Genomic DNA, 57,671 nt, shown 5'->3' with positions numbered 1-57,671 from the left:
GCCGCAAGGCGCACGCCCCGTGCGACTGCACCGCCGCGTCCACCACATACTGCGCCGCCTCCGTGGCGACCAGCTTCGCCATGGCGGCGCGCCGGGCGGTCCCCGCGGCCTGCGGCCCTTCCGCGTCGTACGCGGCGGCGGCCGCGTAGACCATCAGGCGAGCGGACTCGACCCGCGTGGCCATCTCGGCGACCTGGTGGGCGACGGCCTGGAGGTCCTTCAACTTCCCCCCGAACGCGTCCCGTTCGGCCGTATGGGCCACCGTCGCGTCCAGCGCCGCCTGCGCCATGCCGACCGCGAACGCGCCGACGCTCGGCCGGAACCGGTCGAGGGTGGTCATGGCGACCCGGAAGCCGCGGTCCACCTCGCCGAGCACGTCGGCGCCGTCGACCCGCACGCCGTCGAAGGCGAGGGCGCCGATCGGGTGCGGGGAGAGCATGTCGAGGGGGGTGCCGGTGAGGCCCGCGCGGTCGGCGGGGACCAGGAAGGCGGTGACGCCGCGGGCGCCCGCGCCCTGGGACGTACGGGCAAAGACGGTGTAGAAGTCGGCTTCGGGGGCGTTCGAGATCCAGCACTTCTCGCCGGTGAGGCGCCAGGCGTCGGAGCCGTCCGGGGCCGCCGCGAGGGCGAGGGCCGCCGCGTCGGAGCCCGCGCCCGGTTCGGAGAGCGCGAAGGCCGCGACGGCGTTGCCCGCGCGGACGGGCGGCAGCCAGTGCTCGCGCTGCTCCAGGGAGCCGTACGCGTGCACCGGATGGGCGCCGAGGCCCTGCAGCGCGAGGGCGGTCTCGGCCTCCGTGCAGGCGTAGGCGAGGGACTCGCGCATCAGGCACAGGTCCAGGGCACCGGAGGTGAACAGGCCGTCCAGGAGGCCGAGTTCACCCAGTGCCGCCACCAGTGGCCGGTTGACATGGCCGGGCTCGCCCTTCTCCGCCAGGGGGCGCAGGCGCTCGGCGGCGAGCGCGCGCAGCTCCTCACAACGGGCGGTTTGTTCAGGATTGAGCGAGAATGCCGTCATCCCGGACCCCTCCTCTATCGCGCACCGTTGACTGTCGTCACCATCACGATACGCTCATGGAGCGAGCCCACCACAGCGCCCGACCGGCAGGCAAGGGGGCAGAGCCGCCATGGAACCCATCGGCAATCCGGCCAACCCAGGGCTGACACCATCCGGCCACGTCGACACCTTCGCCCGGGACCACCTCCCGCCCCGCGACCGGTGGCCCGTGCTGGTCCACGACCGTCCCGAGCTGCACTACCCCGCCCGCCTGAACTGCGGCGCGGAGCTCCTGGACCGCACCGTGGAACGGCTCGGCGCCGCGCGCCCCGCCTTCCACGCGCCGTCCGGCGAGACCTGGACGTACGGGCGGCTGCAGAACCACGTCGACCGGATCGCGCACGTGCTGACGAGCGAGCTCGACGTGCTGCCCGGCCAGCGCGTCCTGCTGCGCGGGCCCACCACCCCCTGGCTCGCGGCCTGCTGGCTGGCGGTGATGAAGGCGGGCGCGGTCGCCGTGACCGTGCTGGCCCAGCAGCGCGCGCAGGAGCTGGCCACGATGTGCGAGATCGCCGAGGTGCGGCACGCGCTGTGCGACATCCGCTCGGTCGACGACCTGATCAAGGCCGGTGTGCCGGGCCTGAGCGTCACCACGTACGGCGGCGACGGACCCGAGGACCTCCTGGCGCGCGCCGCGGGACAGCCCGAGTACTACGAGGCGTGCGACACCGCGGCCGACGACGTCGCACTGATCGCGTTCACCTCCGGCACGACGGGCCGCCCCAAGGGCTGCATGCACTTCCACCGCGACGTGCTCGCCATCGCCGACACGTTCGCGCGCCACGTCCTCAAGCCGGTGCCCGACGACGTCTTCGCGGGCAGCCCCCCGCTCGGCTTCACCTTCGGGCTCGGCGGCCTCGTCATCTTCCCGCTGCGCTTCGGCGCCTCGTCCGTGCTGCTCGAACAGGCGGGCCCCAAGCAGATGTTGCCGGCGATCGGGCGGCACGGGATCAGTGTGCTCTTCACCGCGCCGACCGCGTACCGCACGATGCTGGACCAGCTCGACGTGTACGACGTCTCCTCGCTGCGCCGCTGCGTCTCGGCCGGCGAGAACCTGCCCGCGGCCACCTGGCAGGCCTGGCACGAGCGCACCGGGCACCGCATCATCAACGGCATCGGCGCCACCGAACTCCTGCACATCTTCATCTCCGCCGCCGACGAGGCGATCAGGCCCGGCACGACGGGCCGCCCGGTGCCGGGGTGGCACGCGCGTGTGGTGGACGATTCGGGTGCCCCGGTGCCCGACGGGGAGCCCGGACTGCTCGCCGTGCGCGGCCCGGTCGGCTGCCGCTATCTCGCCGACGAACGCCAGCTGCAGTACGTACGGCACGGCTGGAACGTCACCGGTGACACCTACGTCCGCGACGCCGACGGCTACTTCCGCTATGTGGCGCGCGCGGACGACATGATCATTTCGGCCGGGTACAACATCGCGGGCCCCGAGGTCGAGGAGGCGCTCCTTCGCAGCCCCGACGTCGTCGAGGCGGCGGTCGTGGGGCGCCCGGACGAGCTGCGCGGACAGGTGGTGGTGGCGTACGTGGTCCCGCGCGCGGGCACGGCGCCGGACGCCGAACGGCTGCGGGAGTTCGTCAAGGCTGAGCTCGTGCCGTACAAGTGCCCGCGCGAGATCGTCTTCGTGGACGCGCTGCCGAGGACGGCGACGGGGAAGCTGCAGCGGTTCCGGCTGCGGGCGAAGGGGGCGACGGACCCTTCGGCGGATCCGGGGCCCGTAGAGTGATCACGTGTCCGAGCAGCACACTCCACGGTCCCTGATCGTCACCTTCTACGGCGCCTACGGGCGGGCGGCCCCCGGCCCCGTCCCGGTCGCCGAACTGGTGCGTCTCCTCGCGCCGGTCGGCGTCGACGCGCCGTCGGTGCGTTCTTCGGTGTCCCGGCTCAAGCGGCGGGGCCTTCTGGTGCCCGCGCGCACGGAGGCGGGCGCGGCGGGCTACGACCTCTCGCCGGACGCCCGTCAGCTCCTGGAGGACGGCGACCGCCGCATCTACGGCCTGCCGCCCGCGCGGACGGCGGGCGGCTGGGTCCTCGCCGTCTTCTCCGTCCCCGAGGCGGAGCGCCACAAGCGGCACGTGCTGCGCTCGCGCCTCGCGGGCCTGGGCTTCGGCACGGCGGCACCGGGCGTCTGGATCGCCCCCGCGCACCTCTACGAGGAGACCAGGCACACCCTGGAGCGCCTCCAACTCGCCCCGTACGTCGACCTGTTCCGCGGCGAGCACCTGGGGTTCGCGCCGACGGCCGAGGCGGTGGCGCGCTGGTGGGACCTCTCCTCGCTGGCCAAGCAGCACGAGGCGTTCCTGGACCGCCACGAGCCGGTGCTGCGCTCGTGGGAGAACCGCGAGGACGCTCCCCCGCCGCCCGAAGAGGCGTACCGCGACTACCTCCTCGCGCTCGACTCCTGGCGCCAACTCCCCTACGCCGACCCGGGCCTGCCCGCCGAGCTGCTCCCGGAGGGCTGGCCGGGGGCCCGCTCGGCCGCGGTGTTCGCGGCGCTCGACGAGCGGCTGCGGGAGCCGGGCGGCCTCTTCGTGTCGCAGGGCGGCTGATCGCAGGGCGGCGGCTGATCCCGGGTCGGCGGCGGCCGGCCTCAACCGCGCAGCGTCAGGCGGGGCTTGGGCGCGTCCGTGCGGCCCGTCTGCGGTCGTCTGCTGCCCGCGCGGTACTGCACGGGCCAGGTCGCGCCCGGTCCCGCGTAGCCCTGCTCGGCGGCGGCGTGCAGGGTCCAGTGGGGGTCGTAGAGGTGGGGGCGGGCCAGCGCGCAGAGGTCCGTACGGCCCGCGAGGAGCAGGGAGTTGACGTCGTCCCAGGAGGAGATGGCGCCGACTGTGATCACGGGGATGCCCGTCTCGTTCCTGATCCGGTCGGCGTAGGGCACCTGGTAGGAGCGGCCGTACGCGGGGCGTTCGTGCGCGACGACCTGGCCCGTCGAGACGTCGATGGCGTCGGCTCCGTGCGCCGCGAACGCGCGGGCGATCTCCACGGCGTCCTGCGCGGTCGTGCCTCCCTCGGCCCAGTCGGTGGCGGAGACGCGCACCGTCATGGGCTTGTGCGCGGGCCACACCTCCCGTACCGCGTCGAGGACTTCGAGGGGGTAGCGCAGCCGGGCGGACAGCGAGCCGCCGTACGCGTCCGTGCGGTGGTTGGTGAGCGGGGAGAGGAAGCCGGAGAGCAGATAGCCGTGGGCGCAGTGCAGTTCGAGGAGGTCGAACCCGGACTCGTCGGCCCGGCGGGCCGCCGCGACGAACTGCCCGCGGATCTCGGCGAGTCCGGCGTGGGAGAGCTCGTGCGGGATCTGGCTGTCCGGACGGTACGGCAGCGGTGAGGCGGCTTCGATCGGCCAGTTGCCGTCGGGCAGCGGTTCGTCGATACCGTCCCACATCAGCTTCGTCGAGCCCTTGCGGCCCGAATGGCCGAGCTGGACGCCGATCGCGGTGCCGGGTGCCTGCGCGTGCGCGAAGTCGGTGACGCGGCGCCAGGCCTTCGCCTGTTCGTCGGTGTAGAGCCCGGCGCAGCCCGGTGTGATGCGGCCGCGCTCGCTGACGCAGACCATCTCGGTCATCACCAGGCCCGCGCCGCCGAGCGCCCGCGCCCCCAGGTGCACCAGGTGGAAGTCGCCGGGGACGCCGTCCACGGCGGAGTACATGTCCATCGGAGAGACGACGACGCGGTTGCGCAGGGTCAGTTCGCCGAGGCGGAAGGGCGTGAACATCGGCGGCGTGCCGTCCGGGCAGCCGAATTCGCGCTCCACGGAGCGGGTGAACTCCGCGTCGCGCAGCCGGAGGTTGTCGTGGGTGACGCGGCGGCTGCGGGTGAGGAGGTTGAACGCGAACTGGCGTGGCGACTGGTCCAGATAGTCGGGCAGGCGCTCGAACCACTCCAGGCTGGCGCGCGCCGCGCGCTGCGTGGACTCGACGACGGGGCGGCGCTCCGTCTCGTACGCCTGGAGGGCGGACGGGATGTCGGGCTGTTCCTGGAGGCAGGCGGCGAGCGCGAGGGCGTCCTCGACGGCGAGCTTGGTGCCCGAGCCGATGGAGAAGTGGGCGGTGTGCGCGGCGTCGCCGAGCAGCACCGTGTTCCCGTGCGACCAGCGGGAGTTGACGACCGTGCGGAAGTTGATCCAGGCGGACTTGTTGCCGCGCAGCGGGCGGCCGCCGAGCGCGTCCGCGAAGATCTTGGCGCAGCGCTCGGTGGACTCGCGCTCGTCGAGCTCCGCGAAGCCCGCGGCCTCCCAGACCTCCTCGCGCATCTCGACGATGACGGTGGACTCGTGCGGCGAGAAGGGATAGCCGTGCAGCTGCATCACGCCGTGCTCGGTCTCGGCGATCTCGAAGCGGAACGCGTCGAAGGCGAAGTCGGCGGCCAGCCAGATGTAGCGGCAGCGGTGCGTGGTCAGGCGCGGCCCGAACACGTCGGCGTGCGCCTCGCGGGTGAGGCTGTGCACGCCGTCCGCCGCGACGACCAGGTCGTACGCCGCGCCGAGCTCGGCGGCGGGCGGCGCCTCTGCGCGGAAGCGGAGCTCGACACCGAGGTCGCGGCAGCGCGCGTGCAGGATCTGGAGGAGCCTGCGCCGCCCGAGCGCCGCGAAGCCGTGGCCGCCCGATGTGTGCCGCCGGTCGCGGTGCACGATGTCGATGTCGTCCCAGCGCACGAACTCGGCCCGGAGCGCGGCGTAGACGGCGGGGTCGGCGTGTTCGATGCCGCCGAGGGTCTCGTCCGAGAGGACGACGCCGAAGCCGAAGGTGTCGTCCGGGGCGTTGCGCTCCCAGACGGTCACCTCGCGGGTGGGGTCGAGGCGCTTGAGCAGGGCGGCGGCGTAGAGCCCGCCGGGGCCGCCGCCGATGACGGCGACGCGGTGGGCGCTCGCCCCGGGGGGCGCACTCATCGGCCCTGCCACTTCGGCGGGCGCTTCTCGGTGAAGGCCGCGTGAAACTCGGCGTAGTCCTCGCCGTTCATGAGCAGGGCCTGGGTCGCCGCGTCCATCTCCACGGCCGCGGCGAGCGGCATGTCGAGCTCGGCGGTGAGCAGCGCCTTGGTCTGGGCGTACGCGAGGGCGGGGCCTTCGGCGAGGCGGCGCGCCAGGGCCTGGGCGGCCTCGGGGGCCCTGCCCTCCTCGGTCAGCTCGCTGAGCAGGCCGATCCGCTCGGCCTCCGGGGCGCGCACCGGCTCGCCCAGCATCAGCAGCCGGGTGGCGTGGCCGAGGCCGACGACGCGCGGCAGGAGGTAGGCGGCGCCCATGTCGCCGCCGGAGAGGCCGACCCGCGTGAAGAGGAAGGAGAACCGCGCCGAGGGGTCGGCGACGCGGAAGTCCGCGGCGAGGGCGAGCACGGCGCCGGCGCCCGCGGCCACGCCGTGCACGGCGGCGATCACCGGGAAGGGGCACTCGCGGACGGCCCGCACGACCTGGCCCGTCATGCGGTTGAAGTCGAGGAGCTGGGCGGTGTCCATGGCGAGCGTCGCGCCGATGATCTCGTCGACGTCGCCGCCGGAGCAGAAGCCGCGCCCCTCGCCGCCGAGCACGAGGGCGCGCACGGACTTGTCGCGGGAGAGCTCGGCGAGCAGGTCGCGCAGGTCGGCGTAGGCGCCGAAGGTGAGCGCGTTGAGTTTGTCGGGGCGGGCGAGGGTGACCGTGGCGACCCCGTCGTCGACGGCCAGACGCAGGTGCCGCCAGTCGGGGGTGCGGGTCGCGGAGCCGGTGAAGGGACTCATGAGGTGCGGCCTCCTCGGCCTGGGGGCTGGAGTGCGCTGCCCTTCGAAGGTATCACCGTTCCGTGACCGTCGTCACGAGTACGCGATACAGCGCACCCGCTTGCCCTTCCTGCCGCCCCAGGAGGGAACGAAAATCCCGATATACGCGTCTTTTCTCCTGCGACACCACAGGGTCGGACGTCCCGGAAATGGCCGACCGTCGCCCCTGTCGACATAGCGCTTAAGATTCGTACGGTTGAAAGCAGGACCGCCTGCTGCCCTGAACGGACCCGCCTTGCACGAGCCCCCGCCCGACCCGACCGCCTCCTGGCGCATCGCGCTGCCGCACACCACGGCGGCCGTGCCCGTCGCGCGCGCCCTGGTCCGTACGGCGCTCACCGACATCGAGTCGTCGGCCGACACCGACACCGCCGAGCTGCTCACCGCGGAGCTGGTGGCCAACGCCGTCGAGCACACCGGGGGATGCGACCCCATAGAGCTGGTCATCGAGCTCCTTCCGACCGGCTGCCAGGTCGAGGTGCACGACTCCAACCCGCTGCCGCCCGGCGACCTCACCGCCCCGGACCCGGCCGGTGAGCCGGATCCCTGGCAGGAGCACGGGCGCGGCCTCCTCTTGATCCGCACCCTCAGCTCGTCCTGCGGCCACCGCCCCACCGAGTCCGGCAAGGCGGTCTGGTTCACGCTTCCCGCGAAGCCCCCGCACCGGCACTGACGACACCCTCGCCCCGGCCGAGCCGCGAGTGGCCGCGGCCGTAGAGCGCGTACACCACGGCGCCCACCACCAGGAACACGGCGAACTGCAGCCACGTCGACCAGCCCGTGCCCCAGATCAGATAGAGGCAGAAGCCCACGCCGAGGACCGGGCTCACCGGGTGGAACGGCACCCGGAAGGTGCGCCGCAGATCCGGGTGCGAGCGGCGCAGGGCGATCACCGCGACATTCACCACGACCATGATCGCGAGCGTGCCGATGGTGGTCAGGTTGACGACGACGTCCAGCGAGGAGAAAGCGGCGGGGACCGCGACCACCGCCGCGACGATCCAGGTGTTGGCCACGGGGGTCGCGGTCCTCGGCGAGACGCGTTCGAAGACGCGCGGCATCAGGCCGTCGCGGGACATCGACATCAGGATGCGGGTCTGGCCGTACATCACGGCGAGCACCACGGACGCGATGGCGACGACCGCGCCGAAGGCGATGACGCCGCCGCCGACGGTCGAGCCGGTGACCTGGTTGACGATCAGCGAGAGCGCCGCGGGCTTGTCGGCGACGGCGTCCGAACCGAGCGCGCCGATGGCCGCGAGCGCCACGGCGACGTACAGCAGGGTGACCACACCGATGCAGATCATGATCGCGAGCGGGATGTTGCGCCGCGGGTTCCTGACCTCCTCACCGGCCGTGGTGACCGCGTCGAAGCCGATGAAGGAGAAGAAGGCGAGCGAGGCGCCCGCGGTGATGCCGGAGACGCCGGCGCCCGCGAAGGGCGTGAGGTTGCCGTCCTGGAACGCGGTGAACGCGATGGCGAGGAACAGCAGCAGAATGCCGATCTTCAGCACCGCCATGGCCGCCGTGGCGCGGGCGCTCTCGCGGATGCCGCGCACCAGGAGCACGGCGGCGAGGAGGATGACGACGACGGCCGGCAGGTTCACCACGCCGCCCTCGCCGGGGCCCGCGGACAGGGCGGTGGGCAGCTCCCAGCCGGTGAGGCTGTTCAGGAGCTCGTTCAGGTACTGGCTCCAGCCGACCGCGACCGCGGAGACCGAGACGCCGTACTCCAGGAGCAGGCACCAGCCCACGAGGAACGCGGTGCGCTCGCCGAGCGAGGCGTACGCGAAGGAGTACGAGCTGCCGGAGACCGGGATCGCGCCTCCCAGCTCGGCGAACGAGAACGCGGTGAAGATGCAGGTCACGGCCGCGAGTACATAGGAGACCGCGACGGCGGGCCCGGCCTCGGCGACCGAGTCGGACAGGCCGACGAAGATGCCGGTGCCGACGATCGCGCCGACGCCGAAGCACACGAGCTGGAAGAGCCCCATGGTGCGCCTGAGGCCGTGGCCTTCGAGGTCCGCGCCCGATTCGGCGACGAGCTGGTCGGGGGACTTGATGCGCAGCCCGTTGGCAGGCGTGGGGCTCATGGGGTGGTTCTCGTTTCTGGCGGTGCTGGGTGCGGCGACGGGTGGGCCGCTGACCGGTGGGACCGGGCATGGTGTTCCGGTCCCACCAGTTTGTGCTGGTCCTGCGGTTCGGGCAGGTTCGTACGGCTGGTCAGGCGAGCGTGGCGACAAGCACCGCCTTGATGGTGTGCAGGCGGTTCTCGGCCTCGTCGAAGACGACGGAGTGCTCGGACTCGAAGACCTCGTCGGTGACCTCCAGGGAGGTCAGGCCGTGCCGCTCGTGGATCTCCCGGGCGATCTTGGTGCCCAGGTCGTGGTAAGCGGGCAGGCAGTGCAGGAACTTGACGTCGGCGTTGCCGGTGGCGCGCAGGACGTCCATCGTCACGGCGTACGGGGCCAGCGCGCCGATGCGCTCGTCCCAGACCTCCTTGGGCTCGCCCATCGAGACCCAGACGTCGGTGGCGACGAAGTCGGCGCCCCGGACGCCCTCCTCGACCGACTCGGTGAGCGTGATGCGGGCGCCGCTGGACTCGGCGACCTCGCGGGCCCTGGCGACGACCTCGTCGGCGGGCCAGTAGGACCTCGGGGCGACGATGCGGACGTCCATGCCGAGCAGGGCGCCGGTGATCAGGTAGGAGTTGCCCATGTTGAAGCGGGCGTCACCGAGGTAGGCGTAGGCGACCTCGTCCAGGGGCTTGGCGGTGTGCTCGGTCATCGTGAGGACGTCGGCGAGCATCTGGGTGGGGTGCCAGTCGTCGGTCAGGCCGTTGAAGACGGGCACGCCCGCGTGGGCGGCGAGCTCCTCGACGCCCGGCTGGCTGTCCCCGCGGTACTCGATGCCGTCGAACATCCGGCCGAGCACCCGTGCCGTGTCCTTCACGGACTCCTTGTGGCCCATCTGAGAGCCGGAGGGGTCCAGATAGGTGGTGGTGGCGCCCTGGTCGGCGGCGGCGACCTCGAACGCGCAGCGCGTGCGCGTCGAGGTCTTCTCGAAGATCAGCGCGATGTTCTTGCCGCGCAGCCGCTGTGTCTCGGCCCCCGCCTTCTTCGCCGCCTTCAGGTCGGCGGCCAGCTCGATCAGACCGCGGAACTCCTCGGCGGTGAAGTCCAGCTCCTTGAGGAAGTGGCGGCCGGTGAGGTCTGTGGCCATGGTCGCTCCTGGGATGCGGATACGGGGACCTTGAAACTATATACGATCCTCCACATTTATATACAGGCACAGGTGGGCGGCGCCGGGGCCCGAGGCGTCAGGCCTCCACGGCCGCGCGCTCGACCGGACAGCTCATGCACCGGGGCCCGCCCCGGCCGCGCCCCAGCTCGCTCCCGGGGATCTCGATCACTTCGATGCCCTGTTTGCGCAGATACGTATTGGTCGTCGCGTTCCTTTCGTACGCGACGACGACGCCGGGCTCCACCGCGAGGACGTTGCAGCCGTCGTCCCACTGCTCCCGCTCGGCCGCGTGCACGTCCTGGGTAGCCGTGAGCACCCGGATCCCGTCGATCCCGAGCGCCGCGGCGATGGCCCGGTGCATGTGCTCGGGCGGATGGTCGGTGACCTTCAACTCCCGCTCGCCGACGCCCGGTTCGATCGTGTAGGAGCGGAGCATGCCGAGGCCCGCGTACTGCGTGAAGGTGTCGCCGTCGACCATCGTCATGACCGTGTCGAGATGCATGAACGCGCGCCGCTTCGGCATGTCGAGCGCCACGATGGTCTGCGCCGAGCCCGCCGCGAACAGCTTGTGCGCGAGCATCTCGACGGCCTGGGGCGTGGTGCGCTCGCTCATGCCGATGAGCACCGCTCCCCTGCCGATCACCAGGACGTCGCCGCCCTCGATGGTGGAGGGGTAGTCCGACTGCCCCTCGGACCAGACGTTGAAGTGCTCGTTGCGGAACAGCGGGTGGTGCCGGTAGATCGCCTCGAAGTGCACCGTCTCGCGCTGCCGGGCGGGCCAGCGCATCGCGTTGATGGAGACGCCGTCGTAGATCCAGGCGGAGGTGTCGCGCGTGAAGAGGTGGTTGGGCAGCGGGCCGAGCAGGAAGTCGTCCATGTCCATGCAGTGGAAGCGCACCGAGGACGGCTCGGCGTGGCTCTCCAGGAACTCGCGCTTGGTCATGCCGCCGACCAGCGCCTCGGCGAGCTCCGTCGACGGCATCGTCTCGAACACGGCCCGCAGGTGGTCGGTGGCCAGCGGGCCGTACTCCTTCTCGTCGAAGACCCGGTCGAGGACGAGGCCGCGGGCCGACGGCACGCCCAGGGTCTCGGTCAGCAGGTCGCCGAAGAGGTGCACCGCGACGCCGCGGTCGCGGAGCACGTCCGCGAAGCCGTCGTGCTCCTGTCTGGCCCTGCGCACCCACAGGACGTCGTCGAAGAGGAGGGCGTCCTTGTTGCTCGGCGTCAGTCGCTTCAGTTCCAGATCGGGGCGGTGCAGGATGACGCGGCGCAGCCGCCCGGCCTCGGAGTCGACATGGAATCCCATGGGTCCATCTTTCCCCGGCCGGACGGCCCGCGCGCGGTCAATGCCGTGGTGTGGTCAGAGCCTCGGGTCGACCGGCTCCGACTCCAGGGCGAGCACCGCGAACACCGCCTCGTGCACCCGCCACAGCGGCTCGCCGTCCGCGAGGCGGTCCAGGGCCTCCAGGCCGAGCGCGTACTCGCGGGTGGCGAGCGAGCGCTTGTGGCCGAGGAAGCGGCCGCGCAGGCGGTCCAGGTGCTCGGGGCGCGTGTACTCGGGGCCGTAGATGATCCGCAGGTACTCGCGGCCACGGCACTTGATGCCGGGCTGGACGAGCCGGCCCTGTTCGTTCCTGACCAGGGCCGCGACCGGCTTGACGACCATGCCCTCGCCGCCGCGGCCGGTCATCTCCAGCCACCAGTCGACGCCGGCACGGACCGAATCCGCGTCGCCCGTGTCCACGTAGAGACGCCGGGTGGTCTGCAGCAGGCCCGTGGTGTCGTGCTCCACCATGCGGTCGATCAGGGCCAGTTGCTCGTCGTGCGGGAGCGCGGCGAGGCTGCGGCCCTGGGCGGCCAGGATCTGGAACGGCGCGAGCCGCACCCCTTCGAGGCCGTCCGTCGGCCAGCAGTAGCGGCGGTAGGCGTCGGTGAACGCGGCGGCGTCCGCCGCGCGTTCGCGCTGCCCGGCGAGGAGGTCCCCGGTGTCCACACCGCGCGCCGCCGCGGCCTCCAGGGCGGCGAGCGCGCCGGGGAAGACGGCTCCGGCGGCGGCGCCCACGGCCGCGTACTGCGTACGGAGCAGGCCGGACGCCTTCAGCGACCACGGCATCAACTCCGCGTCGAGCAGCAGCCAGTCGCCCCTGCCGGAGGCACTGTCGGACGCAGCCAGCTCGTCCCACAGGCCCGCGTCGGTGACGGCGGTGCGCAGGCGGCCGAGTATCTCCTCGGTGACCGCCGGGTCGTCGAAGAAGGGGCGGCCGGTGCGGGTGTAGAGGGAGCCGGTGGGTCCGTCCACGCCGAAGCGCTCGCGGGCCACGTCCGCGTCGCGGCAGACCAGGGCCACCGCGCGCGAGCCCATGTGCTTCTCCTCGCACACGACGCGGGCGACGCCGTCGGAGGCGTACGCGGCGAAGGCCTCCTCCGGGTGCTCCAGGTAGCCCTCGCGCCGCGACGTGGCGGTCGGCGCCATCGTCGGCGGCAGGTACGGCAGCAGGCGCGGGTCGACGGCGAAGCGGCTCATGACTTCGAGCGCGGCCGCCGCGTTCTCCTCGCGCACGGCGACGCGGCCCGCCTGCCGGGTCTCCACCGCGCGGCGGCCGTGCACGTCGGTCAGGTCGAGCGGGCGTCCGTCGTGGCCGCCCGGCGCCTCGGTGCGCAGCGGCTTGGCCGGCTCGTACCAGACCCGCTCCGCCGGTACGTCGACGAGTTCGCGCTCGGGCCAGCGCAGCGCGGTGAGCCTGCCGCCGAAGACGGCGCCGGTGTCCAGGCAGATGGTGTTGTTCAGCCAGGTCGCGGTGGGCACGGGGGTGTGGCCGTAGACGACCGCGGCCGTGCCCCGGTACTCCTCCGCCCACGGGTAGCGCACCGGCAGGCCGAACTCGTCGGTCTCGCCGGTCGTGTCGCCGTACAGCGCGTGGGAGCGGACGCGGCCGGAGGTGCGGCCGTGGTACTTCTCGGGCAGTCCCGCGTGGCAGACCACCAGCTTGCCCTCGTCCAGGACGTAGTGCGAGACGAGGCCGTCCACGAACTCCCGTACCTGTGCGCGGAACTCCTCGCTCTCGCCGTCCAACTGCTCGATGGTCTCGGCGAGTCCGTGGGTGTGCTGGACCTTGCGGCCCTTGAGGTGGCGGCCGAGCTTGTTCTCGTGGTTGCCGGGCACGCACAGGGCGTTGCCGGAGCCGACCATGGACATCACGCGGCGCAGGACGCCCGGGGTGTCGGGGCCGCGGTCGACGAGGTCGCCGACGAAGACGGCGGTACGGCCTTCGGGGTGCGCGCCGTCGACGTAGCCGAGCTTGCCGAGCAGGGTCTCCAGCTCGGACGCGCAGCCGTGGATGTCGCCGATGATGTCGAACGGGCCGGTGAGGTGGGAGAGGTCGTTGTAGCGCCTCTCGGTGACGACGCGGGCGCCGTCGATCTCCTCGACGCCGCGCAGGACGTGCACCTTCCTGAAGCCCTCGCGCTCCAAGTGCCGCAGGGAGCGGCGCAGTTCGCGCTGGTGGCGCTGGATGACGCGGCGGGGCAGGCCCGCCCGGTCCTCACGCGCGGCGTTGCGCTCGGCACAGACCTCCTCGGGTACGTCGAGCACGATGGCGATGGGCAGCACGTCGTACTGCCTGGCGAGCTCGATCAGCTGCTTGCGGCTGTCGCTCTGCACGCTGGTCGCGTCGACGACGGTGCGGCGACCGGCGGCCAGGCGCTTGCCCGCGATGTAGTGCAGCACGTCGAAGGCGTCGCGGCTGGCGCTCTGGTCGTTCTCGTCGTCGGCGACGAGGCCGCGGCAGAAGTCGCTGGAGATGACCTCGGTGGCCTTGAAGTGCCGCCGCGCGAAGGTGGACTTGCCCGATCCGGTGGCGCCCACGAGGACGACGAGGGACAGGTCGGTGACGGGGAGGGTACGGCCCGCGTGCGTGGCCTCGGCGCCGGCGTCGCTCCGGGTGTCGTTCGTCATGCGGCCCGCACCTCCTTCTTCTGGTTCTTGTCGTTCTTGCTGTCCTGCGTGAAGACCGCCATCTGCGTCGGCGGCCCCACCTCCGGGTCCTCGTCGCCGACCGGCGTGAACTCCACGCCGTATCCGTGCCGTTCGGCCACCCGGTGGGCCCAGGCCCTGAACTCCTCGCGCGTCCACTCGAAGCGGTGGTCGCCGTGGCGGGCGTGGCCCGCGGGGAGCGTCTCCCAGCGGACGTTGTACTCGACGTTGGGCGTCGTCACGAGGACGGTGCGGGGCCGGGCGGAGCCGAACACCGCGTACTCCAGGGCGGGCAGCCGCTCCAGGTCGAGGTGCTCGATCACCTCGCTGAGCACCGCCGCGTCGTACCCCTTGAGCCGCTTGTCGGTGTACGCGAGCGAGCCCTGGAAGAGCCTGACGCGCTCGGCCTGGCGCTCGCCCATGCGGTCCAGCTTCAGCCGCCGCGAGGCGACGGTCAGCGCGCGCACGGACACGTCGACGCCGACGATCTCGGTGAACCGGGTGTCCTTGAGCAGCGCCTGCACCAACTGGCCCTGTCCGCAGCCCAGGTCGAGCACGCGGCCGGCCCCCGCGGCGGTCAGCGCGTCGAGGATCGCCTCGCGCCGGCGCACAGCGAGCGGTACGGGCTGTTCCTCGGTGTCGGTCTCCTCGTCGACCGCGTTGTCGATCTCCTCGACGTCCGTGTCGTCGGCGTCGGCGAGCCGCACCAGTTCGAGCCGCTCCCTGGCCTCGCGGGTCAGGGACCAGCGGCGCGACAGATAGCGGCTGGTGATGAGCTGCTGCTCCGGGTGGTCCGCGAGCCAGCCCTCGCCGGCCCGCAGCAGCTTGTCGACCTCGTCCTGCGAGACCCAGTAGTGCTTGGCGTCGTCCAGGACCGGCAGCAGGACGTAGAGGTGCCGCAGCGCCTCGCCCAGGGTCAGCTTCCCGTCGGGCACTTCGAGTACGAGGTGGACGTACCGCGAGTCGCCCCACTCGGGGAACTGCTCGTCCAGCGGCACCGGCGTCACCGTCACCGTCCAGCCCAGCGGCTCGAAGAGGTTCCGCACCAGCTCGGCACCGCCGCGCGCGGGCAGCGCGGGCACCTCCACGCGCAGCGGCAGCGGCTGCGCCGCCCGCTCGGGACGTGCGTTGCAGACGCCGCGCATGGCGCTGGAGAACACCGCGCTCAGCGCCACGGCGAGCAGCGACGACGCGGCGTAGGGCCGGTCGTTCACGTACTGCGCGAGCGCCGCGTCGGGCGCGCCGCCGCGCCCCTTGCCCTTCCCCTTGCCGCGCCGCACGAGCGCCACGGGGTCGACCTCCAGGAGCAGCGCGGCGGTGCAGCGCTCGTCGGTCGCCTCGGGGTAGAGGACATGCGCGGTGCCGTGGGAGGTGGAGAACGCCTGCGCGTTGTCGGGGTGCTTGTGCAGCAGGAACCCGAGGTCGGTCGCGGGGCGGTCAGGGGCGCCTGTGGTGCTGATCGTCAGGAACACGGTGGATTGGCCTCGGCATGGGGTTTGAGCTGCGAGTGCCCGTCGAGCGGTCGGAAGCACCGCGCATCCGTCGCGCGGGTGCCCGAACCCGATGGACCACAGCGGTCGGGACGCGCGCTTCGGTGATGACGGCTCGTCACCCTTGCTCGGCCTCGGAACGGTGTGCGCGCCGCGCCGCGGTTGCCCGCCGACGCGGCGCGCCATCTCCGGCGCGCCTTCTCAACGTACAGCGTAGATCGAAGGCACACTCGGGATTTTTCGCCCCCCGCTCCTCAGCGCAGGCCGCCGTTGACGGGGATCACCTGCCCGGTGACGAACGCCGCGTCCTGTCCTGCCAAGAAGGCCACCATGCCGGCGATGTCGGATCCCTGGCCCAGGCGTCGCAGCGGTGTCACCGCCGCGAGAGTCTGCCGGGACCGCTCGTCGTGCAGGGCGCGGAGCATGTCGGTGTCCACGGTGCCGGGGGCTATGGCGTTGACGGTGATGCCGCGGGGGCCGAACTCCTGCGCGGCCGTCGCGGTGAACCGCTCCAGGGCGGCCTTGCTGCCGGCATACACGGCGCCGCCCGGAGAGGCCATGGCCGCGGCGATGCTGGAGATGTTGATGACGCGGCCGCCGTCCCGCAGCGCCTCCAAGGCGTACTGCATGACGAAGAACGGTGCCCTGGCGTTGACCGCCATGAGCCGGTCGTAGTGGCTCGGCGTGGCTTTGGCGATGTCGAGCTGCTCGGGCTCTGCGGCGTTGTTGACGACGATGTCCAGGCCCTCCAGCCGGGCGTCCGCCGTTTCGACGAGGCGCCGGACCTGGTCGAGGTCGGCGAGGTCGGCCCGCACGGCATGGGCCGTCCCGCCCTTGCCGCGGACCTCCGCCGCGCACGTGTCGGCGGCAGCGGCGTCGCGGTGGTATCCGAACACCACCGCCGCGCCCTCGGCGGCCAGGCGCTGGACCACGGCCCTGCCGACGCCGCGCGAGCCTCCGGTGACCAGGGCCGTCCGGCCGTTCAGGGTTCCCATGTCTCAGTCTCTCCGTGTGGGGATGAGGGGTGTGCCCTCCTGCTCGACGAGGCCGGGCAGGAGGTCGATCTGATCGTGGAGGAAGGCGTTGTCGCCGATGTGGCTGCTCATGCTCCGCAGCCGGTGGACCCGTCTGAGCACCGCCGCGCGCCCTGTCCTGTCGCGGCCCGGGAGCGTGGGCCCGTACCCGGAGACGAAGGCCTCCCACAAGGACGCGTAGTCGAGGTTCTCCGGTCCGTGGTGGGCGCCGCTCCGCGCGACCACGACCGATGTCGACAGCGCCTCCGCGAAGCCGCCGACGTCCAACTCCGGTGCGCCGCGGCCCACTTCGGCGCTGACCAGGACGTGCGCGGTGAGATCGCGAGGGTCCACCACGACGACTCCGGGGGACAGCGTGCCGAGGACGGTTCCGCTCGCCCTCGCCGCCGCCTCCTCGGCCCACCGGATGAGGTGCGCGCACCGGTTCGCGCCGAGGTGGCGGACGAGCCGGTCCGACATCGCGTCAGGCCGGCGGCTCAGCCAGTCGGTCAGTCCGCCGAGCCAGGCCGCGGGCCGGTCCGGCGCGGGTGGCGCCGAACGCCCGTGCAGAGCCCGGACCGCCTCGCCGACCCGGAGGGCGACGTCGGAGTACTGCCCGGGTACCGCGGCGCCGGCCAGCATGTGCCAGCCGATGCTGACGCTGTCGGGCAGTTCGTAGACCAGCTCCCGCCGCTCTGTCATCCGGGGTACGGCGAAGCGGACGGTGCTCTTGGCGGAGAGCTCCGTGAAGAGCCGGAGTACGGCGGGCTCAGGCAGCCCCATCGCCTTGACGGTGCTCTCACCCGGGACCCGGTGCCAGTGGAAGACATGCGGGCCACGGCGTACGACGCGGGTCGTCGACGCGCGCGTGCCGTAGGAGACGACGGCGGGCTCGTCCGTTGCGGGTGACACCTCGCGCCCCTTTCGGTGAGGGCTCCGGGAGGCCCCGTGACGGGGCCTCCCGGAGCTGCGTTTCCCCGACTCAGCAGTCGAAGATCAGCGTGGTGGTGGTGATGACCGGCGTGGCGGTCGTGATGGAGGCCGTGGTCTCCGGGCCCTCCGTGCCGGCCACCTGGGCCACCTGGTCGCCGTCCGTGTAGACGCGGTAGCCGCTCACCAGGGACTCGGCGGGGTTCTCGATCTTCATCGTTCTCTCCTTCTTCTCGGGTCCTTCTCGGTTTTCTTCGGGTCCTCCGTCCCGCGTCGGCCGTGACCGGCGTCGGCGGGCGGAGAGTCATGGGGCGACAGAGGGGCTGTCGCTGTTCCGGTACGGATGCGCGGGGTCGGCTCCCGCCGCGCGCAGGGCCTCGGCGACCGACCGCGCGAGCGGGGTGCCGTCCAGGGAGTGCTCGATCAGGCCGTCCGCGTAGGCGCGGGCCCGGTGCTGACCGAAGCTGAGGCGCCGGACGGCCTCGGTGTCCGGGTGCGGCTCCCAGGCGATCGCGACACCGGGGCCGATCCGGCGGGCGAAAGGGGAGACGGAGGGTGCCAGGCCCTCCCCCGCGGGGCCTGACGCCGTCTCGACGAGCGCGCGCAGGGCGGGCTCCGCGCGGCCACCGAGGTAGACGACCATCGCGTCCTTGCGCGGATACCGGTCCGGGTGCGCGAGCACCTTGGCCTGGTAGGGCACGCCGAGGTCCTCGAGGCGGCGCAGCGCCGCGCCCCAGACCGTGCTCGCCGCCTGCGGGCGGGCGATGTGCAGGTAGACCCGCAGGACGGGCGAGGTGTGACCGAGCGGCTGCCGCGTGCCCAGCACCGCCAGGAAGCCCGGGGAGAGCGCCGGACGGCACGGCGGGAGCTCGACGGTGACGTCGCCGCCGTCCACCGCCTCCGAGAGGGGCCCGGTGCGCACGAGCGCACGAGGGACCGTCACCCCGACCCCCTGCAGTACGACGGTGGTCTCGTCGCCGCCGCGCTGGGCGGCGGCCGGCGCCAGCCGGGCCGGCACCTGGCACACGGAGTGCGGAACCGCCCGCTTGAGGTCCGCCACGAAAGCGGGGTCGGACAGGTCACGGGGGTGCGCCGTCGATTCGGCCGCGCCCTGATGAAGCGTGCGGTAGAGGGTGTCCGCGAGGCGTTCGCGCAGTGCTCGGAGGCTGTCCGCACGGATCTCGTCGCCCGCGACGCACGCCGTGAGGTCGTGCGCCCGCACGGTGGTCACCTCGGCGATCTCGGCGAGTCCGGGGGTCATGCCGCCTCCATCCCGAGGACCGCGACGAAGGCGGCCGGGGTCACCAGGGCGGTGCGGCCCACTCCCGCCGCGGCCCGGTGCACCGGGGAGAGGTCGGAGCGGAAGGCGGCCACGGCCATCACCCGGTCGAAGAGGTGCCATCCGGCGAAGGCCACGGCGCGCACCGCAAGGCCGTCGTCGGGAGCGGACCGCACGGACCGGTACCCCTCGGCGAACGCGGTCAGCGTGGGCAGGGCCTCGTCCAGTCTCCGTACTCCCCTGGTCATGATCTCGTCGTGCGCCCGCCCCGGGTCCCCCGTGCCGCCGTCGCCCTGGGGGAACTCCTCGTCCGCGATGCCCACGACGCTCCTGAAGAGGAACTCGCCGACCACCGCGCCGACGTCCCGGGCGGCGTCGCCCCGCCGGAACTCCTCCCAGTCGGAGAGAAGCAGCTCATCGCCCTCCACGAGGACCTGGTCCAGCCTCAGATCGCCGTGTACCGGAACCGCCGGAGCGCTCTTCTCGTCCTCCCTGAGACGCCGTACGGATTCCGCCAGCGCGGTGTCTCCCTGAACGATGCGCCATAGGGCGATGAGACCCGCGCTGCTCTCCAGATACTGGCTCATCGACAAGGCGGTGAGGATCCGATGGTTCGGCAGGGGGAATGGCTCACGGGGAAGCTTTTCGGCGGGTACGCGCAGCGAATGCAGTTCGCCGAGCGACCGCCCCAGCTTGCGGGCGAGTTCGGGCCCGAATGCGTCGTCGGCGACCGCGTCGGCCGCCGTGCGACAGCCTTTCAGCCAATGCGTGACGTGAATTCCACGGTGCGCGTCGCTCGCCAGCGGAGTCGGCCACCGCAGATGCCGCAAGGGCCGCTCCCTGCACAGCCGTTCGAAGCGCCCGGCCCGCTCCAGGCCCGCTCCCGCCTGGCCCGCGGCGCGTATGAGCTTGGCGAACACGTCGACCCCACCGGTCGTCGTGCCGGCCACGTTCTGGTTCCGGCCGGGGAAGGTCACCACGGTGTCCTGCAGGAACTCCCCGTATCCCGCCTGACGAATGAACTCTGCTATCTCCACATCCGGCATACCTCGACTCTGCGGGGCGGGGAGATCTCGCATCAAGCATTTTGAAGATCTTCAAAATTCGTTTAACCGGGGGTTATGGGCTACGGCGTAGCCTGCGTTGAGCCATGCGCGACGGGGACGGCGCACGGCACGAACTGGGGGAAAGAAGTGAACACCTATTCAAGGCTGCAGCTCGGAAGTCTTTCCGAGCTCCGTGTCCATGTCGTTCCGCATCCGGGGGCGAGCCTGCTCTCCCTCGTCGCGGACGCGTTCGGGCAGCGGCGGCACGGCGTACCGGGCCCGGCGCGCCGAGCGGTGCGCACCGGCGCACCCGCGCATGCCGAAGCGACGCTGCGTCCGCTCTTCGCGCCCGAGCACCCGGCCATACCCGACTGCCTCACGCCGACGGGCACCATGTCCCACCAAGACGCGGCCCACCATCTGGAGAAGCTGCGGGACTTGTCGACCGACACGCTCCTGGCGGACCTGGAGGCGGACTTCGGCGGCGACGTCCCGCCGCAGTGGCGTCATGTGATCGAGCACCCGAAGCGATGGCTCCAGGGCTACGCCCAAGTCATGCAGCGCACTTGGGAGACCGTGCAGCCGGTATGGGCGGCAGCCGGCAACGCGCTGCGCAGGGAGGCCGAGCGGGTGGGCGGCTCCTTGGTGTACGGCCGCCCCGAACTGGCGCTGTGCGCCCTCAGTCCGCGCTACCGCCTCGACGGCACCGTGCTGCGGCTACCGGACAAGCACCCCGAGGACTTCGACCTCCTCGGCCGCCGGCTGATCCTCGTGCCGGTCGCTTCCGGCAGCGAGGCATCTCTGTTCGCCTTCGACGGGGCGGACACCGCCTGGGTGGGCTATCCGCTGCCCGGCCTCGACGCGCTCTGGTCCGGCCGGCTGCCGCAGCCCCGGGCGGCGCGCCGGGACCCGGCACGGCTCATCCTGGGCGACGCGAGAGCCGCCATCCTCCGCGCGACCAGTGCGGCCACACACATGGGAAGCCTGTCGTCAGCCCTGGGCTACGCGCCCGGAACGGTGTCCCATCACTGTGCGCGGCTGGAGGACGCCGGTCTCATCCACCGGCGCCGACAGGGGCAGCACGTGGTGGTCTGCCGCACCCAGCTGGGCAGTGAACTCCTCGACTCCCTTACCGGGAACGTGATCTGACGGGTCATCAGGCAACCGTTTCGAGGCGCGGCGGCCCGCCCCTCGCCGCGCCTCGAAACGGGGTTCGAGCCGCGGGCGTTCACGGCGCCCCGGCGCCCTCCGGTCCGTGCTTGCCGCGCCCCATGGCGATGACCGCCGCCCCGAGCACGCAGGCGACGCCGGCCACGAGGTAGGCCAGGTGGTAGCCGGTGAGTTGGTCGTCGCCCGTCGCCGCCACCAGGACCATGACCGCGACGCCGACGCTGGCGCCGATCTGCTGGGCCACGACGTTCACCGCTCCGGCGACCGCGTGCCGGTCCGGTTCGACTCCGGTGAGCGCCGCGGACGTCATCGAGGGGAAGTTCAGCCCCTGGCCGATGCCGCTGATCACCAGGCCGGGCAGGATGTGCAGCAGGTAGTTGCCGTGGTGCGGTGTGCTCATCCACAGCGCCGTCCCCACGCCGATCAGGACGAGCCCGACGGCCATCAGCGTCGGCGGGGAGTACTTGGCGAGCAGGCGCCCCGTACCGAAGTTGGCGGTGAGGAACACGGCCGCCGACATCGGCACCAGCGCGAGGCCGGATTCGAGCGGGGAGTACCTCAGCATCTCCTGCAGATACAGCGGCGCGAAGAACAGCATGCCGACCGAGCCCGTGTACTGGAGGAACGCCGCAAGGCTCGCGGACCGTACCGACGAGACACGGAAGAGGCCGAGCGGAAGCACCGGGTCCGCGGTGCGGCTCTCGTGCACGACGAAGAGGATTAGGAAGACCACCGCGGCGCAGAGCGCGCTCCACGCCACCGCGCCGCCACTGCTCGCGCCGACGACCAGCAGCGTGAGGCCGAGCGTGCCCGACACCGCGCCGGGCAGGTCGAGGCGCCCGCCGCGCCCGGCACCGTCGGGCAGGCCCGCGCGCGTCGCGGCGAGCACGGCGAGACCAAGGACCACCGAGAACCACAACACCGAGCGCCAGCCCATGAGTTGGGTCAGTACGCCGCCCAGCAGCACGCCGCCGCTGAAGCTCGCGGCGCCGACCGCCGCGTACACGCTGAGGGCCCTGTTGCGCGCCGGTCCGGCCGGAAACACCTCGGTCAGCAGGGCCAGCGCGGCCGGACCCGACAGGGCCGCGCCGATGCCCTGGACCGCCCGCGCGGCGAGCAGCACCCAGGTGTCCGGCGCCAGGGCCCCGGCCAGCGCGGCGACCGTGAACAGGGCGACGCCGGCCTCGAACACCCGCCGCCTGCCGAGCACATCGGCCAGCCGGCCGCCCACCAGCAGGAACCCCGCGAACGTGACGGCGTACGCGGTCATGACCCACTGGAGCGTGGTGTCGTCCAGGTCGAAGCGGTCGCCGACGGAGGGCAGGGCCGCGTTGAGCACCCCGAGACCGCTCACGTCCAGCGCGAGCGCCCCGGCGAGGACCCCGAGCGCCAGGCCGGACCGCTGTCGCGGCCTCACCTCGGTGCTGGTCATGCGGACCTCCCGGGGAACTCGCCGTCGCCCCTGTCAACCATGCCGAGCCATAATCGGGCGAACACTTCACCAACAATTGCCAAAGGCACGCCGGGGAAGGCGTCGGCATACGACGCCCCATGGTCCAAGATTTTCATGACGAGCAGCTTGCAGTGCCCACTCGCTCCTTGTCCAGGCCACCAAAGAATCACTAATGGATTACCCGCCGAAGTGCGCCTGAATTGACCCGTGTTGAACGTTGCTGCCCCCAGTCGGCCATGACGTCCGAACCGCCTCGCGGCCATTGCGCGAGGGGAGAGCGCGAATCAGTCACTTCGGGGTTCAAAACACGCCACTGCATGTTCCGGCCAACGAGGCGCACTTGTTTCACCATTCACTGGATGGCACTCTGTGGTCTGGTTCAGCCAGGACGACTTAACGGGGGTTCGGGTCGAAGTGCACGTACTAGTTCTCCTAAAGCCACGCCTTCACCCCTGATGGGGCCGCTGCCGCCTGGCTCCACCTCGGCACTCGGCACGTAGAAGCGAAGCTTCCGTGTGATGAACCGTCACTTTTTCCCGCCGCCTGAGCGCTGATTCACCGTCCGTTTTGCGTGCGCGCCGCGGACGCCTCGATTCCGCCCCTATTACAGAGCTGCCAGGACGAGATCTGCCCTGGAGTTTCCGGGTCCTTAATCAGTCGTGCCGCAAACTCTGCCGCTTCATTCCATCCGCCCTGTTGAGGAGCTGCCATGCCCCAAGAGCGCACAGCACGAGATTCGCACGCCATAACAGAGTTCTTGCTGTCTCGTGTTGTCGACCTCCTCGATGTATCCGAGGACACGGTGGACCGCTGGGCGCCGATGCACCGATACGGCATGGACTCCCTGAAGGCGACGACGCTTGCCGCATCGCTTTCGGAATTCATCGGCTGGAAAGTCCCCGTCACCTGGATGTGGCAGTACCCGACCGTCGACGAGCTGTCCCGCGCGCTCGCCGACGGCCCGCGTGCGGCGCAGGGCCCGGCCCCGAGCGCCGATCGCCGTCGTACGGGGACACACGAGCCCGTCGCGATCGTGGGCATCGGCTGCCGGTTCCCCGGCGGACCCGACCCCGCGGCGTTCTGGCGGCTCCTCTCCGAAGGCCGCGACGCCGTGGGGCCCGTGCCGGCCGCGCGGCGCGAGCTCCTGCGCGACCGGGTGCGGTGGGGCGGGTTCATCGACGGCATCGACCGGTTCGACCCGCTCTTCTTCGGCATCTCGCCCCGCGAAGCCGTCCAGATGGACCCGCAGCAGCGCCTGGTCCTGGAGCTGTGCTGGGAGGCCCTGGAGGACGCGGGGATCGCGCCCGACAGCCTCGTCGGCAGCGACACCGGCGTCTTCATGGCCTCCTGCTGGGGCGACTACGCGGCCCTCGCGCACTACCGCGGCCCCGACAGCCAGATCACCCCGCACACCGCGACCGGCATGCACGACGGCATCATCGCCAACCGCGTCTCCTACGTCCTCGGCCTGCAGGGCCCCAGCATGGCCATCGACGCCGCCTGCGCCGGATCGCTGGTCTCCGTCCACGTGGGCTGCCAGTCGATCCGGCTGGGCGAGAGCGATCTGGTGCTCGCCGGCGGCGTGAACCTGAGCTTCGTCTCCGACTACTACACGGCCATGGACGCGATGGGCGCGCTCGCCCCGGACGGCCGCTGCAAGTCGTTCGACGCCCGCGCCGACGGCTACGTACGCGGTGAGGGCGCCGGTGTGGTCGCGCTCGCCCCGCTGAGCGTGGCGCTGGAGCGCGACCTGCCGGTGTACTGCCTGATCAAGGGCAGCTCCTCCAACAACGACGGCCTGAGCAACGGCATGACCGCGCCCAACCCGCAGGCCCAGGAGAAGATGCTCCGCACCGCCTACCAGCGGGCGGGCATCGCGCCGCACCTGGTGGACTACGTCGAGTGCCACGGCTCCGCGACGCCGCTGGGCGACCCGATCGAGGCCAACGCCATCGGCGCGGTCCTGGGCGGCGACCGCGCGGAGCCGCTGCGGCTCGGCTCGGTCAAGTCCAACGTCGGGCACCTGGAGGCGGCCGCCGGCATCGTCGGCCTGGTCAAGCTCGCGATGTCGATGCGCAACGGCGTGCTGCCGCCGAGCCTGCACTACACCGCGCCGAACCCGCAGATCATGTTCGACGAGTACAACCTCACCGTCCAGGACCGGCTGACGCCCTGGCCCCGGCGGTCCGACGCGCGGCGCGGCGGCGTCAGCTCGTTCGGCTTCGGCGGCGCGATCTGTCACGTCGCCGTCGAGGAACTGCCGCGCCCCGAGAGCTCGTTGCTCCTGCTCGCCGCGGACTCCCGTGCGGAACTCGCCGAGCGGGCCCGGGCGCTGCGGGACGAGGACGACCTGCGCGCGCTCTGCGCCAGGGCGCCCGGCGACGGCACCTTCCGGCTCGCGGCCACCGCATGCGACATGGCCGAACTCAGGGCGCGGCTGGACGTCTTCGCCGCCGGTGGGACGGCCGCGGGGCTGAGCGTCGGGGAGGCGACCGGACGCCCGCCGAAGGTGGCGTTCCTGTTCTCCGGCAACGGCTCGCAGTGGGTGGGCATGGGCAGGCAACTGCTCGCCGGAATGCCGGTGTTCCGCCGGTCCCTGATGAGGTCCGACCGGCGGATGCGGGAGCTCCTCGGCTTCTCGCTCGTGGAGCAGCTGCTCGACCCCGAGGGCCGCATCGACGACATGGACGTCTTCCAGCCCCTGCTGTTCTCCCTGCAGGTCGCGCTCGCCGAGGCCTGGCGCTCGCTGGGCGTGGAGCCGGACGTCGTCCTCGGGCAGAGCGTCGGCGAGTTCGCCGCCTCCCACGTCGCGGGCGCGCTCGACTTCGACGACGCCTCGCGCCTGGCCGCCCACCACGGCAGGCTCCTGCAGCAACTGGCCGTGGGACGCGGCGAGGGCATCGTGGTCATGACCCCCGCGGCCGAGGTCGAGGAGCACCTGAGCGGACAGCTCACCGTGTCCGGCCACAACGGCCTCGGCTCCACCCTGGTCACCGGCACCCCACAGGAGATCGACGACCTCGTCCGGCGGCTGACCGACGCGGGCATCACCCACCACCGCGTACGGATGGGCCACGCCCCGCACTCGCCGCTGGTCGACCACGTCCTGGCCCCGCTGAAGCTCGAACTGGACGGGATCAGGCCGCGCACCGCACGCATCCCGATGATCTCGACGGTCACCGGGGAACTCGTCGACGGGGCCGAGCTCGGCCCCGACTACTGGGCGGACAACCTGCGCCAGGAGATCCGGGTGGTCGACGCCCTGACGAACCTGCGCGAGCACGACGTCGACGCGGTGATCGAGATCAGCCCGCACCCCGTCCTGCTCAAGTCCGTGGCGGAGATCCTGCCGGCGGCCACCCTGCCCTCGCTGCGCCGCGGCTCCGACGAGGCCGCGACCCTGCTCGGCTCGCTCGGCGCGCTGTACACCGCCGGACTCACCGTCCCCCACGGCCCGTTCCTCGCGGGCGACCGGGGACGGCACGTGGCCTTGAGCCGGGGCGAGGCCGCCGCCGACGAGCAGGTGCACCTCGTCCCCGTCACGGCGCGCACGGCCGAAGCGCTGGCCGACACCTGCCGCGAGCTGTCCAACCACGTCGAACGCGAGCCCGGCCTGCGGATCTCCGACCTCTCGTACACACTCGCGGCCCGGCGCACCCACCACAACCACCGGATCGCGCTGTTCGCCCGCAACCGCCAGGACGTCCTGGACGGGCTCGCCCGGGTCGCCGCGGGTCAGCCGCACCCCGACGTCGTCACGGGCACGGTCTCCGGCAGCGTCGACCGACGCGTCGCGCTGGTGTTCTCCGGCGGCGGCACGCAGTGGGTCGGCATGGGACGGGAGCTCCTGCGCTCGCACACCGGATTCCGTACGTGGATGAACGCCTGCGACGCCGCCGTGCGCGCGGCGGGCGGCTGCTCGGTCCTCGACCAGCTCGCCGCCCCGGCCGACGAGGCCAGGTACGAGGAGATGGACTTCCAGCAGCCGGTGCTGTTCGCCCTGCAGGTCTCGCTGGCGAAGGTCTGGCTCGGACTCGGCGTCCGGCCGACCGCCGTCGTCGGGCACAGCCTGGGCGAGGTCGCCGCCGCCTGCGTCGCGGGATCGCTGTCCCTTCAGGACGCCGCCCGCGTCGTGGTCGCCCGCTCGCACCTGCTGGAGCGCAAGGCGGCGCCCGGCGCCATGATCTCGGTGGACCTGCCGGAGGACGACCTCCTGCCGAGGCTCGCGCCGTACGCCGAGCACGCGGCGATCGCCGTGGTCAACAGCCCCACCAGCGCCGCGGTCTCCGGCTCGCCCGAGGCCGTCGACGCCCTGACGGCCGACCTCGAGAGGGACGGGATCGCGACCCGGCGCATCCGCGTCGAACGGCCGGTGCACAGCCCCGGCATGGACCCGCTGATCGAGCCGCTGCGCGAGAGCATCGACGGCATCACGCCGCTGACGAACACGGTCGCGTTCCGTTCCACGGCGCTCGCCGACACGGTGAACCCGGTCACCGACGTCGAGTACTGGGTGCACAACCTGCGCAACCAGGTGCGGTTCGCCGAGACGATCGGCGCCCTGGTCGACGACGGCGTCTCCACCTTCATCGAGATCGGCCCGCACGAGACGCTGCGCGGCGCGGTCGAGGAGATCGCGCTGACCCGCGGCGCCCAGGTGCACGCGATCAACTCCCTGCGGCGCGCCGAGAGCGACGTCCGCTGTCTGCTGGGGGCCGCCGCTTCCCTGTACGTCAGGGGCCTTCCGCTGACCTTCGACTCGTTGTACGCCGACGACGTCGAGGTCGTGGAGACCCCGCTCGTGCAGTGGCAGAAGGACCGCTACTGGCTGGACACCGCGGCGACCGCGGGCGTGACCGGAGCCGCGGCCGTGACCGGAGCCGCGGCCGTGACCGAAGCCGCATTCGTGACCGGAGCCGCGGCCGCGGTCGCGGTCTCGCCGGTGGAGGAGCGGCCCGCGCAGACGGAGAACAGGTCGGTCGAGGAGGTCGTCCTCGCCGAACTCGCCGACGCGCTGGGCGTACCGGTGAGCAGGTTCGACGCCAACGCCGGTCTGCGCGAGTTCGGTCTGGACTCGATGCTGGCGATCCGCCTCGTCAACAGGATGCAGGCGCTGTTCGGGCAGCGGGTGTCGCCGGTCGTCTTCCTGGACGGCCGGACGATCGCCGAGGTCGTCGCGCACTTCGTCGAGGTCACCGGCGGTCCTGCCGCTCCCCCGGCCGGCCCACCGGCCGCACGGCCCGTCCCGGAACCGGCGCCCGCGGCGAAACCGGAGCCCGAGCCAGTCACGCCCGAGGCCGAGCCCGCCCGGTCCTTCCTCGACGACCTGTCCGAGCTGGACGCCGAGGAGCTGGTGGAGGAGCTGGACGCCCGCGGGCTCCTCGACCCCACCGACGCCCCGGCCCTTGAGCAGCTGCGCGCCGAGGGGCTCGGGCTCGAACTGGCACCGGTCTCGCACGGCCAGGCCTCGCTGTGGTTCATGCAGATGGTCTCGCCGGACGCCGTGCCCTACAACTTCATGGTCGCGGCCCGTATCAGGACCGAGGTCGACGAGAAGGCGCTCGACCGCGCCGTGGGCGCCGTGCTGGACCGGCATCCCGCGCTCCGCACGATCTTCGTGGAGGCCGGGGGCCGTCCCTGCCAAGTCGTCCTGGACGAACCGGAGTACGACTTCCGGGTGGTCGACGGCACGGACCTGGACGACGAACAGGCCCGCGAGGAACTGGCGCGGCTCGGGCACCTGCCGCTCGACATGGACAACGGACCGCTCGTGCGGGTCGTCCTCATGAGGCGCGGCCCCGCGGACCACTACCTGCTGGTGCTCGTCCACCACATCGCGTCGGACGCGGCGTCGGCGGACGTGATGATCCGCGAGCTCCAGGAGTACTACGAGGGCGCGGACCCCGCCGACAGCGCACCGGTCGCCCCGTACACGGAGTTCGTCGAGTGGGAGCGGCAGTGGCTGGCGGGCCCCGCGGCCGACGCGGCGCTGGACTGGTGGTCGCGGAAGCTGGCCGACCCGCCCGCCCACCTCGACCTGTCCACCAAGGAACGGCCCCCGGGCGTCACCTACGAAGGCCGCGACATCGCGTTCCGCTGGAGCGCCGACGAGTCGCGCCTGCTGCGGGAGTTCGCGGTCCGCGAGGGCGTGTCGATCAGCACCGTCGTCCTCGCCGGGTTCTTCGCCACGCTCAACCGCGCGGCGAAGACCGAGGACGCCGTCCTCGCCACCGCCATCGCGCAACGCGCCGAGCCCGGCTGGGAATCCGCCATCGGCTACTACCTCAACACGGTGCTCGTCCGGGCGAACCCGGCAGGTGACCGCAGCTTCCGCGACCTGCTCGGCGAGGTGCACGCCTTCTCGCTCGGCCTTCTGGAGCACATGAACTACCCCCTCGACCTGCTGGCGTCGCAGCTGAAGCCACCGCGGGCCGAAGGCCGCTCCCCGTGGTTCGACGTGGTGGTCAACTGGCTGTCCTCGGACGCCTTCCCCCGCTCCGTCAAGCTCTTCCACGGCGTCGGCGACACCGTCTCGCCCGAGAGCTCCCTGCCGCTCGAACCGCTCCAGGTCCGCAGGCACCTCGCCAAGTTCGACCTGGAGATCTCGATGGCCGACATCGACGGCCAGGTCGCGGGACACGTCCAGTACAAACCGAGCTATCTGGAAAGGCAGACCGTGACGGCACTGCTCGCGCTCTACCGCACCGTGCTCTTCGACTCGATCGCCCGACCCGACCTGGCCCTCGACGACATCGCGGCCCACGGCCTGCCCGAGGGGACGGACCAGTGACCGCGACCCTGCACTCCGAGTTCGTCGAGCAAGCGGTCAAGAACCCCGACGCGACCGCGGTCTACTCCGACGCGGGCGTCCTGACCTACGGCGAACTGGACGAGCGCTCCCGCGCGTTGGCCGAGCGGCTCGTCGCGGACGGCGCGGGGCCCGGTGTGCCGGTCGGGATCTGCGTCGAGCGCACCCCCGACCTGCTCGTGGGCATCCTGGCCGCGCTGCGGGCCGGCTCCTGCTACGTACCCCTGGACCCCAACTACCCCGCCGAGCGGCTGACGTTCATGGTCAGGGACAGCGGGACCCGGCTGCTGCTGACCACACCCGCGTCGCGGGCCAACTGCCCGGCGGGGCCGACCGTGGTCGTGCTCGGCGAGAGCGTGCGCACCGAGCCCGGCGAGCGGCCCGTGCCGGTCGTGCCCGGCGACACCGCGTACGTCATCTACACGTCGGGCTCCACCGGCCGCCCCAAGGGCGTGGCCATCCGCCACGGCGGCTGCGTCGCCATGCTGGCCGAGATGGACCGGCTCTTCGAGGGCTGCGACCTGAGCGGCGTCTCCGCGGCGAGTTCGGTCTGCTTCGACATGTCCGTGATGGAGATCTTCGCCGCGCTGTGCCGCGGCGGCGCGGTCGTGCTCGTGCAGAGCGCCGTCCACCTGCCGGAGAGCCGGTACGTCGACAAGGTCACCCACCTCAACGTCATCCCGTCGGTGATGAACGGCCTGCTGGACGCCGGGTGTCTGCCGCCGAACGTACGCACCGTCGTGTTCGGCGGCGAGCCCCTGCGGCGCAAGCTGGTGGACCGGGCCTACCGCGAGACCAACGCCGACCGGGTGTACAACGCGTACGGCCCGACCGAGGGGACCGTCTTCTGCAGTCACGGACTCGTGCCGCGGGACGGGACCGAGGAGCCGACGATCGGCCCGCCGTCGGCCCACGCCCGCGCCTACGTGCTCGACGAGAACCTGGAGCGGCAGCCCGTCGGCGTGCCCGGCGAGCTGTACATCGGCGGCGTCGGCCTCGCCCACGGCTACGTCAACCGGCCCCGCACCACGGCCGAACGGTTCGTGCCCGACCCGTTCCTGGACGGCGAGCGCATGTACCGCACCGGCGATGTCGTCACGTTCACCGCCGACGGAGAACTCCGGTTCGGCGGTCGCACGGACCACCAGGTCAAGCTGCGCGGCTACCGCATCGAGCTGGAGGAGGTCGAGGCCCGGCTCACCGGCTGCCCCGAGGTGCGGGAAGCCGCCGCCGTCGTCCGCGGCAACCGGCTCATCGGCTATGTCGTGCCCGAGGGCGAGGCCCCGGACGGCGCCCGGGTGGACGCCGCGCTGCAGAGCACCATCAACGGCAGGCTCGCCACCGAGCTGCCCGACTACATGGTGCCGGGGACGATCGTGCTCCTGCCCGCCCTGCCGCCGGCGCCGGGCGGGAAGCTCGACCGGGCCGCGCTGCCGGAGCCGCCGGCCGCCGACTCCGACGCGCCCCTGACGGCCGCCAGTACACCGACCGAGGTGGCGGTGTCGGAGATCTGGGGCCAGTTGCTCGGCCTGGAACCGGCGGGCATCGACGTCCGGGCCGCCTTCTACGACCTGGGCGGCGACTCGCTGCTGCTCGTCCGCCTCGCCCGGCTGATGACCCGGCGGTTCGACCGCCGCGTCCGCGTGCCCGACCTGTTCAGCTTCCGTGACATCTCCTCCCTCGCCCGCTGGCTCGACGAGGAGAGCGGCGCCACCCCGGAGGTGGTCAGGACCGCCCGCCGCCGCGCGGGCGCCCGCCGTGCCGCGCTGCGCGGCCGCGCCTCCAACGGCAGCTGAACCACCGCCCGACTCGACCCGAAGCAGGAGCCTTTCCATGACCGAAAGCCCCGAGCAGGACTACGACCCGGGCGACGTGGCCGTCATCGGCATGTCCCTGCGGGCGCCCGGCGCCCGTACCAAGGAGCAGTTCTGGGACAACCTCGTGCACGGCAGGGAGACGGTGTCGTTCCTGGAGAAGGACGACATCCACGTCGACGAGACCCTGATCCACAGCCCGTTCTACGTGCGGGCCTGCGGCGTGCTCGACACGTACGACAAGTTCGACCCGTCGGTGTTCGGCATCAGCGACCGGATGGCGGCCGCGATGACCCCGGAGAACCGGCTGTTCCTGGAGAGCGCGTGGGAGACGCTGGAGGACGGCGGCTACGACCCGGACCGGATCAACGCCGAGATCGGCATGTACGGCGCCAACAACCCGCAGACCGCCGCCCTTTACAGCTCCCCGCCGGACCGCGTCTCGGTCGGCCCCGAGGCGATCGAGGCGAGCCTCGCGTGGTCGCCGGACACCATGACGTCCAACGCCCTCTTCTACATGGGCCTGACCGGTGAGGCCGTCACCGTCGCCGCGGTCTGCGCGGGCTTCCACTACTCGGTGCACCTGGCCTGCCAGTCGCTGCTGCTCGGCCAGACCGACATGGCGATCGCCGGCGGCTCGATGGTCCGCCTTCCGCACCCCCGCGGTCACCTGTGGGAGGAGAACCGCATCCTGTCGAAGGACGGCCACTGCCGCCCGTTCGACGCGCGCGGCACCGGCACCGCGCTCTCCAGCGGTGTCGTCACGGTCCTGCTCAAGCCCCTTGGGCAGGCCGTCGCCGACCGCGACCACATCTACGCGGTGGTCAAGGGCTCGGCGGTCAACAACAACGGCGTCAGCGTGATGGCCTACGGTCTGGCCCAGCCCGAGCGGATGAGCGCGTGCATCGCAGCCGCCATGGAGGTCGGCGGCGTCACCCCGGACACCGTCTCCATGTACGAGGCCAACGGACTCGGCATGCCGATGACCGACGAGCTCGAAGTGCACGCGGCGAGCATGGCGTTCGGCAAGCAGACCGCCACCACCTCGATCGGCGGCGTCAAGGGCAACGTGGGCCACGGCGGTGTGGTCTCCGGCGGCTTCGGCGCGATCAAGGCCGCGCTGTCGCTGCACCACAGGACGCTTCCGGCGACGATCAACCTGACCGAGGTCAACGAGGACCTCGACCTGCCCAGCACCCCGTTCGTGCCGCAGCTGGAGACGGCGGACTGGGAGACGGAGTCCGGCATCCGCCGCGCGGGCATCACCTCGATCGGCGGCGGTGGCTACAACGCCCACCTGGTGCTCGAAGAGGCACCCGCCCCGGCCGAGCGTGCCCCCGAGGCCGGGGGCAGGCCCCGCCTGGCCACGCTCTCCGCGCTGGACGACGAGGCCCTCGCCCGGCAGCGCGCACGGCTGAAGGACTGGCTGATCGCCAACCCCCAGCTGCGTCTCGACGACATCTGCTTCAGCCTCAACCTGGGCCGCAAGGTGATGACCCGCCGCTGGGCGGCCGTGGTCCGCGGCCGCGAGGAGCTGATCGCCGCGCTGTCGGGCGAATCCGCGGGCGGCACGGTCACCGAGACCGCCGCGGCGCCTCGGGTGGACGCGGACTCCTTCCGGACGGGTGAGCACGGGATCGTGGCGAGCGGCACGGACGCGCCGGAGCTGTCCGCTCTCGCCGCCGCCTGGGTCACCGGCCACCAGGTGGACTTCGAGTCTCTGCACCAGGGCGAGACCAGCCACCGCGTGCCGCTGCCCACGTATCCGTTCCAGCCGCGCCGGTTCTGGCGTACGGACTGGTGACCATGAGCTCACCGGCACTGGACACCCTGGACCTGGGCGACCCCGACACCTTCGCCGACCACGACCTCGACGCGTTCTGGCGCCGTCTGCGGGACACCGCCCCGGTGCACTGGAACCCTCCGGTCGACGGCCGCCGCGGGTTCTGGGTGCTCTCCCGCCACGACGACATCATGGCCGCCTACCGGGACAACGTGAACTTCACGTCCGAGCGCGGCAACGTGCTCGTGACGCTCCTTGAGGGCGGTGACGCCGGAGCGGGGCGGATGCTCGCCGTCACCGACGGGCCCCGCCACCACGCGCTGCGCAAGATCCTTCAGCGGGTGCTCTCGCCGAGGGTGCTCGACGAGGTCGCGGTGACGGTGCGGGCCAACACCCGGCAGTGGATCCGCGAGGCGGTCGAGTCCGGCGGCTGCGACTTCGCCGAGCGGATCGCGAGCCGGATCCCGATGACCACGATCTCGAACCTGCTCGGAGTCCCCGAGCAGGACCGGGAGTTCCTGCTCTCCCTCACCAAGACCGCACTGTCGACGGACGACGAGGATGTCGACGAGGTCGACTCCGAGATGGCCCGCAACGAGATCCTGATGTACTTCATGGACATCGTCGAGGAGCGTCGCGAGGCACCGGGCGACGACGTGATCAGCATGCTGGTCGGCAGCTCCATCGACGGTGTGCCGCTGTCGGACGAGGACGTCGTGCTCAACTGCTACAGCCTGATCATCGGCGGCGACGAGACCAGCCGGCTCACGATGATCGACTGCGTCCGCACGCTCGCGGCCGAGACCGGGCAGTGGCGGCGGTTCAAGCACGGCGAGGTCGCGGTCGACACCGCGGTCGACGAGGTGCTGCGCTGGGCCTCGCCCACGATGCACTTCGGGCGCGGTGTCGTGCGCGAGACCGAACTGCACGGCGTGACGCTGCGTCCCGGCGAGATCGTCACGCTGTGGCACGCCTCGGGCAACCGCGACGAGCGGGTCTTTGCGCGGCCCGGGGAGTTCGACCTCGGCCGCACCCCCAACAAGCACATGGCCTTCGGCTACGGCCCGCACTTCTGCGTCGGCTCCTACCTGGCCAAGGTGGAGATCGCCGAACTGCTGCGGGCGCTGCGGGACTTCACCACCGGCTTCGAGCAGACCGACGAGGCACTGCCCATCCGGTCCAACTTCCTGACCGGGTTCTCCACGCTCCCGGTGCGGTTCCTGCCCGATCACTCCGGACTGAAAGAGGTCGACCGATGAGCGGCAACCCCTTCGACGGCGGCGGCGCCCTCGACCACGTCGAGCGGGAGCGCGGATGAACATCTACGTCTCCGGGCAGGGGGCCTTCGCGGTGCAGGTCGCGGAAGCCCTCCTGGACGAAGGGCACAAGATCGTCGGCGCGGCCGCGCCCCGGCTGCGCAAGGGGCGGACCGACGAGAGCAACGCGATGTCCTGGGACCGCCTGCGCTCCTGGGCGTTCCCCCGGGACATCCCGTGGACGGACTCGGCCGAACTGCGCGCCACGCACGTCCCCGACGGCGTCGACATCATCGTCGCCGCGCACTCGCACGCCTTCCTGGGCCGCCGCACACGGGCCAGGGCCTCCGTCGCCACCATCGGCTACCACCCCAGCCTGCTGCCGCTGCACCGCGGCAGGGACGCGATCCGGTGGACGATCCGCGACGGCGACAAGGTGACGGGCGGGAGCGTCTACCACCTCACCGAGCGCACCGACGCGGGGCCGCTCGCCGCCCAGGAGCACCTGTTCGTGCCCCCGGGCTCGACGGCGCAGAGCCTGTGGCGCGAGCATCTGGCCCCGCTCGGCGTGCGGTTGCTCCTGAAGGTCGTCGCCGACCTCGCGGCGGACCGGCGGATCGAGGTCCCCCAGGACGAGAAGGTCGCGACCTGGGAGCCCGCGATGGACTCGAAGCCGCTGTTCAAGCCGGAGCTCATCGCGCTGCCGGGACAGGCGCGGGTCGACGGCAGCAAGTGGGCGCTGCACGAGGGGTGAACTCCCCCGGTTCCCCTCGGGTGGCCCGGCGGACGTTCCGCCGGGCCACCCCGCACCGCGCGGTCCCCGCGCGGTGCGCGGCTAGTTCGCGGAGGTCCGCGCGAGGGTCACCACGCAGGAGTACGCGACCGCGTCGTTCTGCTCGGCGACCACGCGGACCCGGGCGCGTCCCGCCAGGTCGTCGGGGAGCGACTCGGCCAGGAACCAGCAGGGGCTGTCGAGTTCGACGTAGCGCGTGAAGACCGAGTCCATGCCGACGACCACGCTCGGCCGGGGGTGCGCCATGGCCTCGGCGGACTGGCGCGCGGCTTCGAGCAGCAGCATGCCGGGCGCGTGGTCGACGGGGTGGTCGAAGAGCACCGGGTGGGCCGTGTCGGCGCGCAGCTGCCAGCGGTTGACGCTGTCGGTACTGGAGAGCACGACGTCGTCGAAGCGCTCACGGCCGACGGGCCCCGCGGGCGCGGGCGGAGCGAGCGGCAGCACACGGGCGTTGACCGCGGCGATGTCGGCGTAGTCGCCGCGCAGCCGCTCGTAGACCGCGCGGTCCTGGATGGCGAAGCGGGTGCGGGCGGTGGCCAGCGGGGCGCCGTCGCGCAGGGCCTCGACGTGCATGGTGATGGCCGCGGCCCGGGTCCTGCGGTAGGCGACGTCCGGGCAGGTGATGCGCAGTTCGATCTCGGCGCCGTCCCCTTCGGCGGCCAGTGCGTCGGGCGCGAGGCTCCAGTGGAAGTCGTGCCACAGGAGCTGGTGTCCGAGCGGCACCTCGTAGGCGCCGTGGGATATGAGCGGCAGTGTCTGGCGGATCGTCTCGCTCAGCAGGAGCGGGTCGTGCAGGCCGTGGCGGGTGACGTAGAAGGCGTGCGTACGAGGCCAGTGAGCGGTGACCGTGAAGGCGTCGTCCCCCGTGCGCCCCCAGCGGTCGAGCAGGACTTCGTCCTGGTTTGTCTTGTGCGTCAAGGCCTGCGGAACAACCGTGGTCCGGTCCTGAGCGAGGTGCAACGACATGACTGACTCTCCCCAACGTGCTGTTATGCGATGCGACCGAGGCCCCTGGTGGTGCCGTGAGGCCCGCTCGCATAACATAGAGGTCATTCTTTTTGTTTGTCGAGAAACGCCGAAAGACCAGGAGCCGCGAGCATGGCGCGCCAGATGCAAGAACGGGCCCAACGAACACGCGAAGTACTGCTGCGCGCCGCCGCCGAGGTGTTCGACGAAGTGGGTTACGCGGGCGCCAGCATCAACAAGATCCTCGACCAGGCGGGCGTCACCGCGGGGGCCGTGTACTTCCACTTCAAGTCGAAGGAGGGCCTGGCCCGCGCGGTGATCCTCGAACAGGCCGCCGACCTGAAGTTCCCGCAGGAGCACGACGGCCTGCAGCAGCTGGTCGACATGACCCAGTACCTGGCCCTCGAGATGCAGCGCAACAGCCTGTTCCGCGCGGGCGTGCGGCTCGCGGTCGAGCAGAGCGAGTCCGGCCTCCAGGACTACACGATCTACGACTGGTGGACCGAGCACTTCCGCGAACAGCTGGTCAGGGCGGGCGAGTTGGGGGAACTGCTGCCGGACGTGAACGAGGCGGAGTTCGCCCAGCAACTGGTCGGCTCGTACACGGGAACGCAGATCATGTCGCAGATCTCCTGCGCGCGCGCCGACCTCCCGCAGCGGATCACCACCATGTGGCGCTATCTGCTGCCCGCCATCGCGCCCGCCGAGGTGATCGCCCGCCTCGACCTCTCGCCCAAGTCCCCCGAGGCGACCCCCCTCAAGGGCTCGAAGGCCGCCAAGGGCGAGGAGACGGACGCGTGAACCCGCTGCGTGTGATCCTCACCGGCGCGACCGGCTTCGTCGGCTCGGCCGTGCTCCGCGAACTCCTCGCCGCGCGGGCGCAGGAGGGCGGCGTGCAGGTGCGGGCCCTCGCCCGCAGCGCGTCCGGCCGCCCCGCGTGGCCGGGCCTCGTCTGGGAGAGCGCCGACCTCACGGCGCCCGACTCCCTGCACGACGTCGGGCGCGACGCGGACGTCCTGATCCACCTCGCCTCCCTCGTCAGCGGGGACGAGGCCACCTGCGCGGCGGTCAACGTGCACGGCACGAGGGCCCTGATGGCGCAGGCGCGGCGGGCCGGCATCGGGCGGATCGTCCATCTGTCCACCGCCGCGGTCTACGGCCCCGGCCCCCACAGCGGGCCCGCCGTGGGCGAGATCACCCCCGCGCCCACATCCGCGGCCAGCCGTACGCGGCTTGAGGGCGAGTCGGCGGCCCTCGCGGCGGGCGCGACGGTGCTGCGGCCGGGGCTGATCCTGGGGCGCGGGGACCGCTGGGTCGTCCCGGGCCTGACCGAGCTGCGGGCGCGCGTGCCCGCGCAGTGGGACGGCGGCCGGGCGCTGCTGTCCATGGTGGACGTCGACGACCTCGCCCGGCTGATCGTCGCCCTGGCGTGCGCGCCGGGGGACGGACTCGCCGGGGTGCACCACGCGAGCCATCCCGTGCCCGTACGCAACGGGGACCTGATGTCCCGCCTGACGGCGCTCGGGGTGCTCGATCCGGTGGCCGACGACTGGACGTGGCAGGAGTGCCTCGACCGCTTCGAGCGGACGCCCGGCCGCATGTCGGAGCGTCAGTTCTCGCTCCTGGCACGCGATCACTGGTACCGCGGCGAGGAGATCTGGCGGGCGGCGGGCTGCCCCGAGGGCCCCGGGCCCCTGGAACGCCTCGCCGACGCCGCGGCCTGGTACCGGGAGCAGCGGGCGAGCACTTCCTAGCGGGGCGGGCGGGAGCGCCGGGGCGGCCCGCGGATGCGGCGCGGAGGGTCAAGTTGCCAAAGCCGTAGGCGATATGGCTGATCATCGACGCCCTGGGCACAGGGGTGGGATAACTTCCGGTTACCGCCGCACCACCGCCCGGAGGAGACGTGCAACCGTCCGCCCGAAGCCCTCTGTGCTCGCTTCTCGCACACCCCGCCCCGCTCTGCGCCTGTCCGCACTCGGCGCCCTGGTGAGCCAGGCACGAGCAGTGAAGACCCGCCGCGCCCTGATCGCGGCGGCAGCCGCCGAGTTCGACCGCAACGGCTACGCGGGCACGTCCCTGGCCCGCGTCTGCTCCGCCGCGGGCGTCACCATGGGGGCGCTGACCTTCCACTTCCCCACGAAGGGCGATCTGGCCGCCGCCGTGGGCGACGAGGGCGCGGACGTCACGTGCGAGGAGCTGCGCGCCGTCGCGGCGCGGCCCGCCCAAGGCCTGGGCTCTCTGGTCGAGTCGACCGTGGCGCTGGCCCGGCTCCTGGAGGAGGACGTCGTCGTGCGGGCGGCCGCGCGCCTCGGGCAGGAGCGCGCGGGCACGGAGATGAACAGCTGGCACGCGGCGTGGATGCCGCAGGTGCGCGAACTCCTCGACAGGTTCGCGAAGGACGCCGCGGAGTACGGCGATCCGGCGGGCATCGAGCTCCTGGTCATCTATCTGGTGGCCGGCGCGGAGGCCGTGATACGGGCGGGGCGGCTCGACGGCAGCGCCCAGGAACAGGTGCGCCGCCTGTGGGAGTTACTGCTCAGCGGCTCCGGGAACCGGTGCGCCTCCGCGTGACGTGAGAGCGCCGCCCGCAACACCCAGCACCCAGCACCCAGCACCCAGCACGTCAAAAGTACGCACCAACCTCTCGAAGTTGCGAGCCGGGTACACCCCCGACGAGAAAAAATAGCGAGCGTTCTCTATTCTTTAGGGGTGTCGCCCGTGAGCGGGCCGGTACGAGGGAGGGAACGGGCATGTTCGTACAGCAGGAGACTCGAAAATCGGCGTCGTCCTCGGCCTTCGCCGAGGAGCTGTTCCGCCGGTTGCCCCGGGCGGATCAGCGCAGATGGGCCCAGACCTATCTGCAGGCGCTGCTGGTCACACCGGGCAAGAAGACGATGCGCCGCCTCGCGGCCTCCGTCTCGGACTCGCCCACCGCTTCCCAGGCCCTGCACCAGTTCGTCAACGCCAGCCCCTGGCTGTGGTCGGAGGTGCGCGAGGACCTGGTCTGGCAGGTCAACCGGTACGCCAGGCCGAGGGCCTGGACCATCGCCCCGGTGGTGCTGCCCAAGCGCGGCACCAAGTCCTGCGGGGTGCACCGCCGTTTCGCCCCCGAGCTGGGGCGCTCCGTCAGCTGCCAGCTGGCCATCGGCGCGTTCCTGTCGACCGGGGTCGGGGAGGTCCCGGTCGACTGGTCCCTGCACCTGCCCGGCGCGTGGCTGGACGACCCGGTGCTGCGCCGGCGCGCCCGCATCCCCGACGCGGCGAAGGCGCGCTCGGTGGCCGCCGGCGTACTGAGCCTCGCCGACAACCTCGTCGCCCGCAGTCCGCACCGGCCGCTTCCGGTGGTGGCGGACATCTCCGGGCACGGCGACCCGGGCGAGCTCCTGCAGGGACTGAGCGCCCGCGGCCGGGAGTTCGTCGTCGCCGTCCCCGCGGGGCTGCCCCTCGTGCCCGACGGACCGCCGCGGGGTCCGCGGTGGCGCGAGTCCACTCCGGCGCTGCCCGCCGAGCGGCTGCTGCGGGCGCAGGGCAGGGCCGCGGCGCGCGGCGGCCGGTCCGGCAGCGCGTGGGTGCGGCTCGCCGGGGAGCGGAGCATGGACCCGCGGCCCTGCCGGCTCTTCGTCGAACCGCGCCCCGGCCCCGGCGGGCCGCGCACCGGACAGCTGTGGATCACCAACCTGATCCACCGGTCCACCGAGGAACTCCTCGGCCTGGTCGGCGCGCAGGCGGCCACGGCGGACACCCTGCACAGCCTGGCGGCCGACTTCGGGCTGTACGACTTCGAGGGCCGCTCCTACCCCGGCTGGCACCACCACATGACTCTGGTCTCCGCGGCCTTCGCCTACCACAGCCTGACGGCCGACCGGGCTCCGTCCGCGGCGCTCCGCTCGGCCTGAACCACTGGAACTCCAGGCGCAGTTCCCCGCCCTGAAGGGACGCGGGGAACTGCGCGACCAGCCACGACGATGCGGCGGACGGCCAACGGCACATCGCGGCGGTCCCAGCGGAGCCCTTACGCCGCCGCCCCCGACAACTCCCGGGCGGCGCCTTCGTGTTCCACCCGCACGGCCGGGGCCGGGGAAGCCGCGTTCGCGAGGGTGCCCGCCACGTCCTCCAGGCAGATGTCGAACCACTGCAGATAGGTGCGGGTCCGCGCGGCGTCCGCGTAGTGGCGCCAGACCCGGTCCACGCCCGCCACGCCGCGCGCCGCGACCGCGCGCAGGGCCGGCGGCCGCAGGGCACTGACCGTGCCCGTGGTCACCAACTCCTCCGCGTAGAAGGCGGATCGGGAGGCGTCGTGCGCCGCGGTGACCCACAGCAGCCTCGGCTCGGGCACGCCCGCCGCGGCGAGCGCTCCCCAGCGGGCCGAGCCGAAGGTCATGTCGTGCGTCTGGTGGGCGAGCCGGGCGGCCGCGAGACCCGCGCGGCCGCGCAGCGCCTTGGCCTCGTCGGAGCCGATGAGGTCGAGGCGGGCGTCGACCCGCTCGTCCACGGCGGCCACCCCGAAGGCGATCAGCGCGACGGGGCCGCCCTGGACGCCGCGCTCCTCGCCGTGCCCTGCGGCGAGGCGGCGTTCGAGGCCTTCGAGGACCGCGTCGGCCACGTCCGCGTAGCTCCGCGGCGAGTGGACGCCCGTCACCTCGACCCCGATCCCCTCGGCCAGGCAGCCCGTGACCGCCGGAAGCAGCCCGGCGGTGCCGGGCAGCCGTACGACGAGATTGGGCCGGTCCGCGGCCGAGCGCAGCACACGGGCCCGCGCGATCAGGGACGCCACGTCCGTGTCCGCCCCCACCTGGACCGGGACGGACACCAGCCCGTCGCGGCCCGCGCTCTCACGGTGCGTGGGCGCGAGCCGCTCGCACAGCTCCCGGACCGCGTCGAGGTGCCAGGAACCGGCAGGCCCCATCCGCACCCCGGTCGCACCGCTCTCCCCGAGCAGCCGCCACAGGTGGTCGTCGCCCGGAGCCGTCGCGGCCCCCTGGGCGTCCACCCACACGCTGACGCCCGCCCCGGACAGTCTCCTCACCGCATTCCTCATGGATGTGCTCCCCTCCCTCGCCCACGGCGATGTCACCGTCGCGATGTCACAGTCGTTCGAGAACGGCGCAGGTCCAGCTGAACCCCGCGCCCACCCCCACGAGCAGCACCCGCTCGCCCGGTGCGAGACGGTCCTCCTCCAGGAGCTTCGCCAGGCCGGCCGGCTGGTCGCCCGCGCCGAGGTGACCGATCGTCAGACCCCAGTCCTGGAGCGTGACCCCGGGCTCGATGCCGAGCGGCTTCAGGCACTGCAGCCGGGACAGCTTGGCGCCGAAGAACGGCACGACCACGGCCGCCATGTCACTCATCTCCGCGCCGGCCGCCGCGAGGCAGTTCTCGACCGCGGTGAGCATGCCGGTCTCGTTGCGGGTGGTGATCTCCTCGACGGGGTGGTGCCGCAGGAAGCCCTTCTTCCGCGCGACGAGGTCGAGCGGCCCCGCCTGTCCCGCGCTGTCGCGGAAGGGCTCCTCTCCCCGGTGCAGCCCTTCGAGCAGCGGCTGCGACCAGGCGGCCGTGGCCACCAGGCGCAGCGCGCCGGGCCGCCGGGACAGCAGCACGGCCGTGCCCGCGTCACCGAAGGCCAGGCCCCGGTCGGTGGTCCAGCGCGGGAAGGCCGGTCCGGCGAAGCGGTCGCCGGTGGTGACCAGGGCCGCGCCGGTGTCGGGCACCGCGGTGAGCCGGGCCGCGGCCGTCTCCAATGCGCTCACGCCGCCGTTGGACATCTGCCGCAGCTCGAAGGCCACGCACTCGCCGTGCCCGAGGACCTGCTGCTGGACGTAGGCGGCCGTGTTCCAGAACTCCAGGCCCTGGTACCAGCAGTCGGCGTGGATGAGCAGCCCCACGTCCAGCGGGTCGCGCCCGCTCGCGGCGAGCGCCTTCCCGCCCGCGGCGACGGCGAGTTCGGGCCCGCTGCGGTCTTGGCTGACCGACACCGACACCTGCCGGCTCGTCTCGGCCTCCTCGGCGCCCAACAGGCCCGCGGCCACTGCCTCCTTGCTGGTCTGGGCCGTGCCGAGCGCCACCGCGGCGCTCTCCACGTAGATGTCGTGCCAGCGCACGGCTCCCCGCGCCATCAGCGGTCGCTCCACCGCGGGCTGGGACCGAACCTGCGGGCCGCGGTCTGCTTCTCGTACGGCATGCCGGGCGGCATGTTGAGCACCTCCAGCTGGAAGCCGCCGACGCCGCGGAAGTAGACCCAGCGGTCGCCGTGGATCGGGCCGCCGTCCTCGATGAGCTGGGGCTCGCCGAGCACCTCGGCGCCGGGCAGCTCGTCGAGCCAGGCCGCGGCGCGCGCCACGTCGTCGACGAAGAACGCCAGGTGGTGGCCGCCGACGTCGCTGTTGCGCGGGCGCTCGACGCGCTGCCCCTCGATCTCGCAGCTGCTCAGTTCGAGGTTGGTGACCGGGCCGAGCCGGATCACCGCGGTCTCGATGCGGAAGGGGCGGTCGACGCCGAACTGGCCTGCCGCCAGGGCCTTGTCGACGGACTTCGCGGAACGGTGGACGAGTTCGCCGCCCATCGGCCCGGTGAAGAAGGCGACCGCCTCGTCCAGGTCCTCGACCGTGTAGCCGACGTGGTCGACGCCGCGCGCGGTGGGCAGGCCGGGGCCGCTCCAGTCCGCGGCGGGCCGGTAGACACGGGCCTCGGTCTCCTTCTCGTACGGCAACCCGGTTGCCACCTCGCGCAGTTCGAGGCGGAGCCCGCCGTCGGTCAGGACGTGGATCCAGCGGTTGCCCGCGGTCGGCCCCGCCGTCTCGGTGCGGGGCTCGCCGAGGACGCGTACGCCCTGCTCCTCGCGGAGCCGGTCCAGGGCCAGGTCCAGGTCGCCGACGTGGATGCCGATGTGGTGGCCGCCGACGTCGGTGAAGTCGGGGACCTGTGTGCGCTGTTCGGGCGCGGTGTACTGGAACAGCTCCAGGTTGCTCACCGGACCGAAGCGCAGCATCGCGATGTGTGTGCTCGCCCGGGGGTGGACGCCGAGCTGGCGCGCCATCCAGTCGCTGTCCGGCTCCTCGACCGGGCCGAGCCGGTAGAGCAGTTCGGCGCCGAGGACGCGGGTGAAGAGGTCCACCGCGCGGTCGAGGTCGGGCACGGTGTACGCGTAGTGGTCCACGTTGCGCAGGGTCGGGATGACGGCGACGGGCGCCTCGGTCGCCAGGGATGCTGACACGGTGTGCTCCAGAGGAGAGTCGGGTGGGGCTGCGGGGCTCAGACGCTGCCCGCGTGGGCGGCGTTGGCGACGGCGGCGGTCAGCGCCATGCCGCCGTCGACGAGGGTCGACGTGCCGGTCGTGTAGGCGGCCGCGGGCGAGGCGAGGTACGCGACGAGCGCGGCCACTTCCTCCGGGCGGCCGGGGCGGCCCGCCGGGATCGCCGGGCGGGCGATCTGCGCGGCGTCCATGCCGGTGGGGACGTTGTTCATGGGCGTGGCGGTCTCGCCGGGCGCGACGGCGTTGACCGTGATGCCGTGCGGGGCGAGGTCGAGGGCCATGGCCTTGGTCAGCGCGCCGAGTCCGCCCTTGGCGGCGCAGTACGTGCTGCCCTCGCCGATCGGCAGGTGCTCGTGGACGCTGGTGATGTTGATGATCCGGCCACCCCTGCCCTGCGCGATCATCTGCCGCGCGGCGACCTGCGAGAGGTGGAAGGGGCTGGTCAGGTTGACCGTGAGGACGCGCTGCCAGTCGTCGAGGGTCTCCTCGGTCACGGACGCGCGGCGGTTGATGCCCGCGTTGTTGACCAGGACGTCGATGCCGCCGACGGTCTCGGCCGTCTCCCGGAGCGCCTCGCCCGCGGCCTCGGGGTCGAAGAGGTCCAGGCCGAGGGTGTGGGCGTCCACCCCGTGCCGTACGGCGACGGTGTCGGCGAGCTCCTTGGCGGCCGCGGCCTGCCGGCCGTAGCCGACCACGAGGTCGTGTCCTGCCGCGCCCAGGGCCTGGGCGACCGCGGCGCCGATGCCCGAACTGGCTCCGGTGACAAAGGCGATGGGTCGGGACATGAGTGTGTGCCCTTTCTGAAGAGTACGAGGGGAGGGAGAAGGGGGAGGGAGAAGAAGGAGGCGGTCCCGCCCCCGCCCCCGGCGCCGCGTGGGGAGACGGCGCCGGGGTCAGGTGCGCGGGGGCGGGGCCGCCTCGGCTCAGGGGCGGGACGTCACCGAGAGGGCGACCTTGGGGGCGGCCCTGCGGCCGTTCTCCAGGAGGTCGAAGGCCTCGTCGGCGGCGGCCAGCGGGAAGACGTCCGCGATCATGCCCTTGGCGGTCAGGACGCCTTCCTCGAAGAGCCGCAGCGCGCGCTCGTAGTAGTCGAGCCCGTGCCGTACGCCGACCATGGTGACGCCGCGCAGCACCATCTCGGCCGCGTCGACCGAGGGCAGCGTCGCGTTCGGCACGCCGACCGCGGCGATGCGGCCGCCGATGTCGGCGACCCGCAGCGACTCCAGGAGCGCGGAGACCGCGCCGGACGCCTCGATGACGACGTCGTAGCGGCCGTCCTTGGCCTCGCCCGGCAGGAAGGCGTGTTCGGCGCCCATGCGCAGCGCGGTGCCGATGCCGGCGTCGTCGACGCCGACCACGTCGACCGTGCCGGCGACCCGGCGGGCCATCTGCACGGCGAGCAGCCCCATGGTGCCGGTGCCCATGACCAGGACGCGTTCGCCGGGGAAGACACCGACCTTGTCCAGCGCGGCGAGGACGGTGACGGCGGGTTCGGCCAGGGCGGCGGCGAAGTCGTCGACGCCCGGCGGAACCTTGGTCAGCGACTGGGCGGGCAGCCGGATGAACTCCGCGGCCGCGCCCTGCTGGCCGTACAGGCCCACCTCCTTGAGCTGGGAGCACTCGTTGCGGTGGCCGCGCTGGCAGGCCCGGCAGCCGCCGCAGGAGAGCATCGTCTGGCCGACGACGCGGTCGCCGATGTCCAGCTGGCGCGAGTACTGGCAGTTGCCAGCGATGGCGACGACCCGCCCGACCCACTCGTGGCCGAACACGTGCGGCATGACCGCGCGGCCGTCCTTGACGTAGCTGGCGGTGCCGTGCAGCAGTTCGAGGTCGGTGCCGCAGATGCCGACGGTGGTCGGCGCGACGAGTACGTAGCCCAGTTCGGGCCCCGGTATCTCCAGCTGCACCGGGCCGACCTTGCCTGCCTCCAGGACGGCCGCGGCAGTCATGGAGCCGTTCGGCCAGCGGCCGCACAGCAGGTCGTCGGTGGGTGGCAGCACCTTGTCGTGGTGTTCGCTCAAAGCATCCCCTCCTGGGTCAGGGCCCGTCGGATTCCGGGCGGAAAATCGCGGTCTGCTCGTGGGCCGGGAGCTCCGGCACACGGGCGGGCAACTCGGCGGTGATCTCGGTGGGCAGGACGCGTACGACGGCGAGGTTCAGGCCGTCGGATCCCGCGGTCACGCGCAGCGCGGAGCGGGCGGGGACGAGCAGGACGCTCCCGGCCTCCAGCGGGCGCCGTCCCGCTTCGTCGTCCACCGTGCCCCGCCCGGCGACGACGTAGAGGGTCACCTCGGTGCCGTGGTCGGCGTCGTGCGTCCAGCCGGTGTCGGGGGCGAGCCGTATCTGCTCGAAGGCCTCGCACTCGCTGTGCAGCATGCCGCGGCGGGCCAGGCACCTCCAGGTGCTGTCCGGCGCGCCGGTACGCAGGTAACGCGCGGGCAGGTCCTGGCTGTTGACGATCATCGGGCGGACTCCGCGGCGGGGACGGCGAGTTCGGCGTGGAAGAGTTCCAGCTCGCCCTCGCGGTCGGCGCCGACCCGGGCCCGGGTGCCGAGCGGCAGGGTGACGGCGGTGCCGGGGCGCAGCTCCGCGGTGCCCGAGCCGTTGTCGACCCAGCCGGTGCCGGAGAGCACGAACACCATGTGCTCGCAGCCCTCGGCGGCCAGTTCGGTGGTCCCGGAGGCGGGGACGGTCTCGATGGCGACGGTGCGCAGGGGCCCGGTGAAGACACCGGACGGGTCGACGGAGCGCTCGGCGCGCAGGTCGTGGAGGCGGGCTCGCACTTCGGTCTCCTTCAGCGGGTTCACGGGGTTCTGCGGTCCTGCGACCGAGGGGCGGTCGGCGGCGAGCGCGGCGGCGAACTGCGGCGAACGCATCTCGATGACCAGCCAGTTGAGGTCGTCGGGGCCGGTGTTGCGCAGGCCGTGGACGGTGCCGAGGCCGGTGAGGATCAGCGTTCCCGGCTGCACGGGGTGCCCGACGCCGTTCAGGTACATCTCGCCCCGGCCGCAGAGGATGAAGTAGATCTCCTCGGTGCGGGTGTGCCGGTGTTCGCCGCTGACGCCGCCCGCCGGGATGCCGGCCCATTCGACGGCTTCCCAGTCGCCGCGCAGGTCCGCGCCCGACGCCAGGCACTTCCACCAGGTGACCCCCGTGGTGCCGTGCACCCCGTGGATCTCGGCGGGCCCTGTGACATCGCCGACGACGACGGCGTCGCGGGCGCCTGCCGGTGCGTACAGGAGGTCAGACACGGCCGCCCTCCCTGCCCTGCACGAGGTCCTGGTCGAGGTCCCGCGCCGGAGCCTGCGCGAGGTTGCCCAACTCGGCGACGGCGTCGAGCAGTTCCCGCTCGGTGAGGTCGTTGACGAAGACCGCTTCGCCGATGCCGCGGGGCAGCGGGAGGCGCTGGAGGCCGTCGCGGTGCCTGACGGTGTCGAGCAGCGCGGCGGTCAGCAGCTCGGGCTGGTTCAACAGCTCGTCCCAGACGGGCAGTTCGAGGGAGCGCATCACGGCCAGGACGCGGTCGCGGTCCACGGTGTCGACGAGGCCGCGGCGGTGCGCGATGACCGTGGTCAGCGCCATGTCGATGCAGACCGCCTCGCCGTGCAGGAGCTCGGGAAGGGCCCGCATCTCCACGGTCGGGCTGAAGGTGTGGCCGTAGTCGACGCAGCGCTCCAGCGTGGTCTCCCACAGGTTGGGCTGGAGCTCTTCGAGCATGCCGTGGATGGCGCGGCGCACCACCTCGCGGGCCACGTCCTCGCCCTGCTCGCACTCGCCCTGGAACTTCTCGTCGAGGAGCAGCGGGCCGTGCTCCTCCAGGAGCCGGAAGAGCCGCGCGTCCTTGATCAGCGCGATCTTGAGGATCTCGGCGAGCCCGTTGCCGATGTGGCGGCGGTCGATGGTGGAGAGGAAGGACCGGTCGAGCAGGGTGAGGTCGGCCGGGAAGTAGGTGCCCAGGCGGTTCTTGTGCCCGTTGAAGTTGACCCCCGTCTTGGCGCCGACCCCGGCGTCGACCAGGCCGATCAGCGTGGTGGGCACCCGGATGAAGGGGGTGCCGCGCCGGTAGAGGCTGCTGGCGAGGCCGACGATGTCCATGAGGACGCCGCCGCCGATGACGATGACCGGCTCGCGCCTGCGGTCGATGCCGAAGGCGTCGAGCTCGCGGACGATGCGGGCCGCGGTGTCGAAGTCCTTGACCGTCTCGTTGGCCGGGACGACGCACAGGTGGTGCTCGACGTCGTGGTAGTCGAAGTAGGCGCGGATGCGGTTGCCGTGCAGCAGATCGACGTTGGCGTCGAGCACGACGAATCTGCGGATGCGCCGCCCCGGGGCGCCCGCCGGCTCCAGGAGGTCGGTCCGCGTGAGGTCGAAGAGCCCGTCCGCGACCCTGACTTCGTAGCTGACCGGCTTGGTCGCACGGACCGTCCAGGAGTCGATCCGCTCGCTGTAGGCGTACAGGCCGGGACCGGACAGAGCCTGCGCCGAGTCGCCGGTCAGGCCCACGAGCTCAGAGCTGGACACAGACATGAATCACCTCTCGTTGAAGCGGACTTGGGGGGATCTGCCAGGAGGATGTCGATCATTTATATGCATTGTCAAGCATGTACTTCCCAGAGTGCGCCCTCCACAAGTGGACTTGGCCAAGTGGTGGGCGGTCAGCGCCAGGCGAGGGGTTCATTAGATAGCGACTGCTATTTTTTTCCGCAAGCAATAGTCAGCAGGAAAAAGGAGTTACGTCGTGCGCGCCACCGTTCTGCACCGGTACGGCGGTCCCGAGCAGTTGACCGTCGCCGAACTCCCGCGCCCCGTCCCGGGACCCGGCCAGATCCTTGTCCGCGCGGCCGCTTCGGCTGTGAACCCGGTCGACATCGAGGTGCGCTCGGGCCAGGCCGCGAGCCGGGTCGGCCACCCCTTCCCGATGGTGCTCGGCTGGGACCTGTCGGGCACGGTCGCGGAGTGCGGCAGCGGGGTGACCCGGTTCGCCGTGGGCGACGAAGTCGTCGCCATGTCCGCCCAGATGGCCACGGGCGTCGGCACCCATGCCGAGTACGTCGCCCTGGACGCCGCCCTCGCGGCGCCCGCGCCCCGCGGCGTCGACCTGGTCCGGGCCGCGGGCCTGCCGCTGGCCGGGCTCACCGCCGACCAGGCCCTGGAGCTGATCGCGCCGGAGCCCGGCAGCACCCTCCTGGTCACCGGCGCGGTCGGCGCGGTCGGCGGCTTCGCCGTCCAACTGGCCGCGGACCGGGGCCTGAAGGTGCTCGCCCTGGTGCGGCCCGGCGACATCGAGGAGGCACACGCGCTCGGCGCCCACGAGGTGTTCACCGCCGAGAACCCGGTGCCGCACGGCGTTGCCGACCACCTCCTGGAGACCGCGGGGCAGCCCGGCGCCGTCGACGCCGTGCGCGACGGCGGCACCGCCGTCTCGATCGTGCCGACCAAGCCGCCCGTGGCCGAGCGCGGCATCGACGTACGCATGTCGTTCGTCGAGCAGGACGGCGACCGCCTCGCGCGGCTGAGCCGTCTGGTCGGCGAGTCCGTGCTCACCCTGCGCACGGCCGAGGTGCTCTCACTGGACGGGGTGGGCGAGGCGCACCGCAGGCTGGCGGCCGGCGGAAGCCGCGGCAAGCTCCTGATCGCGGCGGAGTGAGCGGGCCGCTCCGGACGGCCCGACTCCCCTCGCCTCTCTACGACTTGGACTAGCCATGCCGCTGCCCCTGTTCTCCCTGATGCTCTGTGTCTTCGGCGTCGGCACCGCCGAGCTGGTCGTCGCCGGCATCCTGCCCGCCATCGCGGGCGACCTGGACGTCTCGCTCTCCGACGCGGGCCTCCTCGTCACCGCGTACGCGCTCGGCGTCGTGATCGCGGGCCCGGTGGTCACGCTGGCCGGCAGCCGGATCCCCCGCAAGCCGCTGCTGCTCGGGCTGATGACGCTGTTCGTGGTCAGCAACGCCCTGGCCGCGCTGGCCCCGGGCTACGGGGTCCTGATGACCGCCCGCGTGCTCTCCGCCCTCACCCACTGCACGCTCTTCGCGGTGTGCATCGTGGTGGCCAGCGGCATGGCCGCGCCGGGCAAGGAGGCCTCCGCGGTCTCGAAGGTCGCCGTCGGCCTCAACCTCGCCACCGTGCTCGGCGTGCCCCTCGGCGTGCTCATCGAGCAGCACCTCGGGTGGCGGGCCGCCTTCTGGAGCATCTCCGGGCTGAGCCTGGTGGCCCTGCTCCTGGTCGCGGTCATGCTGCCCGCCGACACCGCGAGGGCCGAGGGCGGGGCCGCCGCCGAGCTGCGGGTCCTGCGCGGGCCCCGGGTCCAACTGGCCATTGTGATCACCGCGTTGGCGATGGCCGCGGTGTTCACCGCGTACACCTTCGTGACCCCGATCCTCACCGACCTCGGCGGCTTCGACTCGTCCACCGTGAGCTGGCTGCTGCTCCTGCTCGGCGGCGGCTCCCTGGTCGGCAACCTGATCGGCGGCAGGCTCGCCGACCGCGCGCTGATGCCGTCCCTGGTGGGCGTGCTCGCCGTGCTCGGCGCCGACCTGGCCCTGATGGCGCTCGGGGCGCGCGTGTCCTGGCTGCTCATCGCGCTGCTCGTGGTGTTCGGCGCCGCCTACTTCGCGGTCATGCCGGCCCTGCAGGCCCGCATCCTGACCTCGGCGGGCGACGGCGCGCCCACGCTGGCCGTCGCCGTGAACATCGGCGCCTTCAACCTCGGCATCGCCTTCGGCGCCTGGTTCGGCGGCCGGCTGCTCGGCCTCGACCTCGGGCTGCGCGTCGTCATCGCCGCCGCCGCGCTGCTCTCGTGGGCCGCGATGCTGCTGGCCGTGCGCGAGCTGTCCGTGGACCGGCGCGCGGAGCGCCGCGCGCCGTCCGACGCCACGGATGCCGCTGACGCCACCGACGCCGCCCAGACTTCCGCAACCCCCCACTCCCCCGTTCCGTCCGACGCCGCCGCTGCCACGGGCACCGGCGACCGACTCTCCCTGGAGCGCAACCGATGAGTGAGCCCACCCGGCGCCGCATACTGCGTCAGTCCGCCCTGGCCGGCGGCACGGCCCTGGCCGTCGCCACGGCCGACGCCGTCCCCGCCTTCGGACACGCGCGGGCCGCCGCGGCCGACACCGTGGCCGCCGAGGCCGTGGCGGCGGACCTCGACGCCATCACCGTGCGGCCCGCGGACACCCGTTACCAGGAGCTGATCCGCGGCACCAACCAGCGCTGGGTCGGCCGCCCCGACTACGTACGCCTCGTCTACACCGCCGACCAGGTCGTCGACGCCGTCCGTGAGGCGGTCACCGCGGGCAAGCGCGTCGCCGTGCGCAGCGGCGGCCACTGTTACGAGGGCTTCACCACCGACCCCGAGATCAAGGTCGTCATCGACCTCTCGGAGCTCACCGACGTCTCGTTCGACGCCGAGAAGCGGGTCTTCGTCGTGGAGCCCGGCGCCTGGCTCTCGGACGTGTACTGCGCGCTGTTCAAGCGCTGGGGCGTCACCCTGCCCGGCGGCTCCTGCCCCTCGGTGGCAGCCGGCGGCCACATCGTCGGCGGTGGGTACGGCGCCCTGTCCCGCATGTTCGGGCTCACCGTCGACCACCTGCACGGCGTCGAGGTCGTCGTGGTCGGCAAGGACGGCACCGTCCGCAAGGTGCTCGCCACGCGCGACTCCGACGACCCGGAGCTGCGCGACCTGTGGTGGGCCCACACCGGGGGCGGCGGCGGGAACTTCGGCATCGTCACCAAGTACCTGCTGCGCACCCCCGGCGCGAGTGGCACGGACCCGGCGAAGCTGCTCCCGCGCCCGCCCGCCGAGCTCCTGACCTCCACCGTGACCTGGTCCTGGGAGGGCATGACGCAGGCCGGCTTCAAGAGCCTGGTGAAGAACTACGGCGACTGGTTCGCCGCCCACGGCTCCCCCGACTCCGCCTGCCTCGACCTGTTCAGCCAGCTCAAGGTCACCCACCGCTCCAGCGGAACCATCATGATGGTGACGCAGATCGACGCGACCAGGCCGGGCGCCCAGCGGGATCTGGACGCGTTCGTCGCGGCGGTCGGCAAGGGCGTACCCGTCGCGCCGAAGACCGCCACCCAGCGGCTGCCCTTCCTGCACGCCACCCGGTGGCCGGGGTTCGCGGGCGGCGACCCGACCCTGCGCTTCGAGGACAAGTCCGCGTACATGCGGGCCTCCTTCCCCGACGACCAGCTCACCGCCATGTACCGGCACCTGACCCGCACCGACTTCAGCAACCCCGCGGCCCTGCTCCTGATCGCCGCCTACGGCGGGCGCGTCAACGCCGTCGGCGCGGACGCGACGGCGGTGGCCCAGCGGGACTCGGTGATGAAGCTGCAGTACCTGGCGTTCTGGCAGGACGCCTCCGAGGACGACAAGAACCTCGCGTGGGTACGGGAGTTCTACCGCGACGTGTACGCGGCGACCGGCGGCGTGCCCGCGCCCGGCCGGGTCACCGACGGCTGCTTCGTCAACTACGCCGACATCGACCTGAGCGACCCGGACCACAACAAGTCCGGCGTCCCCTGGCACACGCTCTACTACAAGGACAACTACCCCCGCCTGCAGAAGGCGAAGGCCACCTGGGACCCGCGCGGCGTGCTGCGCCACGCCCAGTCGGTCAAGCCCCAGGCCGGCCGCTGAGTTCCCCCTGACCACGCGGCGCGGGCCGTCTTCCCGCGCCGCGTCCTCCGCCCGCACGGCACGGGCCGTGCGGGCGGCCCCACGAATACACAGACACAGCAACAAAGGAGAACGGCATGCCCACAGTCTCGACGTCCGACTCGGTGGTGGAGTACTTCGTCACCGGCACCGGAACCGGGCTCGCACTGGTCCACGGGACCGGCGGTGACGCGGCCGGTTACGGGCACCTGCTGGAGAAGTTCAGCGACCGCCGCACCGTCATCACCCCCAACTACTCGGGCAGCGGCGCCACCAAGGACGCCGGTGACCCGCTCACCCTGGAGCTGCTCACCGAGCAGGTCGTCGCGGCCGTCGAGGACAGCCCCGCCGAGGGCCCGATCGACCTCGTGGGCTGGTCCCTCGGCGCGGTCGTCGCGGCCAAGGTCGCCGCCGAGCGCCCCGAGCTCGTACGCAACCTGGTCCTGCTGACCGGCTGGGCCTCGCTCGACGAGCGCCAGCGGATCTTCTTCGACCTGTGGCACCGCCTCGACCAGCTCGACCACGAGGCCTTCGGCCGCTTCCTGCAGCTGCACGGCTGGACCGACGAGCAGCTGAACGTCATGGGCACCAAGGGCGTCGAGGAAGCCGTCTCTGGCGGCATCCCGGCGGGCATCGGCCGTCAGATCGCGCTCAACCTGACGACCGACATCACCGACCTGCTGCCGAAGATCACCGCGCCGACCCTGGTCATCGGGGCCAAGCACGACCGCATGGTGCCGGTGAAGCACTCGCGCGAGCTGCACGAGGCGATCAACGGCAGCGTCTACGCGGAGCTGGACGCGGGCCACTTCGCGCTGTACGAGAAGGCGGACGAACTGGCCGAGCTCATCAACGAGTTCATCCACCGGGAGGCCGCGCCGAGCGCCGCGTGAGGCGGCGGGCGCCGCACGAGTAGAGCCCTGTGAGGGGGCGGCCTTGGTCCGCCCCCTCACAGGGCTCTCGCGGCTGAGCGCTTGGCCGAGGCCGCTCAGCGAGCCGTGGGGTCGTGGCGCAGGCGGTTCACGAGGGACGCCGTCGCGGGCTCGAACGCCGCGACGTCCAGGGCGAGTTCCAGCTCCTTGGCGAACGTCCCCTGGGCCCGTGCGACCAGCTTCCTGCCGTCCTCGGTGAGGTGGGCGAACATCACCCGCCGGTCCTCCTCGCCCGCCGTGCGCGCGGCGAGACCCGCGGCCTCCAAGCGGCTCACGAGGCGGCTCATCGTGGACTGGCTCAGGCCCACCGAGTCGGCCAGCTCCTGCATCCGCAGCGTGCCGCCGGCGAGGATGGACAGCGCGGTGAACTCCGACGCGGTGATGCCGTGTTGGCGCTGGAGCTTCTTGTCGAGAGTCGACCCCACGCCGTTGACGAGCAGCAACAGCTGTCGCCACAGCTCCTGCTGACCGCCGAGACGTCCTCGTCCGCCCACCGCCATGTCCGCTGCACCACCCTGTCCCGTGCTCAGCACCCGCCGCGGCACGGCCCTGCCGAACGATGAACTTGTTTCCGCAAGCATAGAGCAAACCTTCCGACACAGGAACCGGCCGGTGCGCGCCCCCGCGGGAGCGCGCACCGGCCGTGGACCGCCGGGGCCGTCAGGCACGGACCCGCGGCCGGGGCTTGCTGTACCTCCGCATCATCGGCATCTCGATGCCCTTGTGCAGCAGCCAGGCCACCGCGAGGCACAGCACGAAGTAGAGCCCGATGACGCCGACGCCGCCGGGCACGTCGTAGAGCTCGCTCTCGCCGATCAGCGAACGGACCCACACCATCAGGACGTTGTGCACGATGTAGAAGGCGAACGAGACCTCACCCAGCCAGATCATCACCCGGCCGCGGAAGGGCGAGCGCTCCCCGCGCAGGTCGGTGGTGGCGGCGGCGGGAATGAGCAGCGCGAACGGGATGAGGGCCGCGGCGTTGAGACCGAAGAGCCACGGCACGGCGTTGGCGACCGCATAGCCCACGACCACCAGGGCGCAGGCCGGCAGGAGTCCGAGGCGGATCCAGCGGCCGCTCATCACGATGCGCGCCATGATCATGCCGAGGGCGAAGTCCAGGGTCCGCACCGGCGGCAGCATGTAGACGGCCCAGTACTGGACCTCGGAGACGGGGAAGCCGTTGGACATCGTGCCGTCGGGCAGCAGGAGATAGGCGAGCGCGGGGATCGCGGTGATGGCGGCCACGAGGCCGCCCGCCCAGGCCCAGAGCCGCTCGGGCCGGATCTTCTTGATCCAGTGGTGCAGCAGGGGAAAGCAGAGGTAGAAGAAGACTTCGCAGGAGAGCGACCAGCTGGGCGGGTTGATGCTCAGGTAGGTGTGGTAGTCGGGGATCCAGGTCTGCACCAGGAGCAGGTTGGGCAGCCACTGCTGCCAGGTGGCGGTGGCCGCGGCGAAGAGCACCATGGCGCCGATCCACCCGGCCACATGGCTCGGGTAGAGCTTGACCAGGCGTCGGCGCCAGAACCTGCGCGGGGCGTCGCCCGGCCGCGCCGAGTAGGTGAGCACGAATCCGCTGAGCAGGAAGAAGAAGGTGACGCCCATCCACCCGGTCTTGGTGAAGGCCGCGTGGTAGAGGTCGGACGCCGTGCCGCTGAAGGGGTTCAGCGGCGGCTCGGTGGTCAGCGAGGAGTGGAACAGGAAGACCATCACCGCGGCGATGAACCGCATGCCGGTCAGCGAGGGGAGCCGGGAGAACCCCGATGGTCGCGGGGCGAGCTCCGGCGTCTCGGCGGGTCTGGCGTGGGTCGTCATGGAAGCTCCTTCAGAAGCAAGAACAATGCATGATCAAGCATTTATTTGGGCGTGGAAAGGGCGCGGGACATGAGTTCTTTCTGGATCACGTCGAACGGGCGGTTCTTGGTCTCGGGGACGTGTCGCAGCACGAACCACAGGGCGGACAGGGCGACCGTCGCGAAGAACCAGAAGACGACCGACTCGCCCACCAGGTCCGCCGCAGGCAGGAAGAGCTGCCCCACGACGAAGTTGGCGGCCCAGTTGACCAGGGCGCACAGCCCGGCGCCCCAGGCGCGCAGGGAGGGCGGGAAGATCTCCGCCGCGAGGATCCAGAAGACGGGGCCGAGCCCGATGGCGAAGGACGAGACGTACACCCCCATGCAGACGAGGGCGACGAGGTGCGAGGCGGGACCCAGGTCGCCGTTGAGGGCGAAGCCCAGCGGGATCAGCGCCACCGCCATGCCGGTGAGGGACAGCACGAGCAGCGGGCGCCGCCCCGCGCGGTCGATCAGCGGGATGGCGGCCACCGTCATCAGCAGATTGACCACGCCGATCACGACGGAGTAGAGGATCGAGTTGGTCGCGGGCAGTCCCGCGCGCTGCATGATGCTGGGGGCGTAGTAGATGATGGTGTTGATCCCGGCGAACTGCTGTACGGCGCCCAGCGTCAGACCGATCATCAGGGCCCGGCGCACGGTGGGGTCGGCGAGATGGCCGCGGTGGCCGCCTCGGCCCTCACGCCCCGCGCCCTCGCGCCCCGCGCTCCCGCCCCCTTCGCTCCCCTGCTCCCGCGCACGGCCGCTCAGCCACACCGGGCTCTCGGGTACGAACAGCAGCCCGGCCAGCATCAGCAGCGAGGGCACCAGGCCCACACCGAACATGGCACGCCAGTTGGCCTCGTCCGCGAACCACAGGTTGACGAGGTAGGACACCAGGATCCCCGCGGTGAGCAGGATCTGGTTGACGGTGATCAGGCGGCCGCGCAGCCGGGGCGGCGCGATCTCCGCCAGATAGAGCGGGACGACCGTCGAGGCGGAGCCCACCGCGAGGCCGAGGACCACGCGGGCCGCGATCATGGTCCAGAAGCCGGCGGCCAGGGTGGCGAGGGCGAGGCCCAGCGTGAAGGTCACCGCGATCACGATCAGCGTCCTGCGCCTGCCCCACCGGTCGGCGGGGCGGCCGCTGCCGAGCGCGCCCGCGGCGGCGCCCAGCAGGAGCGAGGAGATCACCGTGCCTTCCTGGAGGGCGGACAGCTGGAAGTCCGTCTTCAGGAAGAGGAGCGCGCCGGAGATCACTCCCGTGTCGAAGCCGAACAGCAGCCCGCCGAGGGCCACGACGCCCACGGCGAAGCCGAGTCGCCGTGGCGGATCCGCTTCCGGTTCGGGCCGGTTGCTGTCGGCGGCCGCCGTCGTCACTCCTTCTTCGTCGGTCGCCTCTAAGGCCTGGGTCGTCATGGGCGGCACCTCTGCTTCTCTCTTCTCATGTCGGGGTTTCAGACGCCGTACGTCGTGCGGTACACGGCGAAGCGGCTGTCGAGTTGGCGGCGGGAGAGGCCGAACTCCGTGGGCCGGAAGGCACGCGCGGCGCGCGCCGCCCTGGTGGACCGCGCGGCCAGCGCGGCGACGGCGCGGTCGACGAGCGCGGTGGACGTCACTCCGGCGAACCGCTGCACGCGGCGCACCTCCTGGACGGGGTCGGCCACCAAGTCCTCGTGGCGGACGTCCAGAAGACGGGCCTGGGGCAGGGCCGACCGCGCCTGTTCCGACGCCGCGAAGTGCCGCTCGGCGCGCGCGGCCCACTCGGCGCCCACCGGGCCCGGGTCGCCCGCAGGGGCGGTGCGGCCGCGCCGGGCCGCGCTGATCCCGGCGCAGATGCCCACGACGTCCGCGGGACTGCGGTGCACATGGACGACCCTGGCGTCCGGATAGGCCCGCAGCAGCTCGCGGAGGTGACGGGAGTGGAAGGGGTCGCGGAGCACCGGGGTCGAGCCGGGGATCCGCCAGGTGACCGCCTGCAGTTGGGCGCGGTGGAAGGCGTACGCCTCGGTGAGGTCCGCGCCTTCGAGCCAGGCGCCGTAGCCCGGCACCCGCCAGGTGAGCGTGGCCATCATGCTGTGGAACGCGTTCGCGAGGAGGCGGTGGCAGCCACCGGGGCGGGTGTGCCGCAGCAGCTGCCCCGCGCCGCGCCCCAGGGTCGGCCGCACCGCGCGCTCCGCGTCCGAGCGGGCGCGGCGCAGGGCGGCCCTGCGCTGCTGGATGTCGACGAGTTCGGTGCCGGGGTCCGCGAGTTCCCACAGGGCGGGGGCGTCCAGGCCCGGGTGCTCCGCCAGCAGGTTGTGCAGGAGCGCGGCGCCGCTGCCGGGCAGGCCCGTGATGAACACCGGGGCCCGGATGTCGGTCAGGGCGATCGTCGGGTGGTCCCGCAGCAGCCGGACCAGTTGACGCTGGCGGGCCAGGGCCTCCGCGAGTTCGCGGCGAACGGCTGCCCGTCCTTCCGCGTGCAGTCCCGCCTCGCCGTCGAGCGACAGGACGAGCCGCTCCAGGGCGGGCAGGAAGCGCAGCCGTGGCTCTCCCTCCTCGCCGTCCTCGCGCACCCGCTCCAGCAGGTCGCTCACCGCGAGGCGGTCCCTCTGCGCGGGCTTCGTCCGGTGCGGGGCGGCCGGGTGCTGCCCGGCGGTCCGTGCGAGGTCGCCGGGGCCCGGCGCGTACCGCGGGCTCGGGGCGCCCCAGGCGGGACCGCCTCCACTGCGCCGCCAGGACAGCGCGGACTCCCGTACGGCTGACTCGCGTACGAGTGGCTCGCGTACGGCCGATTCCCGTACAGCTGACTCCTGTAGAGCGGTCTCCCGTGCAGCCGACTCCCGCACGGCGGACTCCCTCGCAGGGGCCGGCCGTACATGCTGCTCGCTCATCAATCCCACCTTCTGGTTCATCGCGCGCAGGGCCTGGCGGCCGCGTACGCAGTGCAGGGCCCGGCGGCCGGAACCCGCGCGACCGCGTCGCGTCACGCGGTCGGGGCCGGCGATGCCGGGGCGGGCGGGAGCGGAGAAGGCGGTGGGGGCGCACTTCCGCTTCCTGTGCCCGTTTCGAACGTGCGGTTACTCGGCGTGGTCGAAGTCGATGGCGCTGTAGGCGCGGAGCTTGGCGAGTCGGTGGTCGGAGTCGATCTTGCGGATGGTGCCGGACTTGGAGCGCATGACCAGG

The 57,671-nt window shown here is 72.3% G+C and carries 44 protein-coding genes and 1 pseudogene (1 of these 45 running past the window's edge); 17 read left to right on the top strand and 28 right to left on the bottom strand.

The window, feature by feature from the left end:
* A protein-coding gene (locus ACZ4D5_RS29055) for an acyl-CoA dehydrogenase family protein (protein ID WP_467775396.1) crosses the window boundary here: on the bottom strand, positions 1–1,015 show its 5' portion. 107 nt of this gene lie to the left of the window's left edge; the window shows 1,015 of its 1,122 coding nt (coding positions 1–1,015); it begins with the start codon at positions 1,013–1,015; the stop codon falls past the left edge of the window.
* Between the two features lie 109 nt (positions 1,016–1,124).
* On the opposite strand from ACZ4D5_RS29055, the gene ACZ4D5_RS29050 reads away from it, so the two are divergent.
* Both ACZ4D5_RS29050 and ACZ4D5_RS29045 read left to right on the top strand, forming a co-directional pair.
* On the top strand, positions 1,125–2,792 hold the full coding sequence (locus ACZ4D5_RS29050) for an AMP-binding protein (RefSeq protein ID WP_467775395.1): 1,668 nt from the start codon (positions 1,125–1,127) through the stop codon (positions 2,790–2,792).
* A gap of 4 nt (positions 2,793–2,796) precedes the next feature.
* On the top strand, positions 2,797–3,615 hold the full coding sequence (locus ACZ4D5_RS29045; RefSeq protein ID WP_467775394.1) for a PaaX family transcriptional regulator: 819 nt from the start codon (positions 2,797–2,799) through the stop codon (positions 3,613–3,615).
* 41 nt (positions 3,616–3,656) lie between these two features.
* Here the strand turns inward: ACZ4D5_RS29045 and ACZ4D5_RS29040 are convergent, their stop codons facing one another.
* Positions 3,657–5,951 (bottom strand): bifunctional salicylyl-CoA 5-hydroxylase/oxidoreductase, encoded by a 2,295-nt coding sequence (locus ACZ4D5_RS29040; protein WP_467775393.1) that lies wholly within the window; start codon positions 5,949–5,951, stop codon positions 3,657–3,659.
* Positions 5,948–6,775, bottom strand: coding sequence for an enoyl-CoA hydratase family protein (locus ACZ4D5_RS29035; protein WP_467775392.1), 828 nt, complete (start codon positions 6,773–6,775; stop codon positions 5,948–5,950). Before ACZ4D5_RS29035 ends, ACZ4D5_RS29040 begins: the two co-directional genes overlap by 4 nt.
* Positions 6,776–7,034: 259 nt before the next feature.
* Here ACZ4D5_RS29035 and ACZ4D5_RS29030 point away from each other — a divergent pair, with 259 nt between their 5' ends.
* Positions 7,035–7,487 carry an ATP-binding protein gene (locus ACZ4D5_RS29030; RefSeq protein WP_467775681.1) on the top strand — a complete coding sequence of 151 codons (453 nt, stop codon included), beginning with the start codon at positions 7,035–7,037 and terminating at the stop codon, positions 7,485–7,487.
* On the opposite strand, the gene ACZ4D5_RS29025 is transcribed toward ACZ4D5_RS29030, so the two are convergent.
* The 10 genes from ACZ4D5_RS29025 to lxmK all read right to left on the bottom strand — a co-directional run bounded on the left by ACZ4D5_RS29025 (position 7,453) and on the right by lxmK (position 19,788).
* On the bottom strand, positions 7,453–8,907 hold the full coding sequence (locus tag ACZ4D5_RS29025) for an amino acid permease (protein WP_467775391.1): 1,455 nt from the start codon (positions 8,905–8,907) through the stop codon (positions 7,453–7,455). The genes ACZ4D5_RS29030 and ACZ4D5_RS29025 overlap by 35 nt on opposite strands.
* Before the next feature lie 130 nt (positions 8,908–9,037).
* On the bottom strand, positions 9,038–10,036 hold the full coding sequence (argF, locus tag ACZ4D5_RS29020; RefSeq protein WP_467775390.1) for an ornithine carbamoyltransferase: 999 nt from the start codon (positions 10,034–10,036) through the stop codon (positions 9,038–9,040).
* A 97-nt stretch (positions 10,037–10,133) separates the two neighbouring features.
* Positions 10,134–11,363 (bottom strand): arginine deiminase, encoded by a 1,230-nt coding sequence (locus ACZ4D5_RS29015; protein ID WP_467775389.1) that lies wholly within the window; start codon positions 11,361–11,363, stop codon positions 10,134–10,136.
* Between the two features lie 54 nt (positions 11,364–11,417).
* A complete protein-coding gene (locus ACZ4D5_RS29010) occupies positions 11,418–14,012 on the bottom strand; it encodes a polynucleotide kinase-phosphatase (protein WP_467775388.1) in 2,595 nt (864 codons plus the stop codon).
* Entirely contained in the window at positions 14,009–15,502 is a 1,494-nt protein-coding gene (locus tag ACZ4D5_RS29005) for a 3' terminal RNA ribose 2'-O-methyltransferase Hen1 (RefSeq protein ID WP_467775387.1), read from the bottom strand. Before ACZ4D5_RS29005 ends, ACZ4D5_RS29010 begins: the two co-directional genes overlap by 4 nt.
* A 272-nt stretch (positions 15,503–15,774) precedes the next feature.
* Positions 15,775–16,515, bottom strand: a complete 741-nt coding sequence (locus ACZ4D5_RS29000) for a 3-oxoacyl-ACP reductase family protein (RefSeq protein WP_467775386.1) — start codon at positions 16,513–16,515, stop codon at positions 15,775–15,777.
* 3 nt (positions 16,516–16,518) lie between these two features.
* Entirely contained in the window at positions 16,519–17,445 is a 927-nt protein-coding gene (locus tag ACZ4D5_RS28995; protein ID WP_467775385.1) for a hypothetical protein, read from the bottom strand.
* Between the two features lie 70 nt (positions 17,446–17,515).
* Positions 17,516–17,680, bottom strand: coding sequence for a hypothetical protein (locus ACZ4D5_RS28990; protein ID WP_157872325.1), 165 nt, complete (start codon positions 17,678–17,680; stop codon positions 17,516–17,518).
* Positions 17,681–17,767: 87 nt separating this feature from the next.
* Positions 17,768–18,724 (bottom strand): T3SS effector HopA1 family protein, encoded by a 957-nt coding sequence (locus tag ACZ4D5_RS28985; protein WP_467775384.1) that lies wholly within the window; start codon positions 18,722–18,724, stop codon positions 17,768–17,770.
* A complete protein-coding gene (gene lxmK, locus ACZ4D5_RS28980; RefSeq protein ID WP_467775383.1) occupies positions 18,721–19,788 on the bottom strand; it encodes a class V lanthionine synthetase subunit LxmK in 1,068 nt (355 codons plus the stop codon). The genes ACZ4D5_RS28985 and lxmK overlap by 4 nt, the downstream gene beginning before the upstream one ends.
* Positions 19,789–19,935: 147 nt before the next feature.
* Between lxmK and ACZ4D5_RS28975 the strand changes: the two genes are divergently transcribed.
* Complete coding sequence (locus tag ACZ4D5_RS28975; protein WP_467775382.1) at positions 19,936–20,937, top strand: ArsR/SmtB family transcription factor; 1,002 nt, start codon at positions 19,936–19,938, stop codon at positions 20,935–20,937.
* A 79-nt stretch (positions 20,938–21,016) separates the two neighbouring features.
* Here the strand turns inward: ACZ4D5_RS28975 and ACZ4D5_RS28970 are convergent, their stop codons facing one another.
* Complete coding sequence (locus ACZ4D5_RS28970) at positions 21,017–22,390, bottom strand: MFS transporter (RefSeq protein ID WP_467775381.1); 1,374 nt, start codon at positions 22,388–22,390, stop codon at positions 21,017–21,019.
* 778 nt (positions 22,391–23,168) lie between these two features.
* Between ACZ4D5_RS28970 and ACZ4D5_RS28965 the strand changes: the two genes are divergently transcribed.
* From ACZ4D5_RS28965 to ACZ4D5_RS28945, 5 genes are read left to right on the top strand one after another with little or no spacing between them, the layout of a single operon-like run.
* Positions 23,169–29,201, top strand: coding sequence for an acyltransferase domain-containing protein (locus tag ACZ4D5_RS28965; RefSeq protein ID WP_467775380.1), 6,033 nt, complete (start codon positions 23,169–23,171; stop codon positions 29,199–29,201).
* Complete coding sequence (locus ACZ4D5_RS28960; RefSeq protein ID WP_467775379.1) at positions 29,198–31,015, top strand: non-ribosomal peptide synthetase; 1,818 nt, start codon at positions 29,198–29,200, stop codon at positions 31,013–31,015. The genes ACZ4D5_RS28965 and ACZ4D5_RS28960 overlap by 4 nt, the downstream gene beginning before the upstream one ends.
* A gap of 37 nt (positions 31,016–31,052) precedes the next feature.
* Positions 31,053–32,837: a beta-ketoacyl synthase N-terminal-like domain-containing protein gene (locus ACZ4D5_RS28955; RefSeq protein ID WP_467775378.1), complete on the top strand. Its 1,785-nt coding sequence runs from the start codon at positions 31,053–31,055 to the stop codon at positions 32,835–32,837.
* Positions 32,834–34,075, top strand: a complete 1,242-nt coding sequence (locus ACZ4D5_RS28950) for a cytochrome P450 (RefSeq protein ID WP_467775377.1) — start codon at positions 32,834–32,836, stop codon at positions 34,073–34,075. The genes ACZ4D5_RS28955 and ACZ4D5_RS28950 overlap by 4 nt, the downstream gene beginning before the upstream one ends.
* Positions 34,076–34,130: 55 nt before the next feature.
* Complete coding sequence (locus tag ACZ4D5_RS28945; RefSeq protein WP_467775376.1) at positions 34,131–34,826, top strand: formyltransferase family protein; 696 nt, start codon at positions 34,131–34,133, stop codon at positions 34,824–34,826.
* 81 nt (positions 34,827–34,907) lie between these two features.
* Here the strand turns inward: ACZ4D5_RS28945 and ACZ4D5_RS28940 are convergent, their stop codons facing one another.
* Positions 34,908–35,783, bottom strand: coding sequence for a ScbA/BarX family gamma-butyrolactone biosynthesis protein (locus tag ACZ4D5_RS28940; protein WP_467775375.1), 876 nt, complete (start codon positions 35,781–35,783; stop codon positions 34,908–34,910).
* Between the two features lie 180 nt (positions 35,784–35,963).
* Here ACZ4D5_RS28940 and ACZ4D5_RS28935 point away from each other — a divergent pair, with 180 nt between their 5' ends.
* The 4 genes from ACZ4D5_RS28935 to ACZ4D5_RS28920 all read left to right on the top strand — a co-directional run bounded on the left by ACZ4D5_RS28935 (position 35,964) and on the right by ACZ4D5_RS28920 (position 39,727).
* The gene (locus ACZ4D5_RS28935) at positions 35,964–36,632 is read left to right on the top strand and encodes a ScbR family autoregulator-binding transcription factor (RefSeq protein ID WP_467775374.1); all 669 of its coding nucleotides are present in this window, start codon (positions 35,964–35,966) and stop codon (positions 36,630–36,632) included.
* Positions 36,629–37,585, top strand: a complete 957-nt coding sequence (locus ACZ4D5_RS28930; protein ID WP_467775373.1) for an NAD-dependent epimerase/dehydratase family protein — start codon at positions 36,629–36,631, stop codon at positions 37,583–37,585. The genes ACZ4D5_RS28935 and ACZ4D5_RS28930 overlap by 4 nt, the downstream gene beginning before the upstream one ends.
* 175 nt (positions 37,586–37,760) lie before the next feature.
* A complete protein-coding gene (locus ACZ4D5_RS28925; protein WP_467775372.1) occupies positions 37,761–38,402 on the top strand; it encodes a TetR family transcriptional regulator in 642 nt (213 codons plus the stop codon).
* A gap of 179 nt (positions 38,403–38,581) precedes the next feature.
* Positions 38,582–39,727, top strand: a complete 1,146-nt coding sequence (locus ACZ4D5_RS28920; RefSeq protein ID WP_467775371.1) for an IS701 family transposase — start codon at positions 38,582–38,584, stop codon at positions 39,725–39,727.
* 116 nt (positions 39,728–39,843) lie between these two features.
* On the opposite strand, the gene ACZ4D5_RS28915 is transcribed toward ACZ4D5_RS28920, so the two are convergent.
* The 8 genes from ACZ4D5_RS28915 to ACZ4D5_RS28880 all read right to left on the bottom strand — a co-directional run bounded on the left by ACZ4D5_RS28915 (position 39,844) and on the right by ACZ4D5_RS28880 (position 47,604).
* The gene (locus tag ACZ4D5_RS28915) at positions 39,844–40,869 is read right to left on the bottom strand and encodes a transaldolase family protein (RefSeq protein WP_467775370.1); all 1,026 of its coding nucleotides are present in this window, start codon (positions 40,867–40,869) and stop codon (positions 39,844–39,846) included.
* A gap of 46 nt (positions 40,870–40,915) precedes the next feature.
* Positions 40,916–41,941 (bottom strand): ketoacyl-ACP synthase III family protein, encoded by a 1,026-nt coding sequence (locus tag ACZ4D5_RS28910; RefSeq protein ID WP_467775369.1) that lies wholly within the window; start codon positions 41,939–41,941, stop codon positions 40,916–40,918.
* Positions 41,941–43,038 (bottom strand): VOC family protein, encoded by a 1,098-nt coding sequence (locus ACZ4D5_RS28905; RefSeq protein ID WP_467775368.1) that lies wholly within the window; start codon positions 43,036–43,038, stop codon positions 41,941–41,943. The genes ACZ4D5_RS28910 and ACZ4D5_RS28905 overlap by 1 nt, the downstream gene beginning before the upstream one ends.
* Before the next feature lie 38 nt (positions 43,039–43,076).
* The gene (locus ACZ4D5_RS28900) at positions 43,077–43,862 is read right to left on the bottom strand and encodes an SDR family oxidoreductase (RefSeq protein WP_467775367.1); all 786 of its coding nucleotides are present in this window, start codon (positions 43,860–43,862) and stop codon (positions 43,077–43,079) included.
* A 138-nt stretch (positions 43,863–44,000) separates the two neighbouring features.
* Positions 44,001–45,098, bottom strand: a complete 1,098-nt coding sequence (locus ACZ4D5_RS28895; RefSeq protein WP_467775366.1) for a zinc-dependent alcohol dehydrogenase — start codon at positions 45,096–45,098, stop codon at positions 44,001–44,003.
* A 16-nt stretch (positions 45,099–45,114) separates the two neighbouring features.
* Positions 45,115–45,540, bottom strand: a complete 426-nt coding sequence (locus ACZ4D5_RS28890; protein ID WP_467775365.1) for a cupin domain-containing protein — start codon at positions 45,538–45,540, stop codon at positions 45,115–45,117.
* Entirely contained in the window at positions 45,537–46,328 is a 792-nt protein-coding gene (locus ACZ4D5_RS28885; protein ID WP_467775364.1) for a cupin domain-containing protein, read from the bottom strand. Before ACZ4D5_RS28885 ends, ACZ4D5_RS28890 begins: the two co-directional genes overlap by 4 nt.
* Positions 46,321–47,604, bottom strand: a complete 1,284-nt coding sequence (locus tag ACZ4D5_RS28880) for a sedoheptulose 7-phosphate cyclase (protein ID WP_467775363.1) — start codon at positions 47,602–47,604, stop codon at positions 46,321–46,323. The genes ACZ4D5_RS28885 and ACZ4D5_RS28880 overlap by 8 nt, the downstream gene beginning before the upstream one ends.
* Before the next feature lie 211 nt (positions 47,605–47,815).
* Between ACZ4D5_RS28880 and ACZ4D5_RS28875 the strand changes: the two genes are divergently transcribed.
* The 4 genes from ACZ4D5_RS28875 (at position 47,816) to ACZ4D5_RS28860 (ending at position 52,632) form a co-directional block, all read left to right on the top strand.
* Entirely contained in the window at positions 47,816–48,724 is a 909-nt protein-coding gene (locus ACZ4D5_RS28875) for an NADP-dependent oxidoreductase (RefSeq protein WP_467775362.1), read from the top strand.
* A gap of 55 nt (positions 48,725–48,779) precedes the next feature.
* Positions 48,780–50,072, top strand: coding sequence for an MFS transporter (locus tag ACZ4D5_RS28870; protein ID WP_467775361.1), 1,293 nt, complete (start codon positions 48,780–48,782; stop codon positions 50,070–50,072).
* Positions 50,069–51,721 carry an FAD-binding oxidoreductase gene (locus ACZ4D5_RS28865; protein WP_467775360.1) on the top strand — a complete coding sequence of 551 codons (1,653 nt, stop codon included), beginning with the start codon at positions 50,069–50,071 and terminating at the stop codon, positions 51,719–51,721. Before ACZ4D5_RS28870 ends, ACZ4D5_RS28865 begins: the two co-directional genes overlap by 4 nt.
* A gap of 116 nt (positions 51,722–51,837) precedes the next feature.
* On the top strand, positions 51,838–52,632 hold the full coding sequence (locus ACZ4D5_RS28860; RefSeq protein WP_467775359.1) for an alpha/beta fold hydrolase: 795 nt from the start codon (positions 51,838–51,840) through the stop codon (positions 52,630–52,632).
* Positions 52,633–52,727: 95 nt separating this feature from the next.
* Here the strand turns inward: ACZ4D5_RS28860 and ACZ4D5_RS28855 are convergent, their stop codons facing one another.
* From ACZ4D5_RS28855 to ACZ4D5_RS28835, 5 genes and pseudogenes are all read right to left on the bottom strand, one after another.
* On the bottom strand, positions 52,728–53,171 hold the full coding sequence (locus tag ACZ4D5_RS28855) for a MarR family winged helix-turn-helix transcriptional regulator (protein ID WP_467775358.1): 444 nt from the start codon (positions 53,169–53,171) through the stop codon (positions 52,728–52,730).
* Positions 53,172–53,331: 160 nt separating this feature from the next.
* The gene (locus ACZ4D5_RS28850; RefSeq protein WP_467775357.1) at positions 53,332–54,486 is read right to left on the bottom strand and encodes an acyltransferase family protein; all 1,155 of its coding nucleotides are present in this window, start codon (positions 54,484–54,486) and stop codon (positions 53,332–53,334) included.
* A gap of 41 nt (positions 54,487–54,527) precedes the next feature.
* Entirely contained in the window at positions 54,528–55,922 is a 1,395-nt protein-coding gene (locus ACZ4D5_RS28845; protein ID WP_467775356.1) for a sugar porter family MFS transporter, read from the bottom strand.
* A gap of 38 nt (positions 55,923–55,960) precedes the next feature.
* Complete coding sequence (locus ACZ4D5_RS28840) at positions 55,961–57,379, bottom strand: sulfotransferase family protein (RefSeq protein ID WP_467775355.1); 1,419 nt, start codon at positions 57,377–57,379, stop codon at positions 55,961–55,963.
* A gap of 186 nt (positions 57,380–57,565) precedes the next feature.
* A pseudogene (locus ACZ4D5_RS28835) lies at positions 57,566–57,671 on the bottom strand (fructose-bisphosphatase class II); the annotation flags it as partial.

The organism is Streptomyces sp. NPDC025651 (genome assembly GCF_055558735.1).
This window is presented reverse-complemented; position numbering and strand designations above follow the sequence as displayed.

What these genes read in the sequence shown, in the direction of transcription:
- ACZ4D5_RS29050 (WP_467775395.1), top strand. Translation starts at nt 1,125, where the DNA reads ATGGAACCCATCGGCAATCCGGCCAACCCAGGGCTGACACCATCCGGC.
- ACZ4D5_RS29040 (WP_467775393.1), bottom strand. Translation starts at nt 5,951, where the DNA reads ATGAGTGCGCCCCCCGGGGCGAGCGCCCACCGCGTCGCCGTCATCGGC.
- ACZ4D5_RS29035 (WP_467775392.1), bottom strand. Translation starts at nt 6,775, where the DNA reads ATGAGTCCCTTCACCGGCTCCGCGACCCGCACCCCCGACTGGCGGCAC.
- ACZ4D5_RS29025 (WP_467775391.1), bottom strand. Translation starts at nt 8,907, where the DNA reads ATGAGCCCCACGCCTGCCAACGGGCTGCGCATCAAGTCCCCCGACCAG.
- argF (WP_467775390.1), bottom strand. Translation starts at nt 10,036, where the DNA reads ATGGCCACAGACCTCACCGGCCGCCACTTCCTCAAGGAGCTGGACTTC.
- ACZ4D5_RS29015 (WP_467775389.1), bottom strand. Translation starts at nt 11,363, where the DNA reads ATGGGATTCCATGTCGACTCCGAGGCCGGGCGGCTGCGCCGCGTCATC.
- ACZ4D5_RS29010 (WP_467775388.1), bottom strand. Translation starts at nt 14,012, where the DNA reads ATGACGAACGACACCCGGAGCGACGCCGGCGCCGAGGCCACGCACGCG.
- ACZ4D5_RS29000 (WP_467775386.1), bottom strand. Translation starts at nt 16,515, where the DNA reads ATGGGAACCCTGAACGGCCGGACGGCCCTGGTCACCGGAGGCTCGCGC.
- ACZ4D5_RS28990 (WP_157872325.1), bottom strand. Translation starts at nt 17,680, where the DNA reads ATGAAGATCGAGAACCCCGCCGAGTCCCTGGTGAGCGGCTACCGCGTC.
- ACZ4D5_RS28985 (WP_467775384.1), bottom strand. Translation starts at nt 18,724, where the DNA reads ATGACCCCCGGACTCGCCGAGATCGCCGAGGTGACCACCGTGCGGGCG.
- lxmK (WP_467775383.1), bottom strand. Translation starts at nt 19,788, where the DNA reads ATGCCGGATGTGGAGATAGCAGAGTTCATTCGTCAGGCGGGATACGGG.
- ACZ4D5_RS28970 (WP_467775381.1), bottom strand. Translation starts at nt 22,390, where the DNA reads ATGACCAGCACCGAGGTGAGGCCGCGACAGCGGTCCGGCCTGGCGCTC.
- ACZ4D5_RS28955 (WP_467775378.1), top strand. Translation starts at nt 31,053, where the DNA reads ATGACCGAAAGCCCCGAGCAGGACTACGACCCGGGCGACGTGGCCGTC.
- ACZ4D5_RS28945 (WP_467775376.1), top strand. Translation starts at nt 34,131, where the DNA reads ATGAACATCTACGTCTCCGGGCAGGGGGCCTTCGCGGTGCAGGTCGCG.
- ACZ4D5_RS28935 (WP_467775374.1), top strand. Translation starts at nt 35,964, where the DNA reads ATGGCGCGCCAGATGCAAGAACGGGCCCAACGAACACGCGAAGTACTG.
- ACZ4D5_RS28920 (WP_467775371.1), top strand. Translation starts at nt 38,582, where the DNA reads ATGTTCGTACAGCAGGAGACTCGAAAATCGGCGTCGTCCTCGGCCTTC.
- ACZ4D5_RS28915 (WP_467775370.1), bottom strand. Translation starts at nt 40,869, where the DNA reads ATGAGGAATGCGGTGAGGAGACTGTCCGGGGCGGGCGTCAGCGTGTGG.
- ACZ4D5_RS28910 (WP_467775369.1), bottom strand. Translation starts at nt 41,941, where the DNA reads ATGGCGCGGGGAGCCGTGCGCTGGCACGACATCTACGTGGAGAGCGCC.
- ACZ4D5_RS28900 (WP_467775367.1), bottom strand. Translation starts at nt 43,862, where the DNA reads ATGTCCCGACCCATCGCCTTTGTCACCGGAGCCAGTTCGGGCATCGGC.
- ACZ4D5_RS28890 (WP_467775365.1), bottom strand. Translation starts at nt 45,540, where the DNA reads ATGATCGTCAACAGCCAGGACCTGCCCGCGCGTTACCTGCGTACCGGC.
- ACZ4D5_RS28880 (WP_467775363.1), bottom strand. Translation starts at nt 47,604, where the DNA reads ATGTCTGTGTCCAGCTCTGAGCTCGTGGGCCTGACCGGCGACTCGGCG.
- ACZ4D5_RS28870 (WP_467775361.1), top strand. Translation starts at nt 48,780, where the DNA reads ATGCCGCTGCCCCTGTTCTCCCTGATGCTCTGTGTCTTCGGCGTCGGC.
- ACZ4D5_RS28865 (WP_467775360.1), top strand. Translation starts at nt 50,069, where the DNA reads ATGAGTGAGCCCACCCGGCGCCGCATACTGCGTCAGTCCGCCCTGGCC.
- ACZ4D5_RS28860 (WP_467775359.1), top strand. Translation starts at nt 51,838, where the DNA reads ATGCCCACAGTCTCGACGTCCGACTCGGTGGTGGAGTACTTCGTCACC.
- ACZ4D5_RS28855 (WP_467775358.1), bottom strand. Translation starts at nt 53,171, where the DNA reads ATGGCGGTGGGCGGACGAGGACGTCTCGGCGGTCAGCAGGAGCTGTGG.
- ACZ4D5_RS28850 (WP_467775357.1), bottom strand. Translation starts at nt 54,486, where the DNA reads ATGACGACCCACGCCAGACCCGCCGAGACGCCGGAGCTCGCCCCGCGA.
- ACZ4D5_RS28845 (WP_467775356.1), bottom strand. Translation starts at nt 55,922, where the DNA reads ATGACGACCCAGGCCTTAGAGGCGACCGACGAAGAAGGAGTGACGACG.
- ACZ4D5_RS28840 (WP_467775355.1), bottom strand. Translation starts at nt 57,379, where the DNA reads ATGAGCGAGCAGCATGTACGGCCGGCCCCTGCGAGGGAGTCCGCCGTG.